The organism is Streptomyces sp. CNZ287, assembly GCF_007827615.1.
Genome location: NZ_VISV01000011.1, coordinates 56640 through 113832, shown reverse-complemented (window position 1 = coordinate 113832; position 57193 = coordinate 56640). Strand labels below are relative to the sequence as shown.

Annotated in this window: 51 protein-coding genes and 1 pseudogene (1 of these 52 running past the window's edge); 26 read left to right on the top strand and 26 right to left on the bottom strand. The window is 73.9% G+C overall.

Annotated features, from left to right (window positions below):
* Positions 1 to 232 precede the first annotated feature (232 nt).
* From FB457_RS20650 to FB457_RS20635, 4 genes are read right to left on the bottom strand one after another with little or no spacing between them, the layout of a single operon-like run.
* Entirely contained in the window at positions 233 to 952 is a 720-nt protein-coding gene (locus FB457_RS20650) for an ABC-2 transporter permease (RefSeq protein ID WP_186462027.1), read from the bottom strand.
* Between the two features lie 18 nt (positions 953 to 970).
* Complete coding sequence (locus FB457_RS20645) at positions 971 to 1882, bottom strand: ABC transporter ATP-binding protein (protein WP_047016781.1); 912 nt, start codon at positions 1880 to 1882, stop codon at positions 971 to 973.
* Entirely contained in the window at positions 1879 to 2847 is a 969-nt protein-coding gene (locus FB457_RS20640) for an ABC transporter permease (RefSeq protein ID WP_047016780.1), read from the bottom strand. The genes FB457_RS20645 and FB457_RS20640 overlap by 4 nt, the downstream gene beginning before the upstream one ends.
* The gene (locus tag FB457_RS20635) at positions 2837 to 3865 is read right to left on the bottom strand and encodes an ATP-binding cassette domain-containing protein (protein ID WP_145782773.1); all 1029 of its coding nucleotides are present in this window, start codon (positions 3863 to 3865) and stop codon (positions 2837 to 2839) included. Before FB457_RS20635 ends, FB457_RS20640 begins: the two co-directional genes overlap by 11 nt.
* Positions 3866 to 4167: 302 nt before the next feature.
* Here FB457_RS20635 and FB457_RS20630 point away from each other — a divergent pair, with 302 nt between their 5' ends.
* From FB457_RS20630 to FB457_RS20605, 6 genes are all read left to right on the top strand, one after another.
* Positions 4168 to 5085 carry a M24 family metallopeptidase gene (locus FB457_RS20630; RefSeq protein WP_047016778.1) on the top strand — a complete coding sequence of 306 codons (918 nt, stop codon included), beginning with the start codon at positions 4168 to 4170 and terminating at the stop codon, positions 5083 to 5085.
* On the top strand, positions 5082 to 6851 hold the full coding sequence (locus FB457_RS20625) for an SDR family oxidoreductase (protein WP_047016777.1): 1770 nt from the start codon (positions 5082 to 5084) through the stop codon (positions 6849 to 6851). Before FB457_RS20630 ends, FB457_RS20625 begins: the two co-directional genes overlap by 4 nt.
* 237 nt (positions 6852 to 7088) lie before the next feature.
* Positions 7089 to 8036, top strand: coding sequence for a MerR family transcriptional regulator (locus tag FB457_RS20620; protein WP_145782837.1), 948 nt, complete (start codon positions 7089 to 7091; stop codon positions 8034 to 8036).
* Between the two features lie 55 nt (positions 8037 to 8091).
* Positions 8092 to 9273 (top strand): hypothetical protein, encoded by a 1182-nt coding sequence (locus tag FB457_RS20615; RefSeq protein WP_145782770.1) that lies wholly within the window; start codon positions 8092 to 8094, stop codon positions 9271 to 9273.
* 59 nt (positions 9274 to 9332) lie between these two features.
* Entirely contained in the window at positions 9333 to 10394 is a 1062-nt protein-coding gene (locus FB457_RS20610; protein ID WP_145782768.1) for a CobW family GTP-binding protein, read from the top strand.
* Between the two features lie 157 nt (positions 10395 to 10551).
* Positions 10552 to 11721: a hypothetical protein gene (locus tag FB457_RS20605; RefSeq protein ID WP_145782766.1), complete on the top strand. Its 1170-nt coding sequence runs from the start codon at positions 10552 to 10554 to the stop codon at positions 11719 to 11721.
* Between the two features lie 52 nt (positions 11722 to 11773).
* On the opposite strand, the gene FB457_RS20600 is transcribed toward FB457_RS20605, so the two are convergent.
* The gene (locus FB457_RS20600; protein WP_186462026.1) at positions 11774 to 12142 is read right to left on the bottom strand and encodes a hypothetical protein; all 369 of its coding nucleotides are present in this window, start codon (positions 12140 to 12142) and stop codon (positions 11774 to 11776) included.
* Positions 12143 to 12387: 245 nt separating this feature from the next.
* On the opposite strand from FB457_RS20600, the gene FB457_RS20595 reads away from it, so the two are divergent.
* A complete protein-coding gene (locus tag FB457_RS20595; protein ID WP_047016772.1) occupies positions 12388 to 12924 on the top strand; it encodes a hypothetical protein in 537 nt (178 codons plus the stop codon).
* 80 nt (positions 12925 to 13004) lie between these two features.
* A complete protein-coding gene (locus tag FB457_RS20590; RefSeq protein ID WP_145782764.1) occupies positions 13005 to 13898 on the top strand; it encodes an LLM class flavin-dependent oxidoreductase in 894 nt (297 codons plus the stop codon).
* Positions 13899 to 13941: 43 nt separating this feature from the next.
* On the opposite strand, the gene FB457_RS20585 is transcribed toward FB457_RS20590, so the two are convergent.
* Together FB457_RS20585 and FB457_RS20580 are read right to left on the bottom strand one after the other, a co-directional pair.
* The gene (locus tag FB457_RS20585; protein WP_347612119.1) at positions 13942 to 14784 is read right to left on the bottom strand and encodes a serine hydrolase; all 843 of its coding nucleotides are present in this window, start codon (positions 14782 to 14784) and stop codon (positions 13942 to 13944) included.
* Between the two features lie 137 nt (positions 14785 to 14921).
* Entirely contained in the window at positions 14922 to 15956 is a 1035-nt protein-coding gene (locus tag FB457_RS20580; RefSeq protein WP_145782760.1) for a LysR family transcriptional regulator, read from the bottom strand.
* Positions 15957 to 16043: 87 nt separating this feature from the next.
* On the opposite strand from FB457_RS20580, the gene FB457_RS20575 reads away from it, so the two are divergent.
* The gene (locus FB457_RS20575; RefSeq protein ID WP_347612123.1) at positions 16044 to 17738 is read left to right on the top strand and encodes a penicillin-binding transpeptidase domain-containing protein; all 1695 of its coding nucleotides are present in this window, start codon (positions 16044 to 16046) and stop codon (positions 17736 to 17738) included.
* Between the two features lie 119 nt (positions 17739 to 17857).
* Complete coding sequence (locus FB457_RS20570; RefSeq protein ID WP_145782757.1) at positions 17858 to 18739, top strand: HAD hydrolase family protein; 882 nt, start codon at positions 17858 to 17860, stop codon at positions 18737 to 18739.
* 97 nt (positions 18740 to 18836) lie between these two features.
* On the opposite strand, the gene FB457_RS20565 is transcribed toward FB457_RS20570, so the two are convergent.
* From FB457_RS20565 to hisC, 5 genes are all read right to left on the bottom strand, one after another.
* A complete protein-coding gene (locus FB457_RS20565; RefSeq protein WP_078898324.1) occupies positions 18837 to 20549 on the bottom strand; it encodes a sensor histidine kinase in 1713 nt (570 codons plus the stop codon).
* Complete coding sequence (gene cydD / locus FB457_RS20560; protein ID WP_145782755.1) at positions 20546 to 24427, bottom strand: thiol reductant ABC exporter subunit CydD; 3882 nt, start codon at positions 24425 to 24427, stop codon at positions 20546 to 20548. Before cydD ends, FB457_RS20565 begins: the two co-directional genes overlap by 4 nt.
* A gap of 1 nt (position 24428) precedes the next feature.
* On the bottom strand, positions 24429 to 25508 hold the full coding sequence (cydB, locus tag FB457_RS20555; protein ID WP_145782753.1) for a cytochrome d ubiquinol oxidase subunit II: 1080 nt from the start codon (positions 25506 to 25508) through the stop codon (positions 24429 to 24431).
* A gap of 18 nt (positions 25509 to 25526) precedes the next feature.
* Positions 25527 to 27050: a cytochrome ubiquinol oxidase subunit I gene (locus FB457_RS20550; RefSeq protein WP_145782751.1), complete on the bottom strand. Its 1524-nt coding sequence runs from the start codon at positions 27048 to 27050 to the stop codon at positions 25527 to 25529.
* A gap of 316 nt (positions 27051 to 27366) precedes the next feature.
* Positions 27367 to 28443, bottom strand: a complete 1077-nt coding sequence (gene hisC, locus FB457_RS20545) for a histidinol-phosphate transaminase (protein ID WP_047020111.1) — start codon at positions 28441 to 28443, stop codon at positions 27367 to 27369.
* Positions 28444 to 28946: 503 nt separating this feature from the next.
* On the opposite strand from hisC, the gene FB457_RS20540 reads away from it, so the two are divergent.
* From FB457_RS20540 to FB457_RS20525, 4 genes are all read left to right on the top strand, one after another.
* Entirely contained in the window at positions 28947 to 30041 is a 1095-nt protein-coding gene (locus FB457_RS20540) for a LacI family DNA-binding transcriptional regulator (RefSeq protein ID WP_047016765.1), read from the top strand.
* Positions 30042 to 30470: 429 nt separating this feature from the next.
* On the top strand, positions 30471 to 31475 hold the full coding sequence (locus FB457_RS20535) for a metallophosphoesterase (protein WP_047016764.1): 1005 nt from the start codon (positions 30471 to 30473) through the stop codon (positions 31473 to 31475).
* 176 nt (positions 31476 to 31651) lie between these two features.
* A complete protein-coding gene (locus FB457_RS20530) occupies positions 31652 to 32533 on the top strand; it encodes a hypothetical protein (RefSeq protein ID WP_047016763.1) in 882 nt (293 codons plus the stop codon).
* A gap of 87 nt (positions 32534 to 32620) precedes the next feature.
* A complete protein-coding gene (locus FB457_RS20525; RefSeq protein ID WP_047016762.1) occupies positions 32621 to 33253 on the top strand; it encodes an HAD family hydrolase in 633 nt (210 codons plus the stop codon).
* 7 nt (positions 33254 to 33260) lie between these two features.
* Here FB457_RS20525 and FB457_RS20520 read toward each other — a convergent pair whose 3' ends face one another.
* From FB457_RS20520 to FB457_RS20495, 6 genes are all read right to left on the bottom strand, one after another.
* Complete coding sequence (locus FB457_RS20520) at positions 33261 to 33734, bottom strand: NUDIX hydrolase (protein ID WP_047016761.1); 474 nt, start codon at positions 33732 to 33734, stop codon at positions 33261 to 33263.
* Between the two features lie 169 nt (positions 33735 to 33903).
* On the bottom strand, positions 33904 to 34590 hold the full coding sequence (locus FB457_RS20515) for a WGxxGxxG family protein (protein WP_145782749.1): 687 nt from the start codon (positions 34588 to 34590) through the stop codon (positions 33904 to 33906).
* Positions 34591 to 34743: 153 nt separating this feature from the next.
* The gene (locus FB457_RS20510) at positions 34744 to 35991 is read right to left on the bottom strand and encodes a cystathionine gamma-lyase (RefSeq protein ID WP_347612137.1); all 1248 of its coding nucleotides are present in this window, start codon (positions 35989 to 35991) and stop codon (positions 34744 to 34746) included.
* Complete coding sequence (locus tag FB457_RS20505; protein WP_145782747.1) at positions 35988 to 36998, bottom strand: fructosamine kinase family protein; 1011 nt, start codon at positions 36996 to 36998, stop codon at positions 35988 to 35990. The genes FB457_RS20510 and FB457_RS20505 overlap by 4 nt, the downstream gene beginning before the upstream one ends.
* Entirely contained in the window at positions 36995 to 37516 is a 522-nt protein-coding gene (locus FB457_RS20500) for a low molecular weight protein-tyrosine-phosphatase (RefSeq protein WP_047016757.1), read from the bottom strand. Before FB457_RS20500 ends, FB457_RS20505 begins: the two co-directional genes overlap by 4 nt.
* A gap of 104 nt (positions 37517 to 37620) precedes the next feature.
* The gene (locus FB457_RS20495) at positions 37621 to 37995 is read right to left on the bottom strand and encodes a phage holin family protein (protein WP_047016756.1); all 375 of its coding nucleotides are present in this window, start codon (positions 37993 to 37995) and stop codon (positions 37621 to 37623) included.
* A gap of 56 nt (positions 37996 to 38051) precedes the next feature.
* Between FB457_RS20495 and FB457_RS20490 the strand changes: the two genes are divergently transcribed.
* Both FB457_RS20490 and FB457_RS20485 read left to right on the top strand, forming a co-directional pair.
* On the top strand, positions 38052 to 38369 hold the full coding sequence (locus FB457_RS20490; RefSeq protein WP_047016755.1) for a cupin domain-containing protein: 318 nt from the start codon (positions 38052 to 38054) through the stop codon (positions 38367 to 38369).
* Between the two features lie 137 nt (positions 38370 to 38506).
* The gene (locus FB457_RS20485) at positions 38507 to 38719 is read left to right on the top strand and encodes a DUF5326 family protein (protein WP_047020110.1); all 213 of its coding nucleotides are present in this window, start codon (positions 38507 to 38509) and stop codon (positions 38717 to 38719) included.
* A gap of 25 nt (positions 38720 to 38744) precedes the next feature.
* On the opposite strand, the gene FB457_RS20480 is transcribed toward FB457_RS20485, so the two are convergent.
* Positions 38745 to 40214, bottom strand: coding sequence for a YibE/F family protein (locus FB457_RS20480; RefSeq protein ID WP_145782745.1), 1470 nt, complete (start codon positions 40212 to 40214; stop codon positions 38745 to 38747).
* A 197-nt stretch (positions 40215 to 40411) separates the two neighbouring features.
* On the opposite strand from FB457_RS20480, the gene thiC reads away from it, so the two are divergent.
* A complete protein-coding gene (gene thiC, locus FB457_RS20475) occupies positions 40412 to 42220 on the top strand; it encodes a phosphomethylpyrimidine synthase ThiC (protein ID WP_047016753.1) in 1809 nt (602 codons plus the stop codon).
* 82 nt (positions 42221 to 42302) lie between these two features.
* Here the strand turns inward: thiC and FB457_RS20470 are convergent, their stop codons facing one another.
* Positions 42303 to 42878 carry a DUF4240 domain-containing protein gene (locus tag FB457_RS20470; RefSeq protein ID WP_145782743.1) on the bottom strand — a complete coding sequence of 192 codons (576 nt, stop codon included), beginning with the start codon at positions 42876 to 42878 and terminating at the stop codon, positions 42303 to 42305.
* A 328-nt stretch (positions 42879 to 43206) separates the two neighbouring features.
* Between FB457_RS20470 and FB457_RS20465 the strand changes: the two genes are divergently transcribed.
* The gene (locus FB457_RS20465) at positions 43207 to 43965 is read left to right on the top strand and encodes a GNAT family N-acetyltransferase (RefSeq protein WP_145782833.1); all 759 of its coding nucleotides are present in this window, start codon (positions 43207 to 43209) and stop codon (positions 43963 to 43965) included.
* A 151-nt stretch (positions 43966 to 44116) separates the two neighbouring features.
* Here the strand turns inward: FB457_RS20465 and FB457_RS20460 are convergent, their stop codons facing one another.
* Positions 44117 to 44734, bottom strand: a complete 618-nt coding sequence (locus FB457_RS20460) for a hypothetical protein (protein WP_047016750.1) — start codon at positions 44732 to 44734, stop codon at positions 44117 to 44119.
* 353 nt (positions 44735 to 45087) lie between these two features.
* Here FB457_RS20460 and FB457_RS20455 point away from each other — a divergent pair, with 353 nt between their 5' ends.
* Positions 45088 to 46704: a VWA domain-containing protein gene (locus FB457_RS20455; protein WP_145782741.1), complete on the top strand. Its 1617-nt coding sequence runs from the start codon at positions 45088 to 45090 to the stop codon at positions 46702 to 46704.
* Positions 46705 to 46776: 72 nt separating this feature from the next.
* Here FB457_RS20455 and FB457_RS20450 read toward each other — a convergent pair whose 3' ends face one another.
* Positions 46777 to 47673 (bottom strand): alpha/beta fold hydrolase, encoded by an 897-nt coding sequence (locus tag FB457_RS20450; RefSeq protein WP_047016748.1) that lies wholly within the window; start codon positions 47671 to 47673, stop codon positions 46777 to 46779.
* A gap of 99 nt (positions 47674 to 47772) precedes the next feature.
* On the opposite strand from FB457_RS20450, the gene FB457_RS20445 reads away from it, so the two are divergent.
* A complete protein-coding gene (locus FB457_RS20445; RefSeq protein ID WP_047016747.1) occupies positions 47773 to 48441 on the top strand; it encodes a winged helix-turn-helix transcriptional regulator in 669 nt (222 codons plus the stop codon).
* Positions 48442 to 48526: 85 nt separating this feature from the next.
* Here FB457_RS20445 and FB457_RS20440 read toward each other — a convergent pair whose 3' ends face one another.
* Complete coding sequence (locus FB457_RS20440) at positions 48527 to 49000, bottom strand: MarR family winged helix-turn-helix transcriptional regulator (protein WP_078898322.1); 474 nt, start codon at positions 48998 to 49000, stop codon at positions 48527 to 48529.
* 69 nt (positions 49001 to 49069) lie between these two features.
* Here FB457_RS20440 and FB457_RS20435 point away from each other — a divergent pair, with 69 nt between their 5' ends.
* On the top strand, positions 49070 to 49447 hold the full coding sequence (locus FB457_RS20435) for a cupin domain-containing protein (protein ID WP_145782739.1): 378 nt from the start codon (positions 49070 to 49072) through the stop codon (positions 49445 to 49447).
* Here FB457_RS20435 and FB457_RS20430 read toward each other — a convergent pair.
* The gene (locus tag FB457_RS20430) at positions 49404 to 50747 is read right to left on the bottom strand and encodes an MFS transporter (RefSeq protein WP_145782737.1); all 1344 of its coding nucleotides are present in this window, start codon (positions 50745 to 50747) and stop codon (positions 49404 to 49406) included. The genes FB457_RS20435 and FB457_RS20430 overlap by 44 nt on opposite strands.
* A 158-nt stretch (positions 50748 to 50905) precedes the next feature.
* On the opposite strand from FB457_RS20430, the gene FB457_RS20425 reads away from it, so the two are divergent.
* From FB457_RS20425 to FB457_RS20415, 3 genes are all read left to right on the top strand, one after another.
* The gene (locus FB457_RS20425) at positions 50906 to 51373 is read left to right on the top strand and encodes a MarR family winged helix-turn-helix transcriptional regulator (protein WP_047016744.1); all 468 of its coding nucleotides are present in this window, start codon (positions 50906 to 50908) and stop codon (positions 51371 to 51373) included.
* A gap of 90 nt (positions 51374 to 51463) precedes the next feature.
* A complete protein-coding gene (locus tag FB457_RS20420) occupies positions 51464 to 51916 on the top strand; it encodes a GNAT family N-acetyltransferase (RefSeq protein WP_047016743.1) in 453 nt (150 codons plus the stop codon).
* Positions 51917 to 52102: 186 nt separating this feature from the next.
* On the top strand, positions 52103 to 53257 hold the full coding sequence (locus tag FB457_RS20415; protein ID WP_186462020.1) for a winged helix DNA-binding domain-containing protein: 1155 nt from the start codon (positions 52103 to 52105) through the stop codon (positions 53255 to 53257).
* A 116-nt stretch (positions 53258 to 53373) separates the two neighbouring features.
* Here FB457_RS20415 and FB457_RS20410 read toward each other — a convergent pair whose 3' ends face one another.
* Both FB457_RS20410 and FB457_RS20405 read right to left on the bottom strand, forming a co-directional pair.
* On the bottom strand, positions 53374 to 54744 hold the full coding sequence (locus FB457_RS20410) for a serine hydrolase domain-containing protein (protein WP_047016741.1): 1371 nt from the start codon (positions 54742 to 54744) through the stop codon (positions 53374 to 53376).
* 137 nt (positions 54745 to 54881) lie between these two features.
* Positions 54882 to 55679 (bottom strand): annotated as a pseudogene (locus tag FB457_RS20405) (EamA family transporter); the annotation flags it as partial.
* A 271-nt stretch (positions 55680 to 55950) separates the two neighbouring features.
* Between FB457_RS20405 and FB457_RS20400 the strand changes: the two are divergent.
* Both FB457_RS20400 and FB457_RS20395 read left to right on the top strand, forming a co-directional pair.
* Positions 55951 to 56898, top strand: coding sequence for a LysR family transcriptional regulator (locus tag FB457_RS20400; protein WP_047016740.1), 948 nt, complete (start codon positions 55951 to 55953; stop codon positions 56896 to 56898).
* Positions 56899 to 56962: 64 nt separating this feature from the next.
* Positions 56963 to 57193, top strand: the beginning of a protein-coding gene (locus tag FB457_RS20395; protein ID WP_047016739.1) for a GNAT family N-acetyltransferase. The gene runs 327 nt beyond the window's last position; only the first 231 of its 558 coding nucleotides appear in the window; the start codon lies at positions 56963 to 56965; the stop codon falls past the right edge of the window.

Genomic DNA, 57193 nt, shown 5'->3' with positions numbered 1-57193 from the left:
GGGGCGGCGTGCCGGCGCGTACGGTCGGGGCCGGCCTCGGCGGCCCGGCCGATCTCCCGGCGCTTGACCTCGCACCGGCGGTACGCGCTCTCCCCGGCCCCGTCCGGAACGGCCCAGGCGGGGCTGAAGAGTTCCAGCAGCCCGTCCAGGTGCGGTTCGAACGCGGCGGTACGGGCCGGAGGATCCGCAATCATCTCGAACGTCACAGGCATCCCCCGCCCCGCCCTGGAATCTACTCCTCGCCCGCCAGCGTCAGCGACCGCAGGCGCTGGGCGGCGAACCACGTCGCGCCCGCCGTGACCACGATCAGCAGGACCGTCGCCACCGGCAGTGCCACGTCGGAGACCACGTGGCCGCCCTGGCCGATCCTCTCGCCCACCGCCAGCGCCCACTGCTGGATGCTGAGCGTCTTCACGCCGTCGACGAGGCTGCCGAGCAGGGCCTCCCACACCAGCGCGTAGACGAGCCCGAAGACCACCGCGTGCCGCGAGATCGTGCCGAGCATCAGGAAGAAGGCGGCGTACGCGACGGAGGCGACCGCGGCGGCCAGGGCGTACGCGACCGCCAGGCGGCTGCCGTTGCCGCCGAGGATGACCCCGGCGACCAGCGTGGGGAGCGCGGAGAACGCGACGGTCACGCTCACCGCGACGATCAGCTTGGTGAGGATGATCGTCGGGCGCGGCACGGGCTTCGCGAGCAGATAGACGATCGAACTGTCGTCGATCTCCGGGCCGATGGCGCCCGTGCCGGCGATGACGCCGATGAGCGGCACCATGGTCGCCAGCGCGAAGCCGCCGAGGAGGTCGGCGGTGACCTCGTCGTCGGCGCCGACGAGGGCGCGTACGACGATGGCGATGACGATGAGCAGCACGGGCAGCAGGAGCAGGATGAGCGCCCGGCGGCGGCCGAGGATGGCCCGCTGGGTGAGCCGGGCGACGGTGGGGTGGTACAGCATCGTGTTCTTCGCTCCTCAGGCCGCGACCAGGTACGAGAAGACGGATTCGAGGGACTCGTCGGAGGGCGAGACCTCGTAGAGGCGGATGCCGTGGTCCCTGGCGACGCGCGGCAGCAGCTCGGTGAAGCGGGCGAAGTCGACGGCCTGGATGTGCAGGACGCCGTCGCGCCGGTCGAGTTCGAGCCCGGCGGTGGACGGGTCGGCGATGAGCGCGGAGGCCAGCGCGCGGTCGTCGCTGGAGCGTACGGCGTAGTGGTGCGGGCGGTCGGTCATCAGCCGGCGGATCTTGCGGAAGTCGCCGGACGCGGCGTGCCGGCCGGCGACGATCACCTCGATGTGCGCGGCGAGTTGCTCGACCTCCTCCAGGATGTGCGAGGAGAAGAGCACGGTGCGGCCGGCGGCGCCCATCTGCCGCAGCAGGTCCATGAGGTGCATGCGCTGGCGCGGGTCCATGCCGTTGAACGGCTCGTCGAGGAGCAGCACGTCGGGCTCGTGGACGAGGGCGGAGGCCATCTTCACGCGCTGGCGCATGCCTTTGCTGTACGTGCTGATGCGGCGATTCTGCGCGTACTCCATCTCGACCGTGGCCAGCGCCTTGCGCGCGGCCTCGGCGCCGAGGCCGTGCAGCTCGGCGTTGGCGAGGACGAACTCGCGGCCGGTGAGGAAGTCGTACATCGCCTCCCGCTCGGGGACGAGCCCGATCTGCTTGTAGACCCGCTCGTTGCGCCAGATGCGCACACCGTCGAGAGTGACCGCGCCGGTGGAGGGGGGGAGGAAGCCGGCCATCATGTTGATGAGGGTCGACTTGCCGGCGCCGTTGGGGCCGAGGAGGCCCGTGACGCCCGGGCCGATGGCCATGCTCACGTCGTTGACGGCGACGACGTTGCCGAACCAGCGGGAGACGCTGTCGATCCGGATGGTGGTCACAGCCCGGCCTTTCGGTAGCGGCGCAGCAGGAAGAGGAAGCAGCCGGCGGCGAGCGCGAGCGCGACCAGCAGCGCGGCGCCGCCGGCCGCGGTGGACGGGTCGACGGGCTCGGGGGAGGCGGTGCTGGGGGTCGCGCCGAGGAACGTCGACTGGATGTTGTCGATGATGCCGATGGGCGAGAAGAGCGCGAACCAGCCGATGGCGCCGAGGTTGTCCTGCTCCCACGCGATGCCCTGCAGCGCGCCGACCGCGCCGAAAGGCACGATGAACGCGGCGATGACGGCGGCGACGCCGAAGCCGCGGCGCGGGGTGAGGGCGGCGATGGCCAGGCCGATGCCGGCGAAGAGCACGGAGAGCAGGGCGACCGAGAGGAGCGCCTGGGCGAAGCCCTTGGTCTGGTCGGTGAAGTCGAGCTTCGCCAGCAGCGCGCCGACATAGAGGATCAGCAGGGGGGTGGCGGTGAGGATGAAGAGCGCGCCGGCCATCGCCGCGTACTTGGCGGAGACGTAGTCGAGGCGTTCGACGGGGCGGGAGAAGTAGAGCGGGACGGTGCGGAACCGCAGGTCGCGGGAGACGGACACGGGGGCCTGGGCGGCGATGAAGAGGAAGATGACGGGCTGGAGGTAGATCGCGTAGTCGGTGTACTCCAGCGGCAGTTCGTCCATGCTCGTGCCGATGGCGACGGCGACGAGGATGAGCGCGACCAGGCACATGATGCCGAAGAGGAGCGCGGGCGGGACCTTGGACTTGGCGGAGCGGCCGAGGCCGTACGCGGCGCGCAGGGACTGGGTGAACAGGGAGCGGCGGGCGTAGCCGCGGCCGAGGCGGGGGCCTTCGTAGTGGCGGTAGCCGATGTCGTGGATGACGTCGGTGGCGGCGGGGGTGCTCGTGCCGGGGGCTTCGGCGGGCGCGCCGGGTTTGCCGGTGGCGCCGGAGTTGCCGGTGGCGGGCGCGTCAGTGGGCATGAGGGCTTCCTGCGGGGTCGGTCGCGGGGGTGCTGGGATTCGTGTCTGCGCTCGCGTTCTCGCTCGTGCTCGTGCTCGTGCTCGCCGGGAGGGTGTCGTCGTCGCGGAAAATCTCCGCGATCCGGTGCCTGCGCTGCTCCATGCGCACCAGCCCGAGGCCGAGACCGGCCACCGCGTCCCGTACGACGTCGTACGTGCCGTCGTCCTCGGCCTCGACGTACAGCAGCCGGCCGTCCGCGGTGATCCCCAGGCCCGCGCCCGCGAGCGCCTTGCGCAGGGTGGCGGTGCCGTCGGGGTGGGCGTCGGTGTCGGTCACCTCGACCGCGAGGGTGGCGGTGGTCTGCGTGAAGTCGCTGGTGGAGCTGGAGCGCAGCAGCCGCCCGCCGTCGATGACGACGACGTGGTCGCAGGTGCGTTCCAGCTCGCCGAGGAGGTGCGAGGTGACGAGGACGGAGATGCCGAAGTCGGCGTGTACGCGGCGGATGAGGCCGAGCATGTCGTCGCGGCCGACGGGGTCGAGGCCGTTGGTCGGCTCGTCGAGGAAGACGAGCTGCGGGTCGTGCACGAGGGCCTGGGCGAGCTTGACGCGCTGCTTCATGCCGGTCGAGTAGCCGCCGATGGGGCGGTAGCGCTCCTCGTACAAGCCGACGTGGCGCAGGGTGTCGGCGGTGCGCTCGCGGGCCGCGGTGGCGGGAAGGCCGGACATGCGCGCCATGTGGACGACGAACTCCGTGGCGGAGACGTCGGGCGGCAGGCAGTCGTGTTCCGGCATGTAGCCGACGCGCTCGCGGATGGTGGCGGCGGTGTCGCTGCCGGCGGCCACGTCGAGGCCGAGCACGGTGGCGGAGCCCTCGGAGGCGGGGGACAGGCCGAGCAGGATCTTGATCAGCGTGGACTTGCCGGCGCCGTTGGCGCCGACCAGGCCCGTGACCCCGGGGCCGATGTCGAGGGTGAGGCCGTCGAGCGCGGTGACCCGGGGAAACCGTTTGCTCAGGTTCTCGGTGGCGATGACTGTCACGTTGCACGACGGTAGTGGCGCGGGGGCGCGGGGTCGTCAGACCTGGCGATGGTTGCCGGATACGACCGGGGAGGGACGGACCCGTAGGGGGAAGGGGGCGGGAACCCTGAGGTTACCGACGGTATCCACAGGGCGACTGCGGGCATTGACGGAGCCATGGGGCGATGTCACAGTCGTTGGTGTCAGCTTTTGGGGCGGGGCCGGGCGAGGCCGGGTCGGCTGCGGCGGCGCGGTTTCGGGTGCGTTTTGAGGTGCGGTTTTCGGGTGCGGAATCCGGTTGGCGGAAGGGGAGGGGCGGACTGATGACACTCACCGAGTCCTCGGCGGCTCTGCGGGGGTTCAGAAGTGTGCAGCGGCTGGCGTACGAGTGCGCGGAGGCGGTGGCGGCGCAGCTCCGGCCGGGGGTCACGGAGCGGGAGGCGGCGCGGATGCAGCGGGAGTGGCTGCGCGAGCGCGGCGTGCGGGACTGGTTCCACCTGCCGTTCGCGTGGTTCGGCGACCGGACGGCGTTCGCGGGCTTCCGGGTGCCGCTGCAGTTCTTCCCGACGAACCGGGAGCTGGCGCCCGGTATGCCGTTCATCCTCGACCTCGCGCCGGTGCACGGCGGGCATACGGCCGACGTGGGCTATTCCGGCTCGCTCGGGCCGAATCCCGTGCACGACCGGCTCATGCGCGACCTGAGGGTGCACCGGGAGCTGATCCTGCGCGAGGTGCGCGAGCGCCGCCCCCTGCGGGAGATATACGAGGACGTGGAGCGCCTCATGGTTCGCCAGGGCTATCACAACCGGCACCGGGCCTATCCGTTCGGCGTCATCGCGCACAAGGTCGACCGCGTCCGGGAGCGGCGCTTCTCGCCGCACGTGTTCGGCTTCGGCACGCAGAGCCTGAAGGGGCTGGCGAAGGACGCCCTGCGCGGGCACCGCGAGGGATGGTCGCCGCTGTGGAGCCCGCACCGGTTCTCGCAGCATCCGCCGCGGCCGGGGCTGTGGGCGGTGGAGCCGCACCTGGGCTTCCGCGGCACGGGGGCGAAGTTCGAGGAGCTGCTGGTGGTGACGGACTCGCGGGACGCGGAGGAGAGCGCGTTCTGGCTGGACGACGACCTGCCGCACGTGCGGCGGTGGCAGGAGGCGGAGGCGGACGGGGAGCCGGCGGAGGAGGCGCCGGGCGGCGGGCAGGGGGAAGCGCGGGGGCGGGTGCAGGAGAAGGGGCGGGTGGCGTGAGCGAGTGGGGCGGCGTGGCCGTGCGGGAACGGTGGGTCAGGACCGGCGGGGTCGAGCTGTGCGTGGCGGAGCTGGGGGACGCCGGGCAGCCGACGGTCGTGCTGCTGCACGGCTATCCCGACAGCAAGGAGGTGTGGTCCCAGGTCGCTTCCCGGCTCGCCGAGCGCTGCCACGTCGTGCTGTACGACGTCCGCGGCCACGGGCGCTCCACCGCGCCGAAGCCGCTGAAGGGCGGCTTCACGCTGGAGAAGCTCACGGACGACTTCACCGCCGTGCTCGACGCCGTCAGCCCGGACCGCCCGGTGCACCTCGTGGGCCACGACTGGGGCTCGGTGCAGGGCTGGGAGTTCACCACGGTGGAGCGCACGGAGGGCCGCATCGCGTCGTTCACCTCCCTCTCCGGCCCCTCCCTCGACCACTTCGGGCACTGGATCAACGGCCGGCTGCGCCGCCCCACCCCGCGGCGGGCCGGCCAACTGCTCGGCCAGACCGCCAAGTCCTGGTACGTGTACCTGCTGCACACCCCCGTCCTGCCCGAGCTGGCCTGGCGCGGTCCGCTCGGCGCGCGCTGGCCGGCCATCCTGCGGCGGCTGGAGAAGGTCCCCGGCGACGGCTATCCCACGGCCTCTCTGGGCGACGACGCGGCGCACGGCGCCTGGCTCTACCGGGACAACGTCCGCGCCCGGCTGCGCCGCCCCCGCGCCGACGCCTACGCGCACGCTCCGGTGCAGCTCATCACCCCCGCCGGCGACGCCTTCCTCTCGCCCAGCCTCTACGACGACCTGGACCGCTGGGTGCCGCAGTTGCTGCGGCGCACGATCGACGCCCGGCACTGGGTCCCGCGCACCCGGCCCGACCAGCTCGCCGCGTGGATCGGGGAGTTCGTCCTCGCGCACGAGGACGGCACGCCGGCGGCGGAGATCGTCCCCGACGGGCCGTACGCGGACCGGTTCGGCGGGCGGCTGGTGCTGATCACCGGCGCGGGCAGCGGCATCGGCCGGGCCACCGCGTTCGCCTTCGCGGAGGCCGGCGCGCGGATCGTGGCGGCGGACACCGACGCCGAGGGCGCGGCCACGACCGCCGAACTGTGCCGGATGATCGGCGCGGCGGAGGCGTGGCCCGAGGCCGTGGACGTCGCGGACGAGGAGGCGATGGAGAAGTTCGCCGAGCGGGTCGCCGCTGCGTACGGGGTGGTGGACGTGCTGGTGAACAACGCCGGGATCGGTCTCTCCGGCCCGTTCCTCGACACCTCGACGGCGGACTGGCGCCGGGTGCTGGACGTCAACCTGTGGGGCGTCATCCACGGCTGCCGGCTCTTCGGCAGGCAGATGGCCGAGCGCGGCCAGGGCGGGCACATCGTCAACACCGCCTCGGCCGCCGCCTATGCGCCGTCGCGGACCCTGCCCGCGTACGCCACGTCGAAGGCCGCGGTGCTCATGCTCTCGGAGTGCCTGCGCGCGGAGCTGTCGGGGCAGGGGATCGGCGTCTCGGCCGTCTGCCCGGGCTTCGTGCACACCGACATCACGGTCACCACGCGGTTCGCGGGCGTCTCCGAGGAGGAGGAGCGGAGGCGGCGGAAGAGCGCGCACCGCTGGTACGGGAAGCGGAACTACCCGGCGGAGAAGGTCGCGGACGCCGTACTGCGGGCGGTCGCGCGAAACCAGGCGGTGGTGCCGGTCACGCCGGAGGCGCGGGGCTCGCGGCTGCTTGCGCGGTTCGCGCCGCGGGCGCTGCGGGCGATAGCCCGGGTGGAGCCGGAGATCTAGCGCGGTCCGGCGCCCGTCGTCCACCCACCAACCGGCCACCTCCCTCTGCCCTCCAGGAGCCGCATCATGAGCACCGAAGCACGCCCCCCGCCCGCGGAGAACGGCGCGAGCACGTCGCACCAGGTCTCGTTCGGCCGGCTGGAGCCTCCGGTGTACGCGCCGGCCGTACCATCCCTCCCAAGAGGGCCCGCCGCGGCGGCGGGCGGGCCGGGGGACGGGCCGAGGGGCAGGCGAGCGGTGCTGGAGGAGCAGACGGCCGGTGAGTACCGGATCGAGGGGCTGGCGCACGCCAGCGGCACGACCGTACGCACCATCCGCGCGTACGCCGACCGCGGGCTGCTGCCCCGGCCGGAGCGGCGCGGGCGTACCAACGTCTACGGCGAGGAACACCTCGCCCGGCTGCGGCAGATAGCCGGCCTCCTCGACCGCGGCTACACCCTGGCGTCCATCAAGGAGCTGCTGGAGGCGTGGGACGAGGGCCGGGGGCTCGGCGGTGTGCTGGGCCTGGTCGCCGAGGTGCAGGGGCCGTGGACCGACGAGGAGTCCGGGCAGTTGAGCCGGGCGGAGCTGGAGGAGCTGTTCGGCGGGGCGGCGGACGAGTCCGCGGTCGAGGAGGCCGTCGAGCTGGGCGTGCTGGAGCGGGTGCCGGGCGAGCCGGAGATGTTCCTCGTGCCCAGCCCGCAGCAGCTCACGGTCGCCGCGGAACTGCACGCGGCGGGTGTCCCGTTCCCCGCCATCACCGGTCAACTGCGTGAGCTGCGGCTGCGGGTGGAGGAGATAGCGGCGGGCCTGCTCGACTTCACCGCCGAGCACGTCTTCCAGCGCTACCTCGACCACCCTCCGTCGGACGCGGAGGCGACCGAGGCCGCGGGGCTCGTCCGGCGGCTGCGGCCGCTGGCGCAGCAGACGATGGACGCGGAGCTGGCCCGCGCGATGCGCACCCTGGCCACGCGCCAGCTCCACGAGCACCTCGCAGGACCGTCCCAGCCCCAGGCCGCCGCCCCGGCGACGGTCCCGGTGAGCCTGCCGGCGGCCACGGTGGCGGCGGTCCGCGATCTCGTGGGCCCGGCGGCGATGGCGGAGTTCGTCACCTCGGCGACCGAACGGGAGGTCCACAAGCGCCGCATGGACACCCTGGCGGGGAGCGGGGCCGGGGAGGACGGCGCGGCCGGATACGGGGGTTGACCACGGGTTACTCGCGGGTCACTCTGGGTCGGCCGTCCACGGGAGGAGAACACCCATGCGCAGACGCAGCTTTGTCAGCGGGTTAGCCGCCACGACCGCCGCCACCGGCCTCGGCCTCACCGCCGCAGGCCACGGCCACGCCGCCGCCACCGCCCCCGCACCCACCGACGGCCGGTCCGGCCGCGGTGCGGGACCCCGGGCCGCCTGGCGGGAGGTTCCCGTACCGGCCGGGGCGCCCGCCGTCCTGCTCAGCGCCGTTGCCGCCGCGGGGCCCGATCTCGCGTGGGCCGTGGGCGAGGAGGCCCGTAGCGGCTCGACGTCCGGCCGGCCGGTCGCCCGTACCTGGGACGGCTCCGGCTGGCAGGCCACCGATGTCTCGCACCTCGCCTTCGCCGGCAGCATCCGCAACGTCGCCGCCGCCCCCGCGGGCGCGGCGGTCGCGGCGTGGGCCGTGGCGTACGACCGGGCCGGTGCCGACCACCTCCTCGCCTGGGACGGCGCCACCTGGCGCGAGCACGACTTCCCCGGACGCGGCGAGTCCGGTACGGAGTTGTGGGCCGTCGCCGTCGCGCCTGACGGCACCGTCCGGATCTCCGGCACCCGCGACGGCGCCTCCCGCGTACTGCGTTCCGGCGACGCGGCCGGCACCCGCTGGAGCTGGTCGCCGCCGCTGCCCACCGACGACGGTTCCGTCCCCAGCCTGTGGAACGTCCACGTCGACCGCGCCGGTGCCACCTGGGTCTCCGGTGACGTCGTCGTCGCCCGCTACGACGACCGCTCGTGGCTCGTCCTGCCCCGGCTCGCCGGGCTGCGCCTGTCCGTCACCGACCTGCTCCCCGTCGCCCCCGACGACATCTGGCTCACCGGCCACGACTACGGCGCCGGCGGCCCGCCCGGCAAGCCGCCGAGCGTCGTCCTGCGCCACTACGACGGCACGGCGTGGAGCGACATCGCCGCCCCCTTCACCGTCGGCTCCCTCGGCGCCATCGCGCCCGACGCCGCCGGCGGCCCCGCCCTCATCGCCGGCTGGGACTTCTGGGACGGCACCAGCGCCCACTACCTCCGCTGGGACGGCACCGCCTGGACCAGCGAGCGCGGCCCCGTAGCCGCCCAGGGCACCACCCCCGTGATGTCCGCTCTCGCGCCCATACCCGGCACGGCCGGCTTCTGGTCGGCGGGCACCACGGCGAAGTCGCCGTTCCCGCCCGCCCAGGCCCGTATCGAGCGCTACGGCTGACGGTCCCGCCCTCTACGCTGGACGCCGGCAGAGAGCGGACGGCGCCGGGAGGGTGGCTGGTGGGCAGCGGACGGATCCCCGTGGTCGTCCTCGCGGGTTTTCTCGGCTCCGGCAAGACCACCCTCCTCAACGGGCTGTTGCGCAACGGCACCGGCACCCGGATCGGCGCCGTCGTCAACGACTTCGGCAGCATCGAGATCGACGCCATGGCCGTCGCCGGCCAGGTCGACTCGATGGTCTCCCTCGGCAACGGCTGCCTGTGCTGCGCCGTCGACACCTCCGAACTCGACGCCTACCTCGACCGGCTCGCCGGCACGGGCAGGATCGACGTCATCGTGGTCGAGGCCAGCGGCCTCGCCGAGCCGCAGGAACTCGTCCGCATGGTGCTGGCCAGCGAGAACGACCGCATCGTGTACGGAGGGCTGGTCGAGGTCGTGGACGGTGCCGAGTTCGCCGCGACCCGCGAGCGGCACCCCGAGATCGACCGCCACCTCGCCGTCGCCGACCTCGTCGTGCTCAACAAGACCGACCGGATCGACGACGCGGAACGCCACCGTCTCCACGAGGCGATCGGAGAACTGGCCCCCGGCACCCCCGTGGTGGCGACGGCGTACGGGCGCGTGGATCCCGAGCTCTTCTTCGACCCGCGGGGCGACGACGCCCCCGGCGCCGCGGCGCCCCGCCACCGCCAGCTCTCCTTCGCCGACCTGGCGGCCGGGGAGTGCACCGGCGACGACCACGGCGCGCATCTCCACGCGGCGTACGAGAGCGTCGAGTTCACCACCGACCGGCGCGTCAGCCCGCGCCGCCTGCTGGACTTCCTCGACACCCGCCCCGCCGGCCTCTACCGCGTCAAGGGCTTCGTCCACTTCGGCGTCCCCGGCCACCCGCAGAAGTACGGGCTGCACGCCGTCGGCCGGTTCCTGCGCTTCCGGCCCGCCCCCTGGGGCAGCGGCGAGGAACGGGTCACGCGGCTGGTGCTGATCGGCGCGGGGATCGACGCCGACGCCGTACGCAAGGAACTCGACGCCTGCCGCGGCCACGGGCCGCAGGACGGCGGCGAGGACGCGATGTGGGGAGTGCTGCGGTACGTGGACGGAGACGAGGACCCGGCGGCGTAGCGACCGCGCGGCGTGGCGACCGCGCGGCGTGGCGACCGGGCCGGGGAGAGCCAGCCGGTCGCCCGGGTTCAACTGCCCGTTGCGGGACAGAAAGTCTGCGGGCCCCGAGACCCTGCAAGCTGGCCCGCGTCGCGCATCCGACCGAGAGGGATCCCGCATGAGCACGTTGAGCCGCCGCGCCCTGGTCGCCGGGGCCTCCGCCTCCGGCCTCGCCCTGGCGCTGCCCCACTCCGCCGCCGCCGAACCCGTAGCCGGCACCGCCGAATCGGCACCCGCCGCCGGTGCCGCCGTCGCGTACGCCGCCTTCCGCCTCGTGCGCCTCCGCCCCGGCGACCCCGCCGTGCCCGAGGTGACGCTCCCCGACGGCTACGAGTTCGTGCCCGGCGACCGCTACCACGTCGCCAGCCGCGCCGAGTACTACTCCTTCGTCCGCGGCCCCGCCGCCCCCGACGGCATCGAGGTCTCCGTCCGCTGGCCCGGCGTCACCGTCGCCGCCGTCGTCCACATGGACACCCGGCTGCGTCTCAGACGCGACCGCTCCGACCGCCACCGCTTCGCCTTCACCCTCCCCGTCACCCAGTCCTCCGCCGACGCCAACCAGCCCACCCTGCAGATCTGGAGCCACCCCGACATATCCCCGGGGATGTACTACAAGCTCGACCACAACGACCCCGACCGCGTCGCGGGACCCTGGACCACGGTCGCGTGGCCCGCCAACCAGGCCCGCTCCCAGCTCCACCAGCTCGTCGCCGCCCACCGCATCCTCGTCGACTCCGGCCTGAAGGCCACCGCGGCGGCGAAGGGCCACCGCTGGTTCGTCGCCGGCTTCGAGACGAACAACACCCTGCACGCCGACAACCCGCCCCACTGGCACATCTCCTACAATTCCGGCAGCGACTTCGACTCCCCCACCCACAACACCCACTTCTGGCTCGACGCCGAGGCGAAGAACTTCTACAACGGCATGGACGTCACCGGCCTCGGCCGCCTGCGCCACTACGTCGGCGACCCGGCCCGCCTCTACGACTTCGCCGGCGACGCCAACGGCGGCCGCGGCGAACTCGTCGCGACCATGACCATCCGCGAGGACGGCGGCATCGACATCGCCCCGCCCGCCGGCCCGGTCTACGCCCTCGCCGCGGGCCGGGACGGCTCGCTGATCGAGGAGGTCACGGTCGTACGCGACGGCAGCCCCTGGCTGCGCGTCGCGACCGAGGACCGCTATCGCGTCGGCGTCATGACCGTCCGCACCCACGGCCTGAGCGACCCGGCGGACAACGACTTCACGCTCCTGCGCTACGACCCCCTCACCGGCGTCCTCGTCTGAACAACCGGCGCCCCGCAGCCGGCACCCCGCCCCCCACCCCGGGTACGCGACGTCAGATCCCCGGCCCGTACCCGGGGTCGGGCGCCCGCCGCGGCGACCACCACTCCGTGAGCCCCCACACCCCCAGCCCCAGCGCCACCACGGCCGCCACCGCCGCCACCCACGGCCGCCCCGCCCACGGCCGCCCCACCCACCGCAGCCCCAGCGCCCAGACCCCCAGCGGCAGCAGCGCGCCGCCGAGGACGACGAGGGGCAGGTCGACGTAGAGCACGCTCAAGTCGCGCGCGTGCCCCTCGAACCCGCCGCGTACGCTCACCGCCGCCCGCGGCGCCCACGCGAGCGGCGCGACGACCGCCCCGAACAGCGCGAGCGCGCACCCGCCCAACCCGGTCCCCGTATCGCGGCGCGCCGCTACCCCCACGCCGTCACCGCCCGCGCCGTCACCGTCCCTCCTCACCTCCACGCCACCACCCGTCTCGTCACCCTCCACCCTGCCCACGCCCCACACCACCCCGCCGGAAACAGACGCGTCCGCTCCGCGCGAAGTTCCCCGTCTCCCCGCCCCGCGCCCTCTGGCGACGCGCGTAGACATCGGGCATCATCCTGCGGTGTACCACCTGCTCAGCAAGACCCCCACAATTCCCCCGCACCAGCAGGAGGTTCCACATGCGCGTACGTTCCGCACTCACCGCCCTCGCCCTCGTCGCCGGCGCCTCGGTGGGCCTGGCGGCCGCCCCCGCCCAGGCGGCGCCCGCCGCGCCCACCGTGGCCGCCGCGCCCGCCGCACCCCTGGTCACGAAGATCAGCCACTCCCAGGCCACGTCGATGTTCCGGTCCTCCGGCATCACCTGGTCGTCCTCCGGCGGCTGCTCCGACCGCAACAACCCCACCTGCACCTCCTTCGAGCAGCTCAACCTCGCCTCCGCCCAGGGCGCGCAGACGCTCAAGTCCGCGAGCGGCTGCGCCCTGAACATCACCGGCGGCACCGAGACCGGCCACGCCGGCGGCACCTACAGCCACTGGAACGGCTACAAGCTCGACTACTCCCTCAGCACCTGCGTCAACAACTACGTCACCGGCAACTTCGCCTACATCGGCGTCCGCGGAGACGGCGCGCCGATGTACCGGTCCGGCTCCGGCAACATCTACGCCCGCGAGGGCAACCACTGGGACGTGACGTACTACAACTGCGGCGGCTGCTGACCCACCCAGGCCCGCAACAGCCCGCCACAGCCCTCCGCCGCGACCCTGCGGCCGCGCAACGCAGGCCGTAGGGTCGCGGTATGCGACTGAGCACCCTGATCCTGCCCGTCCGGCGGTGGCACTCCGGCGGCCGTGCGCAATGGCAGCGGGCGGAGGAGCTGGGCTTTTCCGCCGCGTACACCTACGACCACCTGTCGTGGCGGACGTTTCGCGACGGGCCCTGGTTCGGTGCCCTGCCGACCCTGACCGCCGCCGCCTGCGCGACCTCCCGGCTGCGCCTCGGCACGCTCGTGACCTCGCCGAACTTCCGGCATCCGGTCACGCTCGCCAAGGAGTTGATCTCGCTCGACGACGTGTCGGGCGGGCGGATGATCCTCGGGATCGGCGCCGGGGGCTCCGGGTTCGACGCGACCGCGCTGGGGCAGCAGCCGTGGGCGGGGCGGGAGCGGACGGAGCGGTTCGGGGAGTTCCTACCGCTGCTGGACACGCTGCTGACGCAGGACACCACGTCGTACGCGGGCACGTACTACTCGGCGCACGAGGTGCGGATGATCCCCGGGTGCGTACAGCGGCCGCGGCTGCCGTTCGCCGTGGCGGCGACCGGCCCGCGCGGGATGCGGCTTGCCGCGCGCTACGGGCAGTCGTGGGTGACGACCGGCGACCCGCAGACCTCCGCGACCGGCACCGCCGCCGACTCCCTGGCCGCCATCCGCGCCCAGATCGCCCGGCTCGCCGAGGCGGGGGCCGCGGTCGGGCGGGACACCGCGGCGATGGAGAAGGTGCTGCTCGCCGGCTTCACCCCGGACCGGCCGCTCGACTCCCTCGACGCCTTCGTCGACTTCGCCGGCAGGCACGCGGCCCTCGGCTTCACCGAGATCGTGCTCCACTGGCCCGTCCCGGACTCGGTCTTCGCCGCCGACGAGCGCGTCTTCGAGCGCATCGCCACGGAGGCGCCGGCGCAGTTGGGCGTGTAGACGGGCGCCTGACGGCCCGTCGGGGACCGGGCGCCTGATCCGCTCAGGGGGCCCGCAGCGCGTCCACCGCCAGGCGGCCCGCGGTGCCGATCACCGCGTCGGCCGCCGGGAGCGTCACCGCGGTCGCCGCCGCGCGGGTGCAGACGGCGACCGCGTAGCGGCCCCCGTCCGGGTACTCCACGACGCCGATCTCGTGCCGCAGCGTCGGCAGCGTGCCCGTCTTCCCGCTGACGCGTACGTCGTCGAAGGGGAACCCGGACGCCAGCCGGTGCCCCCACGCCTGGGTGCCCAGCGTGCGGCGCAGATCGGCGGCGTACGCGCCGGTGCACACCTCGTCGCGCCAGACGGCCGTGAGGAGCGCGGTGAGTTCGCGCGGGGTGGAGCGGTTCGTACGGGCCGGGTCGAGGGCGCGGAGGCGGGCGACGCGGGCGGGGTCGAGGAGCGCGGGGGCGCCGGCGGGGCCGGCGTCCTCGGCGAGTGCGGCGTAGAGGTCGCGGACCTTCTGCACGGCGGTGGTACGGGTCAGGCCCAGGGCGGTCATGGTGCGGTTGACGGCCTCGATGCCGACGGCGTCCCACAGCACGTCGGCGGCGGTGTTGTCGCTGACGGAGACCGCGAGGACGGCCAGGTCGCGGAGCGAGAGGCGGGCGGCGTCGCGCATCGCGCCCAGCCCGGTCGGGCCGGGGGTGCGGCCGCCGGCGGGGATGTCGACGGCGGCGGTGAGGTCGACGCGGCCGTGCTCGGCCTCGCGGTAGAGGGTGGCCAGGAGGCACACCTTGTGCACGCTGGCCGTGCTGACCGGGGTGTCGGCGGCCACGGCGAGTTCGGCGCCGGTGTCGATGTCGCGCGCGTGGAGCTGGCCGGTGACGCCGGCCTCCGCGAACACCCGGCGGATGCGCGACCTGGCGGTGCGGTGGGCGGCCGGTGTACGGGAGCCGGGGGGCGCGGGGACGTCCGGGGGGCGCGGAGGGCCGGGGCGCTCCGGGGGCGGCGGCGGTTGCGCGGGAGGCGGCTCGGGCGGGGTCACAGCGGGAACTCCGATGCGGGGCGGGGGTGGACGGCCGCGGCGCGGGCGGGGCGCATGCCGGCGTGTTCGCGCATCGCCTCGTGGGCGGCCTCCGCGAAGCGGGCCACGGCCGGGTTGTGGCCGTCCGCCGGCCACGCCGCGGACGTACGCCAGCCGATCGGCTCACCGGCCAGCGGGCGCCACACCGTACCGGGGCCCGCGGTGGTACGGGGCAGCAGGGTGACGGCGCCGCCGGGGGTGGCGGGGGCTTCGGGCGCCGTCTGCGTGCCGGGTGCCGCCGGTGCTTCGGCGTGGGCCGGGGCGGCCGGGGCGGCCGGGGCGGTGGAGAGGACGAGGGCGCGGGTGAAGTCGCCGCCGGACGCCTCGTGGACGGCGGCGGGCGTGCAGCCGTGCCGGGCGCAGGCGGTGAGGACCTCGTCGTAGAGCGCGGGATCGTCCGCCCGCGGCGTGAGGACCAGCGCGCGCCCGCTCAAGTCGGCCGCGGTCACCCGCTGGACCGCGGCGAGCGGGTCGGTGGCGGCGAGGAGCACGCCGAGCGGCTGGTGGAGTACGGGCCCGAAGGCGAGGCCGGGTGCGGGGCACGGGTGCCGTACGACGCCCGCGTCGAGCGTGCCGGCGGCCAGTTCGCGGGCCTGCGCGGTGGTGGTCAGCTCGCGCAGCTCCAGCTCGCCGCCCGGGGAGCGCTCGCGGTACCCGGTGATGAGCGCGGCGACGGCCGCGGGGCCCAGGTGCGGCGGTACGGCCGCGCGCAGCGTACCGGCCGCACCGCTCCCGATCCGCGCCACCGCCGCCGCCAGCCGGTCCGCCGCGGCCAGCACCTGGTCGGCCTCGGCCAGCACGAGCCGGCCGGCGGGCGTCAGCGCCGTGCCCTGGCTGCCGCGGTCGAAGAGCCGCACGCCCAGCTCGCGCTCCAGCCGGCGGATGCGCTGGGAGAGCGACGGCTGCGCGATGCGCAGCCGTTCGGCGGCGCGGCCGAAGTGGCGTTCCTCGGCGACCGCCCTGAAGTAGCGCAGATGCCGGAGGAGGTCCATGAGCAGTGAGGATAGTCAATCGCCTATCGGATCGATGAAGATATTGGTCTTGGACTGGACCGCCCGGGGGCTGATCTGCTGTCCGGCATGACAGGACATGGGGTGGGGTACGGGGACGGACCGAGGGATCCGTACGGGGCGGACGGGTACGGCGTCGGCGTGTACGGGGCCGATCCGTACGACGACGTGCCGGAACACCGCCCGCGCGCGCGACGGCGCAGGCGGCGCGGTCCGGTGCTCGCCGCGGTGGCGGTGGTGCTGGCCGGCGGCGGGTACTGGGCGGCGACCGCCGGGCCGCTCGACAGCGGCGCGGACGGCGGCGGGCCCGCGGACCCGGAGGCGCGGCGGACCGCCGAGCGGTTCCTCGGCGGCTGGTCGGCGGGGGAGATGAAGGCGGCGGCCCGGCTGACGGACTCGCCGGCCGAGGCGGAGCGGATCCTGTCGAGCTTCACGGAGGGCCTGGAGATCGCGAAGCCGAAGCTGACGGCCGGCCGGGCCCGGGCCGACGGCGACAACGGGGCGGAGGTGGCGTACACCGCGAAGATGCCCGTACGCGGCCTCGGCACCTGGACGTACGAGGCGACGCTGCCGCTGGTCCGCGAGGACGGCGGACAGTGGCGGGTGCGGTGGGAGCTCGGGGCGGTGCACCCGAAGCTGACGGAGACGGAGAAGTTCCGGCTGGTGCGCGAGGAGTCGGAGGAACTGGACGCCGTCGACCGCGACGGGGGCGCCGTCTCCGCCGCCGACCACCCGTCGCTGGCGGGCGTGCTGGGTCTCGGCGGCGGGCAGCCGCAGGGCGCGGTGCAGGTCGTCGACCGGCACTCGGGGGACGTACGGAGCACGGAGGCGCGCTTCGGGCCGCGGCGGGACCCGGGGGACGGGACGTTGCGCACGACGGTCGACCCGGAGCTGCAGGGCGCCGCGGAGGCGGCGATGGAGCGGCACGCCGGCGGCCGCAACGCCGGGCTCGTCGCGCTCGACATGGACAGCGGCGAGGTGCTGGCCGCGGCCAACTCGCCGGCCGCGGGCTTCAACCGGGCCTTCCAGGGCACGTACGCCCCCGGCTCGACCTGGAAGGTCCTGACGACCGCCGCGCTGCTGAACAAGGGCGCGGTCGCCCCGGAGACGACGGTGGACTGCCCGAAGTACCTGACGGTCGGGAAGCAGTTCCACAACGTGGAGACCTCCGAGATACCCGGCGCGACCTTCCGCGAGGACTTCATCCACTCCTGCAACACCGCCTTCGTCGCGCTGCGCGGCTCGCTCGGCGACGAGGAGATGACGGACTTCGCGGAGCGGTACTTCGGGATCGGGGAGGAGTGGAGCACCGGGGTGCCGTCGTTCGACGGGGAGGTGCCCGTGCCGGGGGACGAGACGGAGAAGGCCGCGTCGCTCTTCGGGCAGGGGCGGCTGCGGGCGAACCCGCTGGTGATGGCGTCGGTCACGGCGACGGCGGCGACGGGGACGTTCCGGCAGCCGGTGATCGTGGCGGGGCAGGAGCCGTCGGCTTCGGCCGAGGAGCTGCCGGAGGGGGTCGTGGAGCAGTTGCGGGCGCTGATGCGGGACACGGTGACGGAGGGCAGCGCGCAGGTGCTGGCCGGGCTCCCGGGGGACGTGGGGGCGAAGACGGGGACGGCCGAGGTGACGGCGACGGGGCCGAACAACGGGTGGCTGGTGGCGTACCGCGACGGGGTGGCGGTGGCGTGCGTGGTGGAGGACGCGGAGAGCGGGTCGGGGGACGCGGGGCCCGTGGTGCGTGACGTGCTGGAGGCGGTGGGGTGAGGCGGCAGGCGGCAGGCGGCAGCAGGCGGCGCGGGGCGGGCGGTTCGTGAGCGGTGGCGGGGGTGGTGGCTGTCCGTACGCCTGTACGGTCCTCGCGGGCCGTACGCGATGATGGCCGGGTGACCGACGCCGCTGCCCCGACCTCCCCCGCCGCCGCCCCCTCCGCCTCCGCCTCCGTCTCCGCCTCCGACTTCCGTCCCCGGCTCATCGCCACGGACCTCGACGGGACCCTGCTGCGGAACGACCAGACCGTCTCCGACCGCACGGTCGCCGCGCTGGCCGCGGCGGAGGAGGCGGGGCTGGCGGTGGTGTTCGTCACGGGGCGGCCGGCGCGGTGGATGGGCGTGGTCGCCGAGCACGTGCACGGGCACGGGATGGCGATCTGCGCCAACGGCGCCGCGGTGGTCGACCTGCACCGCGGGCTCGAACTGGCGGAGGTCTGCCCGCTGCCGCTGGCCGACGCGGTGGCGGTGGTCGGTGTGCTGCGGACGATCGCGCCGGGTACGGCGTTCGCGGTGGAGTACACGGGCGGCTTCGGCCGCGAACCGGAGTATCCGCTGCACCGGGGGACGGGGCCGATAGCACCGGTGGAGAGACTGCTCGCGGAGGACGGGGAGCGGGCGGGGGACCCGCTGCTGAAGCTGCTGGCGTACCACCCGCGCCTGGGCGCGGACGAGTTCCTGCACGCGGCGCGGTCGGGGGCGGCGGGGCACGGGGAGTTCACCCGGTCGACGTCGAGCGCGCTGCTGGAGGTGAGCGGGCTGGGCGTGAGCAAGGCGAGCACGCTGGAGCGCTACTGCGAGGCGCGGGGGATCGGGGCGGCGGAGGTCGTCGCCTTCGGCGACATGCCGAACGACCTCGAGATGCTGACGTGGGCGGGCAGGTCGTACGCGATGGCCAACGCCCACCCGGAGGTCCTGGCGGCGACGACGTACCGCACGGCGGCGAACGAGGACGACGGGGTGGCGGTGGTCATCGAGCAGTTGCTGCACGGGCTGTGAGGGAGAGCACTGCTCCGGACCGAGAGCGGCGCTCTCCCGCGCGGGCGCTGCTCCGCCCCCGGTCCTCTACGCCGCGGCCGCCCCCGCCCCCGGCCCTCTACGCCGCGGCCGCCCCCGCCGCCCCCGGGCCGCCGCCCGGCTCGCCGGCCGGGGCCGTCAGCGGGACCTCCCAGATCAGGGACGTCCCCCCGCCGCAGTCCCCCAGCCCCGGCCCGTACGTCGCCTGCCCGCCCAGTTCCTCCGCCCGGCGCTCGATGTTCCGCAGCCCGCTCCGCCGTCCGTCCGCGTCCGGCGGCAGCCCCTGCCCGTCGTCCGCCACCGTCAGCCGCACCGCGTCCCGCCCGTCCGGCAGCTCCGCCGTCGCGTCGACCACCACCCCCACCGCCCCCGCCCCCGCATGCCGCGACGCGTTCGACAACCCCTCCCGCAGCGCCGCCAGCAGGTGCCGCGCGATCCGCTCGTCCACCCGCTCGTCCACCGCGCCCACGAAGCTCGTCGACGGCTGGAACCCCAGCGGGCCCGCCGCCGTCGCGACCTCCCGCAGCACCAGCGCCCGCAGCCCCGTCGGCGCCTGCGCCGGCTCCTGCTGCAGCGCGTAGATCGTGCCGCGGATCTCCTCGATCGTCAGCTCCAGCGCGTCGACCGCCGCGTCGATCCGCTGCCGCACCTCCGGCGCCCGCTCCAGCCGCTTCGCCCCCTGCAACTGCATCCCCGTCGCGAACAACCGCTGGATCACCAGATCGTGCAGGTCCCGCGCGATCCGGTCGCGGTCCTCGTACACCGCCAGCCGCTCCCGGTCCCGCTGCATCTCCGACAGCATCAGCGCCAGCGCCGCCTGCCCCGCGAACTGCGTCGCCGACTGCTTCTCCGACTCCCGGTACAGCCGCGCCCCCGGCGCCCGCGGCAGTGACAGCGCGCCGAGCACCTTCTTCCCGCTCCGCAGCGGCAGCATCATGCACGGCCCGAAGCGCTCCGCGCCGTCGCTCACCGCCCGCGGGTCGGCGCCGGCGTCGTCGAGGAAGACCTCCTTGCCGGCCAGCAGCGCGCACACGGTCGGGCTGTACGACGGCAGCACCCGCCCCACGAGGTCGTCCACCCCCTCGCCGGCCACCGCCACGACCTCCAGCCACTCCGGCCCGGCGGACCTGCCCGCACCACCCCGACCACCCGCCACACCCGCCTCTTCGCCCCCCGAGCGCGGCAGCAGCACCACTCCCGCCATCGCGTCCGCGAGCCCCCGCGCCTGCTCCGCGATCACCCCCAGCGCATCCCGCGCGTCCGCGCTCGACAGCAGCGCGGTCGTCACGGCGTGCGCCCCGTCGATCCACCGCTCCCGCTGCCGTGTCTCCAGGTGCAGCCGGGCGTTGCCGATGGCGATGCCCGCCTCGGTGGCGATGATCCGGACGAGGTGCAGGTCGTCGTCGAGGAACCGGCCGCCGCCGCGCTTCTCCGCCAGCACCAGGTCGCCGAAGTACCGCCCGTCCACGTCGATGGGCACCGTCAGCGTCGTCCCCGGCGCGTCCGGGATCGCGTCGAGCCGCGCCCGGTCCACCTCATCCACGCCGTACGACGCGAACTCGTCGAGGTCACCGCTCTGCTCGTCGATCACCACGATCGACGCGTACCGCGCTCCCGCCAGCTCCGCCGCCGTCTGCGCGATCACGTCGAGCGTGGGGTGGAGCTGCAGCCCGGTGCCGATGGACCGCATGGCGGCCAGCAACTGCGTCACGCGCTCGGCCAGCTCGCTGGAGACGCCCTGGAGTCCGCGGGTGGCGCGGGCGGCGGCGTCCATGGACTCGGCAGCGGTCATGTCCCGAGGGTAATAAGCGGCTCTCGGTGGGGAAAGTCGGGATTGTCGGTTACGTGGGGCTCGCCGGGTGCGCCGCGGCCGTCCGCGGTCTCGTACGGGTACGGGGACGGGTGCGCCCGTTCCCGTAGCAGCGTGCGCCGGAACGGGCCGTTAGCCTCGGCCAGCTCCGCGTACGTCCCGCGCTGCACCACCCGGCCCCGCTCCAGCACCACGATCTCGTCCACCGCCTCCAGCCCCGTCAGCCGGTGCGTGATCAGCACCGTCGTCCGGCCCTCGGTGGCGGCGAGGAGGTCGGCCGTCAGGGCGTCGGCGGTGGGCAGGTCGAGGTGCTCGGCGGGCTCGTCGAGCACGAGCACGGGGAAGTCGGCGAGGAGCGCGCGGGCCAGGGCGAGGCGCTGGCGCTGGCCGCCGGAGAGCCGGGCCCCGTGTTCGCCGACCGGGGTGCCGAGGCCCAGCGGCAGGGTGTCGACCCAGTCGAGGAGGCGGGCGGCGGCGAGGGCTTCGCGCAGGTCGTCGTCGGTGGCGTCGATGCACGCGAGGCGCAGGTTCTCGCGCAGGGTGCTGTCGAAGAGGTGGGCGTCCTGGGCGCAGAGGCCGACGAGGCGGCGTACGGCGTCGGGGTCGCAGACGAGGGCGTCAGCGGTGCTCTCGTGTGAGAGCAGTGCACTCGCGGGAGAGCGGTGCTCCGGAGAGCGACGCTCCGGGTCGAGAGCGGTGCCCTCCCCCTCCTCCCCCAGCCGGTACGCACCCGCCACCGGATCCAGGAACCGCAGCAGCACGTGCGCCAGCGTCGTCTTCCCCGACCCCGACGCACCCACCACCGCGACCCGCCGCCCCCGCGTCAGCGCCAGATCCACCCCGTCCAGCGCAAGCCCGGCCTGCCCCGGATGCCGCGCCACCACCCCCGTCAGCGTCACCGGGAACGGATCCGAAGGCGGCCGCCCCGTGCCCTCCGCGGCCGGCGGCGGCGCGTCCAGGATCTCGTCCACGCGCGCCGCGCTCCGCCGCACCCGGGCCCGCTGCTGCAACGCCAGCGGCATCCCGTTCACCGCCTCGAACGCCGCGAGCGTCCCCAGCACCACCACCCCCAGCCACACGCCGGGCAGCCGCCCCTCGTACACCGCCTGCGCCCCGGCAGCCGCCGCCCCCACCACGGTCAGCCCGCAGATCAGCGCCGACAGCCCCGCGCCCAGCGCGAGCGCCGCGGCGCTGCGGGCGGCGATACGGGTCAGCCGGCGATCGGCGTCGCGGAGGGCGGCGAGACGGCGGGGCAGCGCGCCGGCGACGGCGAGTTCCGCCGTGCCGGTGAGGACGTCGACGACCTCCGTCGCGAGCGCCGCCCGCGCCGGCGCGAGCCGGGCCTCCGTCCGCCGGGCCGTCGCCACGGCCAGCAGCGGTACCCCGACGCCCGCCGCCAGCAGCCCGGCCGCGAGCACGGCGCCCGCCTCGGGCAGCAGCACGGCCGCCATCCCCACGGACCCGGCGCCGACCAGCGCGGCTGCGGAGACGGGCAGCAGCCAGCGCAGGTAGCGGTCCTGGAGCGTGTCGGTGTCCGCGACGAGCCGGGTCAGCAGGTCGCCGCGGCGGTGCGGGGCGAGGCCGGCGGGGGCGAGGCGTTCGAGCCGGGTGTACACGGCGACGCGGAGGTCCGCGAGGATCCGTAGCACGGCGTCGTGGGAGACGAGGCGCTCGGCGTAGCGGAAGACGGCGCGCCCGATGCCGAACGCGCGGGTGGCGGTCACCGCGACCATGAGGTAGAGCACCGGCGGCTGTTCGGAGGCCCGGGAGATCAACCACCCCGAGACGCCCATGAGTCCCACGGCGGAGGCGAGCGCCAGCGCGCCGAGCAGCGCGGCGAGCGCCAGCCGCCCGCGGGCGGTGGTGGTGCGCAGCGCGCTGCCGCCGCGGGGCGCCTCCTCCGGCTCGTACGATCCGCTGCCGTACGTGCCCTCGCCGGCCCGCTCCGGTACGGAACGGGCCGCCGGCACCTCCGCCCCGGCCCGTACCGCGTGCGTCCCGGCGGCAGCCGGCGGACGGCCCTCCCCCAGTCGCACCACCCGGTCCGCCACCCCCAGCAGCGCCGGGCGGTGCGCTACGAGCAGCACCGTGCGGCCCCGGGCCAGCCGGGCGATCGCGGCGGTGACGGCGGCCTCGGTGTCGCCGTCGAGGGCGGCGGTCGGCTCGTCGAGGAGGACCACGGGCCGGTCGGCGAGGAACGCCCGTGCGAGCGCGACCCGTTGCCGCTGCCCGGCGGAGAGGCCGGCGCCGCCCTCGCCGAGGACGGCGGCGGGGTCGAGGTCGCCGGCGGCGGCGTCGCGGAGTGCGCGCACGACCTCGGCGTCGGTGGCGTCGGGGCGGGGGAGGCGGACGTTGTCGGCGATGGTGCCGGCGAAGAGCGCGGGCCGCTGCGGTACCCAGGCGACCTGTGCGTGCCAGCTCGGCAGGTCCAGCCCGGCGAGGTCGCGCCCGCCGATGAGCACCCGGCCGGACGCGGGGGGCACGAGGCCCAGGAGCGCCGCGAGGAGCGTCGACTTGCCGCCGCCGGAGGGCCCGGTGAGCGCCACGGTCTCGCCGGGGCGGAGGGTGAGGTCCGTACGCGGAAGGGAGTCCTCGGTCCGGCCTTCGTGCCGTACGACGAGACCGTCGAGGACGAGGTCCGCGTGGCGGGCGTCCGGGCACGCGTTGTCGGTGGGGGCGCCTACCCTTGGGCGGGCGTGCGGGGCCGGGGCTGCGGTTGCCGTGGCGGCTGCGGTCGTCGAGTCCGCCGGCGCCGGCGCTGGCGCCGGGACCGTGCCCGTGCCCGTGGCCGGTGCGGTCGGGCGTGCCTCGGCTTCGCGGGGTTCGCCCCGTTCCAGGATCGCGAAGACCCTGTCCGCCGCCGCCAGGCCCTCCGCCGCGGCGTGGTAGTGCGTGCCGACCTGGCGCAGCGGCAGGTACGCCTCCGGGGCCAGGATGAGCACCACCAGGCCGGTGTACAGGTCGAGTTCGCCGTGGACCAGCCGCATGCCGATGGTGACCGCGACCAGCGCCACCGAGATCGTCGCCAGCAACTCCAGCGCGAACGACGACAGAAAGGCGATCCGCAGGGTGCGCATCGTCGCGCGCCGGTAGTCGGCGGTGATGGTGCGGATGTTGTCGGCCTGCGCCTTCGCGCGGCCGAAGACCTTGAGCGTCGGCAGGCCGGAGACGACGTCGAGGAAGTGGGCGGAGAGTCGCGAGAGGGTGCGCCACTGGCGGTCGGTGGCCGCCTGGGTGGCCCAGCCGATGAGCGTCATGAAGACCGGGATCAGCGGCAGGGTGCCGGCGATGATCGCGGCGGAGACCCAGTCGTCGGTGACGATGCGCGCGAGGACGGCCGCGGGGACGACGACGGCGAGGCCGAGTTGGGGCAGGTAGCGGGCGAAGTAGGCGTCCAGGGCGTCGATGCCGCGGGTGGCGAGGGCGGCGAGTTCGCCGGTACGGAGTTCGCCCCCGGCGGCGCCGTCCGCGGCCTGCGTCTCCGGGCGGTCCGTGTCCTGCTTTTCGGGGCCCGCCGCCCCCGCCCGCGCCGGAGCACGGGAACCTCCGATCCGTACCGCCTCCGTCAGCAGCCGCATCCGCAGCTCCGACTTGACCGCCGCACTCGACCGGTGCGCGGCCAGCTCCGTCAGCCAGCTCACCACCGCCCGCCCCGCGGCGACCGCGGCGAGCAGCAGCAGCGGCCTAAGGAGGGCGGCGGCCGGCAGGCCGTCCTCGAAGGCGCCGACGACGATCTCCGCCATGAGCACCGCCTGCGCGATGACCAGCCCCGCACCGGCCGCGCCGAGCGCGACCGTGGCGAGCAGGAAGAGCCGGGTGGCGCGGGCGTAGCGGGCCAGGCGCGGGTCGACGGGCTTCATCTCACCGGCCCGTCCCGCCGGTCTCCGTACCGTCCGCACCCGCACCGTCCGCGCCCGCCCCGCCCGCGGCGACCGCCGCGTGCGCCTCCGGCGCGATGTGCTGCGTACCGATGCGCTTGCGGAACACCCAGTACGTCCACCCCTGGTACATCAGCACCACCGGTGTCGCGATCCCCGCGCACCACGTCATGATCTTCAACGTGTACGGCGTCGACGAGGCGTTCTCCGCCGTCAGACTCCACGCCGGGTTCAGACTCGACGGCATCACGTCCGGGTACAGAGCCAGGAACAGCGTCGCGACCGTGGCCACGATCGTCACCCCGGAGTAGAGGAACGACCAGCCCTCCCGGCCCGCCGCCACCGTGCCGATCGCGCAGAAGAGCGCCGCCACCGCCACGATCAGCGTCACCAGGCTCCGCCCGTCGCCGGTGTCCGCCTGGAGCCACAGCAGGAACCCGAGCGCCAGCGCGGCCGTCGCCGTGCCGAGGACGGCGGCCAGCCGGCGCGCCCGCATCCGGATGTCGCCGACGGTCTTCAGCGCCGTGAACACCGCGCCGTGGAAGGTGAAGAGGAAGAGGGTGACCAGCCCGCCGAGCAGCGCGAACGGGTTGAGCAGGTCGAAGACGTCGCCCACGTACTCCTTGTCGGGGCCGATCTGCACCCCGCGCACGATGTTGGCGAACGCCACGCCCCACAGGAACGCGGGCAGCAGGGAGGCCCAGAAGATGGCGAGTTCCCAGTTGCGCTGCCAGTGCTCCTCGGGGCGCTTGGCCCGGTACTCGAAGGCCACGCCGCGGACGATGAGGCAGACGAGGATGAGGAGCAGGGGCAGGTAGAAGCCGGAGAAGAGGGTGGCGTACCAGTCGGGGAAGGCGGCGAAGGTGGCGCCGCCCGCGGTGAGCAGCCAGACCTCGTTGCCGTCCCAGACGGGGCCGATGGTGTTGATGAGCACGCGCCGCTCGGCGCGGTCGCGGGCCAGCACCCGGGTGAGGACGCCGACGCCGAAGTCGAAGCCCTCCAGGAAGAAGTAGCCGGTCCACAGGACGGCGATCAGGACGAACCAGACGACGTGCAGTTCCATGGTGTGATCCCCTCTCCCTCAGTACGAGAAGGCCATGGGCCGGTCGGAGTCCTCGCGGTCGTGGCCGCCGATCTTCGTCGGCGGGTTGCGGTCGGACTCGGTGAGTTCGGGCGGCCCCGCCTTCACGTACTTGATCATCAGCTTGGCCTCGATGACGGCGAGGGCCGCGTACAGGAGCGTGTAGACGCTGAGCGAGGTGATGACCTCGCCCTGCGAGACGCCGGGGGAGACGGCGGAGGAGGTGGGCAGGACGCCGTAGACGACCCAGGGCTGGCGGCCCGTCTCGGTGAAGATCCAGCCCCATGCGTTGGCGACGAGCGGGAAGAGGAGGGTGTAGAAGGCGAGCCGCCAGTACCAGCCGCCGAGGCGCGCGCCCAGTTCGCGGTCCTTGGTGAGGGCGAGTCGGGGGACCTCGTCCGCGCCGGTACGGAGCCGGTCGGCGAGCCAGAAGCGGCGGCGGGTGAGCCAGAGCCCGAGCATGCCGAGGCCGAGGGAGGACATCCCGAAGCCGATCATCCAGCGGAAGCTCCAGTACGCGACGGGGATGTTGGGCCGGTAGTCGCCGAGCCCGAACTTGTCGTCGTACTTCTCCTTGAGCTCCTCGTTGGTGGGGTTGATGCCGGGGACCTCGTCGGAGAAGTTGTCGTGGGCGAGGAACGACAGCACGCCGGGGACCTCTATGGCGACCCTGTTGTGGCCCTTGTCGACGTCGCCGATGGCGAAGAGCGAGAAGGGCGCGGGCGCCTCGGTCTCCCACAGGGCCTCGGCGGACGCCATCTTCATCGGCTGCTGGTCGTACATGATCTTGCCGAGCCGGTCGCCGGTGAACGCGGTCAGCAGCCCGGCGACGACCATCGTCATCAGGCCCAGCCGCAACGAGCTGCGCATGACGGCGACGTGCCGGCCGCGCATGAGGTGGTACGCGGCGATGCCGACGACGAACGCGCCGCCGGTGAGGAAGGCCGCGGTGATGGTGTGGGAGAACTGCGCGACGGCGGTGTTCTGGGTGAGCACGCGCCAGAAGTCGGTCAGCTCGGCGCGGCCGGACTCCTCGTTTATCCGGTAGCCGACGGGGTGCTGCATCCAGGAGTTGGCGGCGAGGATGAAGTAGGCGGAGAGCACGGTGCCGACCGCGACCATCCAGATGCAGGCGAGGTGGATCTTCTGCGGCAGCCGGTCCCAGCCGAAGATCCAGAGGCCGATGAAGGTGGACTCGAAGAAGAAGGCGATGAGGGCTTCGAAGGCGAGGGGGGCGCCGAAGACGTCGCCGACGAAGCGGGAGTAGTCGGACCAGTTCATGCCGAACTGGAACTCCTGCAGGATGCCGGTCACCACGCCCATGGCGATGTTGATGAGGAAGAGCTTGCCCCAGAACTTCGTCGCCCTGAGGTACTTCTCGTCGCCGGTGCGTACCCAGGCTGTCTGCAGTCCGGCGACGAGGGCGGAGAGGGAGATCGTCAGGGGGACGAAGAGGAAGTGGTAGACGGTGGTGATGCCGAACTGCCAGCGCGCCAGGGTCTCCGGGGCGAGTGCCAGATCCACGAGGTCTCCTCTCCGCGATCACGGGCGCGGCTCTGACCGATGATCCATGCGCCTGTCGGCCGGGTGGGGCCGTGGCGGCATGGCATACAGGGGTAAACCTCTGCGAACAGCGCCGCTCGTGAATGCGTTCACATTCACAAGGCCCAGTGTGGCACAGCGGTTCCCCGGCCCTTCAGGGGGGTCCCCTACGTCTTGTTTCGGCAGGTCTAGGGGGTGATGGGGGGAGAGTCCGAGAGCGGTGCCCGCACGGGAGAGCGGCGCTCACCAGTGCGAGCACCGCTCCGGCCCCGCCCGGCCGGCCGCCGCCGGCCCCCGCTTACAGCTCCTTCCGGAACTCCTCCGCCACCGCCAGCAGGATGTCGTTCGCCTCACGTTCGCCCACCGACGCCCGGACCCCGTCGCCCGCGAACGGCCGGACCACCGCGCCCGCCGCCTCGCACGCCGCCGCGAAGTCCATGCTCCGCTCCCCCAGCCGCAGCCAGACGAAGTTCGCGTGCGTCTCCGGCACCGTCCAGCCCTGCGCCAGCAGCCCCTCCCGCACCCGCGTGCGCTCCCCGACCAGCGACTCCACCCGCTCCAGCAGCGCGTCCTCGCTCCGCAGCGACGCGATCGCCGCCTCCTGCGCGATCTGGCTCACCCCGAACGGCACCGCCGTCTTCCGCAGCGCCGCCGCCACCGGCTCGTGCGCCACCGCGAAGCCGACCCGCAGGCCCGCCAGCCCGTACGCCTTGCTGAAGGTGCGCAGCACGCACACGTTCGGCCGGTCCCGGTAGACCTCCAGCCCGTCCGGGATGCCCCCGTCCACGCCGTCGTCCCGGACGAACTGGCAGTACGCCTCGTCCAGCACCACCAGCACGTCCTCCGGCACCCGGTCGAGGAACCGCTCCAGCTCCCCGCGGCGCACCGCCGTGCCCGTCGGGTTGTTCGGCGTGCAGACGAAGATCAGCCGGGTGGCGTCCGTCACCGCGTCCGCCATCGCGTCCAGGTCGTGCCGCTCCTCCGCCGTCAGCGGCACCCGCACCGACCGCGCGCCGGAGATCTGCGTGATGATCGGGTACGCCTCGAACGACCGCCAGGCGTAGATCACCTCGTCCCCGGGCCCGGCCGTCGCCTGCAGCAATTGCTGTGCCACCCCCACGGAACCTGTGCCGGTGGCGATGTGCCCGGGCGGCACGCCGAGGCGTTCGGCGAGCTCCGCGGTGAGCGCGGCGCACGCCATGTCGGGGTAGCGGTTGAAGTTCCCGGCCGCCGCGACCGCCGCCGCCAGCACGCCGGGCAGCGGCGGGTAGGGGTTCTCGTTCGAGGAGAGCTTGTACGCCGCCGCCCCCGGCCCCGCACCCGCCGCCGGCTTCCCCGGCTTGTACGTCGGAATGCCCGCCAGCGCGGCCCGCAGCCTGGGCGTCGCAGCAGCCCCGGCAGCCTCCGGGGTCTCAGCGGCCTCAGCGGCCCCAGCGGCCCTGGGAGTCTTGTCTTTCGTCACCGCGGTCCTCCTCGACCGAGCCCGTACCCTGCCGTTACGCGCCGTTCCCGCCGGCCCGTTCCGCCTGCCGCGGACGGGGCCGCACCCGCAGGGGGCGCATCCACCCTGGCGCGCACGGGTGGCGGACGCCATGGCGCGCATCACCCGTGAAGGTGACTGAGACCTCTTCGAGACCTTCGTGCCATGGCAGGTGCCACCCAGCTTGCGCCATGGACCGATGGCCGACAATGGTGCAACCACTTGGCATTCCATGGTCGTTTGACCGTTGCGCTCCTGCAGAATCGTGCCTGTCAGTTACGGTTCGGATTCTCCCGCAATCGAGCCATCCGAGCCCTACTATCAGCTCGCGATGACAAGCCTGCCTGACTACACGGCTTGCACGGGGGACCACGTACGTGCTTGAAGAAAGAAGGCGCATGACCGGCTCGATTCAACCGCAAGTGAGCCGGCCGCCCAGCCGTAAGCTGGCGCGGGCGGGCATCCGGGATGTCGCCGCCGCCGCGGGCGTCTCGATCACCACCGTCTCCGACGCGCTGAACGGGAAGGGCCGGCTGCCGGAAGCGACCCGCCGGCACGTCCGCGAGGTGGCAGACCGCCTCGGCTACCGGCCGTCGGCAGCCGCCCGCGCGCTGCGCACCGGCAAGTCCGGACTCATCGGCTTAACGGTGACGACCTACGGGGAAGAGCCGTTCACCTTCACGGAGTTCGCGTACTTCGCCGAGATGGCCCGCGCCGCGACCTCGGCCGCCCTCGCCCGCGGGTACGCGCTGGTGATCCTCCCCGCGACCTCGCGGCACGACGTGTGGTCCAACGTGGCCCTCGACGGCACCGTGGTCATCGATCCGGCCGAGGGCGACCCCGTCGTCAGCGAGATCGTCCGGCAGGGCATCCCCGTCGTCAGCGACGGCCGCCCCGGCGGCTCCCTGCCCGTCACCGCCTGGGTCGACAACGACCACCAGGCCGCCGTCCTCGACCTGCTCGACCACCTCGCCGACGCCGGCGCCCGCCGCATCGGACTGCTCACCGGCACCAGCACGGACACCTACACCCGGCTGTCCACCACCGCGTACCTCACCTGGTGCGAGCGCGTCGGACAGGACCCGGTGTACGAGTCCTACCCCGCCCACGACCCCCGCGCGGGCGCCGTCGCCGCCGACCGGCTGCTCGCCCGCCCGGACCGCCCGGACGCCGTCTACGGCCTCTTCGACCCCAACGGCACCGACCTCCTCGCCGCCACCCGCCGCTACGGCCTGCGGGTGCCCGACGACCTGATGCTCGTCTGCTGCAGCGAGTCCCCGGGCTACGCCTCCACCGACCCGCCCATCACCACGCTCTCGCTCAAGCCGCGCCGCATCGGCACGGCGGTCGTCCAGCTCCTGATCGACGCCATCGAGGGAGTCGACGCGGGCCGGCCCATCGAGCAGGTCATACCGACGGATCTGATCGTGCGGGCGTCCTCGCAGCGCCGCCCGCCGCGTACGGTCGTCAGCGCCCCGCGCCGCCCGGCGTAGCGGAGTCCTCCGGCCGTACGACCCGGCTCACGCCCGGCTCGTACGGCCACCCGCACCCCCGCCGCCGGACCCCGCCGTATGCCCCCTCGGGCACCGCGACACACCCCGGGCGATGCCCCGCCGCGCCCGCCCGGCACGGACCCGCCCGCACCCGCGCCGTACGGCGACTCATGATCCCGGTGGCCCCACCCCGCCCTCACTCGCGCCGGTCGTGCCCCGTTTGCCCGGTTCTGGTGGTCCGGCGGGCGCCGTCTTCCGCAGCCGGAGCCAATTGGCGGCCCCTGGTACCGCACAAGGCGGGACAGGCATTTCTATGATGGGCGCACGCACACCGCGGATCTCCTCCACCAGCACGGGGGAGTGGCACCTGGTCCCATGGCGGCCGGGTCGTGTCCCGGTGGCAGAACGGCTAGGCGGTGGAGGGGTTCGATGCAACAGGGGGCCGGTCAGACGCCGGGGCTGCGGACCACGGCTGGGGTGCCCGCCGGGGCGGCGCCTCCCGTCCCCGCGGCCCCGGCCGCCGGTGACGCCTTCGGGCACGCCGACGACGGGTACACCCCGACCCAGGCCGACCTGCCGGTGATCAGGCGCGGCGAGAGCGGCGGCTACGGCCCGCTGTACGTCGTCGGCGACGTCCACGGCTATCTCGACGAGCTGCGCGCCGCCCTGCGCGCCCAGGGCATCGTCGACGAGGCCGACCGCTGGATCGCCGGGAACACCCGCGTCTGGTTCCTCGGCGACTTCACCGACCGCGGCCCCGACGGCATCGGCGTCATCGACCTCGTCATGCGGCTGTCCGCCGAGGCGGCGGCCGCCGGCGGCTACTGCAAGGCGCTCATGGGCAACCACGAGCTGCTGCTGCTCGGCGCCAAGCGCTTCGGCGACACGCCGGTCAACTCCGGCGCCGGCACCGCCTCCTTCCAGGCCGCCTGGCTCCTCAACGGCGGTCAGCGCACCGACATGGAGCGGCTGGAGGACGTCCACCTGCAGTGGATGGCGCGGCTCGACGCCATCCACGAGGAGGACGACCACCTCCTGGTGCACTCCGACACCACCGCGTACCTCGACTACGGCGACTCCATCGAGGGCGTGAACGACACCATCCACGACATCCTCGCCCGCTCGGAGGCGGACGAGGTATGGGATCTCTTCCGCAAGTTCACCAAGCGTTTCGCCTTCCGTGACGAGGAGACGGGACCCTCGGCGGTACGGGAACTGCTGGGCCGGTACGGCGGCGAACGGCTGGTGCACGGGCACAGCCCGATCCCGTATCTGCTCGGGGAAGTGCCCAGCGAGGACACCGATCCCGAGGAGCGCGGCGCCTCCGTACAGGGGCCGCACATCTACGCGGACGACCTGGCCATCGCCATGGACGGGGGGGTCACCATGGCCGGAAAACTGCTTGTCGTGCGACTTCCGCTGGTCGGGCGGTAGCGCGCGCCCGCCTGGCGTGCTCTAATACGGAACCTCCTTTTCTGAAAAGACACTTATCCGCCATACGCGAAGCGCTCTACCATCGGTAATAGGCTCTGCCGCCCAGGGCCTAGCGCCGCAGGCACGCTCCGTCCCCGTTTGCCTTGTTGCCTGCCCATCCGGGGGAGCACAAGCACATGACCCGTGCGTCGCATCTGCTGACCGAGGACCGCCCGGAGTTCGAGCGGCTCCTCGATACCGCGCTGCACAACGCCGAGTTCACGGTCGGCGCCGGCGGCGGACGGCCGCTCAACCCCGAGCAGCTCCGCACCCGGGCCCTCGGCGCCACGGCCGAGATTTCCGCGACCGCGTCGGCCGAATACGAGCGGTATGTAGGGCTGCGCACGGAGTTGCGCCGGCCCTCGGCGGGCGGCGGGACGCTGGGCGGCCCTGACGGTATCCGTTTCTCCGGCGCGCGGGGCGGCGCCCAGGGCGACAACTCCAGTGCGGGGGTGGCCGCCGCGGCGGCCGTGCTGGTGCCGGTGCTGGCCGGTACGGCGGCGGTGATCTTCCTTCTCGTCGGCTATCTGCTGCACTTGATGAACCCCGAGCCGTCCGTGGCCTCCTCGATGCGCCAGGCGGGCTGGATCTTCGCGATCCTCGCGGCCGCCGCCATCGTCATCTCGATGGTCGCGCTGCTGCTGACGGCGGTGCGCAACGGCTCGACGTCCATCAGGGCGGCGGCCAGCCGGGACCTGACCGAGCAGGTCGACCGCGCCCGCGAGGAGTGGCGCGCGGCGCTCCTCGAACGCGGCATCCAGCCCTTCATCGAGCAGGCCCTCGCCGGCGGCACCGAGGGCGGCGGCCCGGACGCGGGACCCGAGGGCGGCGGCGCCGGGGGCGGCGGGGCGTACCCCGCGGTGCGTACCGACCCGACCGCCACCCGCACCCCGCGGCTGGGCTACTCGCGCCCGGCGTTCTCCAGCCCCGACGACGGCCAGTCGAAGGACGGACCGAGCTATTCGAGCCCCGACTTCACCAGCCCCGACTACGGCGGCCCGGAGCACGACCCGGACTGACCCCGCGGTGCCGCGCCGCGTCACGGCACGGGGTGTGGCGCAAGTAATCGTTTGTCCGCGGGTGTGCGCACGTCCTAGCCTCACGCCATGTCCCGGCTGCACATCTTCGACATGGACGGCACCCTGCTGCACGGCTCCTCCGCGAACATCGAGCTGGCGCGGCAACTGGGCCTGGTCGCGGAGTTCCAGGCGCTGGACGCGGCGTTCGTCTCCGGCGAGATCGACACATACGACTACGCCGAGAACGCCCACGGCATGTGGAGCAGCCTCACGCCCGAGATCCTGGGCCGGGCGTTCGCGGGCGCGCCGTGGCTCGCGGGGATCCGCGAGGTGTGGGCGGACATCACCGCCCGCGGGGAGCACTGCGCGGTCATCTCCCTGGCGCCCGGCTTCTTCGTCGAACGCCTGCTGGAGTGGGGGGTGCACGCGGCGCACGGGTCGCGGTTCCCGGCGCTGCCGTTCCGCGAGCCCGTCGACATGGCGGGCATCCTCGGGCCGCCCGACAAGGTGCGGATCGCGGATCTGCTCTGCGCGGAGTACGGGCTGACGCGGGCGGACTGCGTGGCGTACGGGGACTCCATGTCGGACACCGACCTCTTCGCGGTGGTGCCCCGGTCGGTCGCCGTCAACGCCGACCACCATGTGAGCGGCCTCGCCTCGCACGCGTACAGCGGCCGGGACCTGCGGGAGGCGTACGCGCTGACCCTCACCGGCGGGTGAGGGGCCGCTAGCCGAAGTCGTCGGCGAGGACGGCGAGGACGCCCTCGATGTTCGTGCGCAGATAGGCGCGCAGGCTGGGCGGAACGACGTCGACGGAGTCGACGCCTTCGCGGGTGAAGGGGATGCGCACCGTCTCGTACTCGCCGCAGGGCTCGTCGACTTCGGGGCCGTGGCGCCGGGCCGGATCCATGGACGCCAGCCGGCAGGCGAAGAAGTGCTGGACCTTCACCCCGCGCCCGTCCTCCGGGACGGTGTCGACGAAGACGGGGACGACTCCGGTGACGCGGGCGCCCAGCTCCTCGTCGACCTCGCGGTGCAGCGCGGCGACGACGGAGGCGTCCGCGGGCTCGACGCCGCCGCCGGGAGTGATCCAGTAGGGCTCGCGGCCCGGCTTGGTGCGCTTGATGAGCAGCATCTCGTCGCCGTCCAGGAGGACGGCGCGGGCGGTGCGCTTGACCACCGGCCGGTGGGACACGGTCATGGGATGTATGTGGCACGCGGGGCGGTGGTCGAAACCCGCGGCCGGCGGAGGAATGCGGCGGAGCGGTGCGTACGGTGGGAACACCCCCGTCCCCGCCGCGCCGGGCGCGCGCGGGGCGCGGGGGCGTCGACGGGACGGGCGGTGATCCGGCGGTGGGGCGCCTGGGCGGTCACCGCCGCTTGTCGTCGTCGCCGGGGGCCGGCTCGTCCTTGCCGAAGACCCGGTGCGTGGTGCCGCTCTGGTCGGTGCCGGGTTTGCTCTCGTGCGCGGTGCCGCCGGTGATGTCGCTGTGCGTGGTGCGGCCGGGGTCGGGCGAGGGGGACGTACGGGACGTGCCGCCGGACGCGCCGGACTTGCCGCCCTGCATGCCGGACGAAGCCGAAGTGCCGGACGTGTCGCCGGACATGCCGCGCTTGTCGCCGTGCCTGCCGTGCTTGTCCCCGTGCCTGCCGTGCTTGTCCCCGTGTTTGGGGTGCTCGCCGCCGCGCATCTCCTCGCCGGACTTGTCCATCTGGCCGGCGTCCTTGCCGTGGCCGCGGGCGTGCCCGTGGGTGTCGTGCTCCATGCCGTACTCGCGGCGCGTGCCCGTCGTCTGGGCGGCGCGGTCGGAGACGTCGCCGCGGCGCTGGCTCGTGCCGGACTTCTTCGCGAGACCGGCGAGGCCGAGCAGGCCGGCCAGACCCAGCAGGCCCCAGTTGCTCGCGCTGTCGCCCTTCGGGCCGCGCGGACCCTGCTCCTGCTGGACCGTGGTCTGGGGGTTGTCCGCCGGGGTGGCGGCGGGCTGCGCGCTCGCGCCGGTCAGGGGAGCCAGGGCGACGACCCCGGCCGCTCCCAGTGCTGCGGCGATCTTACGCATGGTGTGATCTCCCTTGAGAGCTGTGCCGACGGGCGTCTCGACGCGGCTCCCGACCCGCGTGCCCGCGGCTCCCCCACACACCATGAACACATGCCCTACCGATTTACGCGAGTTTTGTCGCTTTCGCCGGGCTTTTCCCGGTTGTGTACGGAGTCAGCGGCCGAGCGCGTACGCGAGCGCTTCGCGCAGGTCAGCGACGAGGTCCGCGCTGTCCTCGACGCCCGCGGAGAACCTGACGAAGCCCTCCGGCACCGCGTCCCCGCCCCAGCGCCCGCGCCGCTCCGCGGTCGAGCGCACGCCGCCGAAGCTCGTCGCCTCGTCGACCAGCCGCGCCGCGCCCAGGAACCGCTCCGCCGCCGCCCGGTCCGGCAGCGTGAACGCCACCACGCACCCGTACCGCCCGGCGCGCATCTGGCGCGCGGCGAGCGCGTGCGCGGGGTCGGACGGCAGGCCGGGGTGGCGCACGTCCCGTACCCCCGGCGTCGCGCGCAGCGCTTCGGCCACGGCGAGGGCGTTCGCCGCCTGGCGCCCGGTGCGCAACTCCAGCGTCGCCAGCGAACGGTGCGCGAGCCACGCCTCCATCGGCCCGGGGATGGCGCCCGCGGTCTTCCGCCAGGTGCGCAGCCGGCGGGCGAGCGCGGGGTCGCGGGTGACGGCGTAGCCGAGGAGGACGTCGCCGTGGCCGGTGAGCGCCTTGGTGCCGCTGGCGACGGAGAGGTCGGCGCCGAGCTCCAGGGGGCGCTGGCCGAGGGGGGTCGGCAGGGTGTTGTCGACGGCGACGAGCGCGCCCGCGGCGTGCGCGGCGGCGGCGAGGCGGCGGATGTCGCAGACGTCGAGGCCGGGGTTGGAGGGGGTCTCCAGCCACAGGAGGCGGGCGCCGTCGAGGAGTTCGGCCTGGGCGTCGCCGGCGGTGGGGGCGGTGCGGACGTCGGTGCCGTGCTCCTGGAGGAGGGCGCGGAGGCCGCCGGGGACGAGGTTGTAGCCGTCGGAGGGGAGGACGACGTGGCCGCGGGGCGCGCCCCCGTCCCGCGGCGGTCCGGGGACGGCCATGAGGGCGGCGGTGATCGCGGCCATGCCGGAGGCGAAGGCCACGGCCTCGGCGGGGACGCCGGGCGACTCCAGCTCGGCGAGGGCGGCTTCGAGGCGGGTCCAGGTGGGGTTGGCGTCGCGGCCGTAGTCGTAGGGGGCGGCGGTGACGTCGCCGGGGAGGTGGTAGTGGGCGGCGAAGACGGGGCCGGGGAGGGCGGGTTCGTACGGCTCGGGGGCGGGGAGGCCGGCGCGTACGACGCGGGTGGCGTCGGCTGCGGCCGAGTCGGCCGCTTCGGGTGTTTCGGGTGTTTCGGGTGTTTCGGCGGTGTGCCGCGGGGGCGGGTCCGCGTGCGGGGTGTCGTCCGGGGTCATCGGCCGGCTCCTTCCAGGGCCGCGCGCGCCGCGGCGCCGCACTGCGCGCCGTAGCCGGCGCCGAACAGCGCGGCGTGCACGAGCAGATGGTGGAGTTGGTACAGCGGCACCCGGCCGCGGCGGCCGGGCAGCGGGCGCACCTCCTCGTACGCCGCGAGCAGCCGCCCGAGCTGCGGGCAGCCGAAGAGCTCCAGGAACGCGAGGTCGACCTCGGGATGGCCGCCCTGCGCGGCGGGGTCGATGAGGTACGCGCGGTCGCCCGCCGACCACTGCACGTTGCCGGACCAGAGGTCGCCGTGGATGACGGCGGGCGGCTGCGGCGGGCCCGTGACCTGGTCGATCACGTCGCAGAGGCGCTCGACGGCGCGGGTGTCGGCGGGTGTGAGGGCGCCGTTGTCAGTGGCGAGACGTAGAAAGGGAAGCAGCCGGTGCCCGGCGTAGAAGGCGGGCCAGTCAGCGGGGGAGGCAGGCGCATGTCCGGTGTGCTCAGGGGGTGGTTCCGGAGCCGGATCCGGAGGGCCGGGGGTGTCCGCGGTGCCGGGCGGGTCCGGTGTTCCCGGTGGGCCCGGGGACGGCAGCGGGAGCGAGCCGATGTAGGCGGGCCAGGGGGTGCCGAAGGCGGCGGCGGGGGTGGCGTGCAGCGCGGCGAGGTCGCGGCCCAGCCGCTCGGCCTGCGCGGCGGTCGCGGGGCCCGGCTCGACCCACTCCAGCAGGATCATCCCGGGCTCCTCGCCGAGCACGGCGGGGACGGGGACGGTGCCGGTCTCCGCGAGGAGGCGCAGGCCGTGTGCTTCGGCGGCGAAGAAGTCCGCGGGGGCGCCGGCGCGGGTCTTGGCGAAGACGCGGCGGCCGTCGGCGAGTTCGAGGCGGTGCGCGGCGGAGATGTCCCCGCCGCCGACGGGGCGCGCGGTCCGTACGGGAGCGCCGGCGAGCGCGGCGGCGCGGGCCTCGACGGCCCGGGGGGCGTTCCCGGCGCCCCGCGCGGCGCCGGCCGGCGGGGGGCTCACGGCCGGGCGGTGAGTTCGTCGCGTACGGCCTGGAGCAGGCCCTCGGCGGCGGTCTCGATCAGGTCCAGAGCCTCTTCGAAGCCGCGGGTGCCGCCGTAGTACGGGTCCTCGACGTCGGTCAGGTCGAGGTCGGGCGCGAAGGAGAGCAGCAGCCGCACCTTCTCGGCGTCGACGGGCGTCGGCGCGATCTTGAGCAGCCTGCGGACGTGCCCGCCGTCCAGGCCGAGGACGAGGTCGCGCTCGGCGAACCAGTCGGGCGTGAACTGCCGGGCGGTGTGCGCCAGCTCGTAGCCGTGCCCGGTGAGCACGGCGGCGGCGCGCGGGTCGGCGGCTTCGCCGATGTGCCAGCCGTCGGTGCCGGCGCTGTCCACCTCGATCTCGCCGTCGAGCCCCGCTTCCGCGACCCGGGCGCGGAAGACGGCCTCGGCCATCGGCGAGCGGCAGATGTTGCCGGTGCAGACGAAGCAGACGCGGAAAGGCGCGGGGAGGGGGCGTTCGCTCGTTCGCATGCGCTCCATCCTGCCTCAGCCGGGGCGCGGGCGCCCGGTGCCGGCGGCCGGTTCCCGCGCCGGTTCCCGGCCCCGGAGGGCGCCGCTCCGGTCCGTACCGGTGTGCGCGGCCGTCAGTCCCGGTCCAGGGCCATGCTCGTCGCCCACGACACGATGCTGATCACCAGTCCGCCGAGCACCGCCGTCCAGAATCCGTCCACATGGAAGCTCAAGTCCGCTTTGTCCGCGATCCAGGAGGTGAGCATCAGCATCAAGGCGTTGATCACGAGCGTGAAGAGCCCGAGGGTGAGCACCAGCAGCGGCAGCGACAGGAGTTGCACGAGGGGCTTGACGATGAAGTTCACGACGCCGAAGATCAACGCGACCAGCAGCAGTGTGACGGCCTTGTCGGCGTTGTCGTGACCGGTCAGCCCGATGTCGGGGATCAGCCAGACCGCGACCGCGAGGGCCGCCGCGTTGGCGAGGGTCTTGATCAGGAAAGTCTTCATGGGTGGATCGTTCCAGAGGTAGTCGGGAGCACCATGGACGCGGAGGATGGGGCACGATGAAGGCATTCCGGCTGGACGACCTCGAGGCGGAGCGCCGTGCGAACGACGGAGCGTACCTGCAGTTCGTGCGCGAGCGGAACATGTCGGTGGGCCTCTACGCGCTGGACGCGGGAGCGTCCGATCCGCAGCAGCCCCATCGCCAGGACGAGGTCTACGTGATCATGAGCGGTCGCGGCTCCGTCACCGTCGGCGACGAAACCCTGCAGGTCGGCAGGGGCTGCGTCGTCTACGTACCGGCGGGCGTACCGCATCGTTTCCACCACATCACCGAGGATCTCCGGGTTCTGGTGGTCTTCTCTCCACCCGAGGCGTGAATCAGTCCCTCAGGGTCGCCTCAGGGTTCGTTCCGGGGTGGACCGGGGCAGGGGGCACTCCCATCCGCCCGCCCGGCGTCCTAGCATCGAAGGCACCGGGACAACCCCGGCGTACCGGAGGAGGAATGACCGTGTCCGTGAAAGAGATCACCGCGGGACTGCCGTGGTGGGTGACGTGGGTGCTGATCCCGGCGATCGTGCTGGTGGTCTTCGGCAGCCTGATCATGGCGCTGGTCGGCTTCATCATCGGCCTGCTCTTCAAGGTGCTGCTGGCCGCGGCGCTGATCGCGGGTGCGATCTTCCTGGTGCGGAAGTTCATGACCGCGTCGTCGTCGAAGAACGACTGGTAGCCGGCCGGCTCCCCCGTCTCCGGCGCTACCTCCGGCGCCGCCGTCCGCCGCCGCCCCGGCGGCGGGAGCGGCCCTCGGGGGGAGCCGCGGCAGGGCCGGAGCCCGTGCCCGCCGCCCGGCCCCCGGGGTCCCCAGGGGCACCCGGCCCCCAACCCGGTCCCGTACGCGGATCCGCTCCCGTACCCGTACCGGCACCCGGGCCCCAGCTCCCGCCCGGTTCCGCACCCGGCACCGGTCCCGGTCCCGATCCCGGCCCCGCCCCGTGGCGGCGGTCGGCGGAGACGACGAGCGCCGCGAGCCCCGTCGTCAGCGGCACCGACGCGACCAGCCCGATGCTGCCCACGAGGGTCCGTACGATCTCCTCGGCGACGAACTCGCTCGTCGCCACCGTGCCGACGCCCTGGTCGGCGATCGTGAAGAGCAGCAACAGCGGCAGCGCCGCCCCCGCGTACGCGAGGACCAGCGTGTTCACCACCGACGCGATGTGATCGCGCCCGATCCGCATCGCGGACGCGTACAACTTCCGCCACGACGCCGACGGATCGGCCTGCCGCAGCTCCCACACCGCGGACGCCTGCGTCACCGTCACGTCGTCGAGCACTCCGAGCGAGCCGATCAGCACCCCCGCGAGCAGCAGCCCGCTCATGTCGATGTCCGGGTACTGGGTGTGGATGAGCCCCGTGAAGTCGTCGGTGTTCCCGGTCAGTTTCGACCAGCCGATGAACAGCGACCCCAGCAGCCCGATCAGCAGCAGCGACACGAGCGTGCCCAGGGCGGCCACCGACGTACGCACGTTGAAGCCGTGACACAGATAGAGCGCGATCAGCATGATGGCGCTGCCCCCGACCACCGCCACCACCAGCGGGTTCGACCCGTCGAGGATCGCCGGCAGGATGAAAAGGATCAGGATCGCGAAGCTCACCGCGAGCGCCGCGAGCGCCGCGAGCCCGCGCAGCCGCCCGACGACGACCACCGCCACCGCGAACAGCAGCGCCAGCGCCGTCATCGGCACGGTGCGTACCACGTCGGAGACGGCGTACTGCAGCTCGCGCGGCGCCTTCGGCGAGTAGGAGACGACGAGCTCCTGCCCCACCTCGTACCGCCGGGACGCGTCGGGCGCGACGATCTCCGTGAAGGCCCGCCCGGCGTGCTTGCCCGACGTCACCTCGATCGTCGCCTGCTCGCACACCGCGTCCTCGTCGGGCCGCGGCTCGTCGGTGTCGCCCCCGCCGCCCGGCGGCCCCTGCTCCTGGATCTGTGCGCCCACGTCCGCGCACTTCACCTCCTCGACCTTCGTGACCTTCGCCCGCTGCCGCTCCTGGTCGAAGCCGATGCCGCTGCGCTCGCCCGCCGGTTCACTCCCCGGCCAGAGCGCGATCAGCCCGGCGAGCACCGCCAGCGCGAAGGGGACGAGCACCGCGGCGATCACCCTGCGCAGCCGGTGCGAGGCGGGCGGGGCGGGGACGCCGTGGTGGTGGCTGTGCGCATGTGTCACCGCCAGATCATCGCAGGAGTGCCCCGGGGCCCTCTTTCGTACCGGTGCGTGCAGCGGTTAGCGTGGTCGGCGAAATGCACACCGCGGGAGCTCGGAGCACCGGGCTGAGAGGGCGCTGACGGATCCGGATCCGGACCGAGGCTGCGCCGACCGCCGAACCTGTTACCGGGTAATGCCGGCGTAGGGAGTGGGTCTCCATGACCGTTTCGGATGCACGTACGCCCGCCACCGGGGACTCCGCGGAATCCGCGAAGTCCGCGGAAACCAGCGCGATCGGCTGGCACAAGGACCACCTCGAGCACCCCGCACGGCCCGACATCAGGGTCCCGGTGCGGCGCGTGCACCTCACCAACGGCCAGGACGTGACGCTGTACGACACGTCCGGGCCGTACACCGACCCGACCACCGACACCGACGTACGCCGCGGGCTCACCCCGCTGCGCGACAACTGGATCATCGCCCGCGGCGACACCGAGGAGTACCCGGGCCGCCCGCCCCGCCCCGAGGACGACGGCCTCAAACACACCTCGCCCCGCGGCGGCCTGCGCAACCTCGACGCCGTCTTCCCCGGCCGTCCGCGCCAGCCGCGGCGCGCCCGCGGCGCGGCCGTCACCCAACTCGCGTACGCCAGACGCGGGGAGATCACCGCCGAGATGGAGTTCGTCGCGCTCCGCGAGCGCGTCGAGCCCGCCTTCGTCCGCGACGAGATCGCGGCCGGCCGCGCCGTGCTCCCCGCGAACGTCAACCACCCCGAGTCCGAACCGATGATCATCGGCAAGAACTTCCTGGTGAAGGTGAACGCCAACATCGGCAACTCGGCCGTCACCTCCTCCATCGAGGAGGAGGTGGAGAAGATGACGTGGGCCACCCGCTGGGGCGCCGACACGGTCATGGACCTGTCCACCGGCCGCAACATCCACACCACCCGCGAGTGGATCCTGCGCAACTCCCCCGTGCCCATCGGCACCGTGCCGCTCTACCAGGCACTGGAGAAGGTCGACGGCCGCGCCGAGGAACTGAGCTGGGACGTCTACAAGGACACCGTCCTCGAACAGTGCGAGCAGGGCGTCGACTACATGACCGTCCACGCCGGCGTCCTGCTGCGCTACGTCCCGCTCACCGCCCGCCGCAAGACGGGCATCGTCTCCCGCGGCGGCTCCATCATGGCCGCCTGGTGCCTGGCCCACCACCGGGAGTCGTTCCTCTACACCCACTTCGACGAGCTGTGCGAGATCCTCGCCGCGTACGACGTGACGTTCTCCCTCGGCGACGGCCTGCGCCCCGGCTCGATCGCCGACGCCAACGACGAGGCGCAGTTCGCGGAGCTGCGCACGCTCGGCGAACTGAACCGGATCGCGAAGTCCCACGGCGTGCAGACCATGATCGAGGGCCCGGGACACGTCCCGATGCACAAGATCAAGGAGAACGTCGACCTCCAGCAGGAGATCTGCGAAGAGGCCCCGTTCTACACCCTCGGCCCCCTGGCCACCGACATCGCGCCCGCCTACGACCACATCACGTCCGGCATCGGCGCGGCGATGATCGCCTGGTGGGGCACGGCGATGCTCTGCTACGTCACCCCGAAGGAACACCTCGGCCTCCCGGACCGCGACGACGTCAAGACCGGCGTCATCACGTACAAGATCGCCGCCCACGCCGCGGACCTCGCCAAGGGCCACCCGGGCGCCCAGGACTGGGACGACGCCCTGTCCGACGCCCGCTTCGAGTTCCGCTGGGAGGACCAGTTCAACCTGGCCCTGGACCCGGACACGGCCCGCGAGTTCCACGACGCGACCCTCCCGGCGGAGCCGGCGAAGACGGCCCACTTCTGCTCGATGTGCGGCCCGAAGTTCTGCTCGATGAAGATCAGCAGGAACATCACGGAACGCTTCGGCTCCGACGACCAGGCGGAGCTGACCGCGGAGGAGATCGAACGCGGCATGCTGGAGAAGTCCAGGGAGTTCGCCGCCACGGGCAACCGCGTCTATCTGCCTCTCGCGGACTGACCCCGGCACCCCGGCCCCGAGCGGGCCCGGCCGGAGTGCTCCCCGAGGGCTCCGGCCGGGCACGGCCCCTTCGTACCTCCGGCTACGCCCGGTCGGCCGCGCCCAGGTAGAGGCGGGCGAGGCGTGGCAGGCGTTTCTGCATCTCCCCGTCGTCGTCGAAGTCGAAGTCCTCCCCCATGTCGGGTGCCGTGCCGGCCTCGCCGTCCGCCGGCCGGTACGCCGCCCACGCCTCGTGGAAGGCGTCCCTGCTGCCCGTCAGCCGCTCGAAGGCGGCGCCCGCCGCGTAGTTCACCTCCTCGTGGAACAGGACCTCGTCGTGGCCGTCCCGCGCGGCCTCGGCGACGGCCGGGTGCTCGGCGAGGCTGTCCGGCGCGGCCACGGCGCGCTCGTACCACTCGCGGCCGAGGGATATCACCCCGGCGCGGAAGTCCATGAAGCTGTCGTCCGAGCAGCCCCCGCCGATGAGATACGCCGCCGCCCACACGTCCCAGCGGTACAGGGCACCGTGCACCTCGCCGAACCGCTCCGCGTACGCCAGGATCTCCCGCCGGGGGAGTCCCGCGAGGAGCCCCACGAGCGCCTCGTCGAAGGGCACGCCGTCCGCCGCCGCGGAGGAGCGCGCCGATTCGACGAGATGCCAGAACCGGTCGATGTCCATGGCCCGTACTGTGGCAGCCCTCACTGACATTCCGGTCTCATCCCGTAAAGCCATTGCATGGCGGCGGACGGCGTGGGACATTGGCCGCCGTCCGCGCCCGCGGACGCCTCCGCCGGCCGTCCGCCGGCGCACTCACGGTGAGGAACGAAGCCTTTGATCCCGGCGCCCGTCAGCGGCCGCCGTCGGCGCCGAGCGGCCCGCCCGCTTCCGTAGCGGAGCCGCCCGCTCTTCAGCGCCGGACACGCCCGTCCCGTACGGCGGCCCCACGCTCTCTCCTGTCTGCGCACGTCAGAGACTTCGTGAGGTCGATACCACCATGGCTACCCCCATGGACAAGCAGGTCCAGAACTTCGCCGTCGCCAACCTCCGCCGCCGCCCCGACGTCGTCGAGACCGGCGGCTTCGTCGCCGGCTTCGCCGCCGACACCGACAGCCCTTACCTCAACTACGCGACCCCGCTGCCCGGCACCGCCCCCACCCCCGCCGACGTCGCCGCGCTCGTGGGCGCGTTCCGGGAGCGGGGGCTGCTGCCGCGGCTGGAGTTCGCGCCGCAGGCCGCGCCGCTGGTGGCGGGGGCGCTGCGGGCGGCGGGGTTCGCGACGGAGGCCGTGCACGAATACCTCGTCTGCACCCCGCACACGTACACCGCTCCCCTGCCCGGCGGCAGTCATCCGCGGGTGGAGACCCCCACCACCGACGCGGAGTTCCGGGTGCTGGACGCGGCGCTCGCCGAGGCGTTCGGCGGCGCCTTCGCCGCGTCCGCGGAAGGCGCGGCGCGGCTGCGGCGGCTGGGGGAGGACGGCGGGGAGGTGCGGTTCGTACGGGCCGGGGACGGCGGCTGCGCCGGCGGCGCGACGTGCTCGCCGCCGGCCGAGGACACCGCCGAACTCGCCGGCGTCGGCACCCGCCCCGCGCACCGGCGCCGCGGCGTCGCGGCGGCGGTGACCGCGGCGCTGACGGCGGCGATGTTCGAGCGCGGGGCGGGGTCGGTGTGGCTGGAGTCCTCCGGTGCGGGCTCCCGCGGCACGTACACCCGCGTCGGCTACCGCCCCGGCGGCACCCGCCTGTACGTCTCCCTGCCCGACTAGACCCGGGGCGGCGGGCTGCGGCCGGCTGCCGCCGCCCGGAAGATCACCTCACCCCGGGACCGTACCGCGGGCGGGGCGCGCGGGTCACGACTCCGGGCGCCCGCAGGGGGCATGACTCCGGTCGGAACTCCGGCGGGCGGGGCTCCGCTGGTCAGAGCTCCGGTTGCCAGGGCTGGACCCGGAAGTCGCCGGTGCCGCCCTTGACCTTCTCGAACGGGGCGGAACTCACGCACGGCACAAGGTCCTCGTCCTCCACCGGGCTGCCCGTGGCCGCCCAGCTGTAGCCGAGACGGTCGTGGCGGCCCTGGTCGTGGACGGTGACGCCGACGCGCAGGCCCTTCGCGCCGGGGAGGTCGGTGTCGGTGATGACACCGGAGACGACGGCGACCTTGCCGCCGGTGACGAGGCAGTCGACGTCGGCCTCCGCCCACGCGCCCTCGCCGCCGAGGTAATGGCTGAAGCGGAACGTGCCGGTCGCCTGGCGGGGGTTGTCGTTGTGCTTCGCGGCGAGGCGGGCGTCGAAGGAGAACGTGATGTCGTCGCCGAGCGACCGGGTGAGCTTCGCGGTGCCGGTCAGGGAAGCGGCGGGCCGCTGCCCGCGGTCGGCGCCCGGGGCGCTGTCCGTGCCGCCTGCATCGTGGACGTTCCTGGCGCCGCGGTCGTCGGTGCGGGCGTCGCCGGCCGCGGCGGCGGTGCCGGCAGTGGCCGTCGCGAGCAGGGCGGCGGCGAGGGCGACGGCGCGAAGGCGGTTGCTGCGTACGTAGCGCAAGAGAGCTGCTCCTCAAGGGCTGTCGGCCCGGACGATCCGGGTTTCAGCAGCCTCGCCCGCGGCGGGGGCGCGCCGCGTCAGCCCGCGGCGGCAAGCGACGTACCCCCGTGGTCTGTCCCACCACCCGTTACCGCTACCTCCCCGGCATGACACGCTGTACCTGACCAGGGCAGGCTCCCGGCCACCGGCCGCGGAACCACGCCGCGGCGCCGGGCGTCCCCCACGGAACCACGGTGCGCCGCGCACAGCCTGCCGTGCGCCGCACGTCATACGCCACCACAGCCGCAACCACGGCCACCGCCACAGCCGCCGCCACAGCCGCAGTCCGACCGCATCGGAGAGGGATCGAGTCCATGGCCACCGCACCGCTCGCCAAAGGCGCCAACCTGCCCGTCGACGCCCCCGCGGTACGCGCCGAACTCTCCTGGTCCGAAGGCCCCGGCGTACCCGACGTCGACGCCTCGGCGCTGCTGCTCACCGCCGCCGGCCGGGTCCGCGACGACGGCGACTTCGTCTTCTACAACCAGCCGCAGCACACCTCCCAGGCGGTCACCCACCTCGGCAAGCAGCAGGCGGGCGGCCGCTACACCGACTCGGTCGAGGTGCTGCTGAAATCCCTGGGCCCGGGCATCGAACGCGTCGTTCTGTGCGCCTCGGCCGACGGCGGCACCTTCGGCCAGGTGCCCGGCCTGTCGCTGCGGCTCCTGGACGCCGGAACGGGCGCCGAACTCGCCCGCTTCGACATGGAGGCGACGACGGAGACGGCGTTCGTCGGCGGCGAACTGTATCTGCGCGGGGGCCGCTGGAAGTTCCGCGCGGTGGGCCAGGGCTACGCCTCCGGACTCGCCGGCCTGGCCACCGACTTCGGCATCACGGTCGACGACTCCCCGCCCCCTCCCTCCCCCACCCCGCCCCCGGCCACCCTGCCACCTCCCGCGCCCGCGGCCCCTGCGGCACCACCGCCCGCACCGGCATCGCCCACCCCGCCCCACGCGCAGACGCCCCCGGCTTCGCAGGCACCCGCGCCCCCGGCGCCGCAGGCACCCATGCCTCCGGCTCCTGCGCCGGCAGCGCCCGCGCCGCAGGCACCCGCCGGCGCGCCGCCTCCCGCGCCTTACCCGTCGGCCGCCCCCGCCGCGCCACCCGCCCCAGGCGCGTACCCCGCACCGGCGCCGGCCGCCTCACCCGCCGCTTCCGGCGGGCCGCGGCTGGTCAAGGGCGAGGAGCACCTGCCCGTCGACATGCGCAAGCGGCTGTCGCTCCGCAAGGAGCAGGTGGCCATCAGCCTGCGCAAGCACGGGGCCGCGGATATCTCCGCGCGCGTCATCGTCGTGCTGGACGCCTCCGGCTCCATGACCCGCCTCTACGCCCAGGGCGTCGTCGCGGACGTCGTCGAGCGCATGGCCGCGGTCGCCGCGGAGCTGGACGACGACGGGGCCATGCAGGCGTGGACGTTCGCCTCCCATCCGGCCCGGCTTCCGGACCTGTTCCTGGGGGACCTCCCCGAGTGGCTGCGACTGCACGTACGTGTCGGGCAGCTCGCTCTCTTCCGCCCCCGCAAGAAGCGCAAGGGCCTGGAGAACGGCCAGATCGACATGCGGATGGTCGGTATCCAGAACGAAGAGCAGAAGGTCATCGCCGAAGTCCGCGCCTACGTCCGGGAGAACCCCGCTCCCGATCCCACACTCGTGCTGTTCTTCTCGGACGGCGGGGTCTACCGCAACGCGGAGATCGAGCGCGAGCTGCGCGAAGCGGTCGAGGAGCCGATCTTCTGGCAGTTCGTGGGCCTGGGAGCCTCCGACTACGGCGTACTGGAACGGTTCGACAGCCTCGGTGGCCGCCGCGTCGACAACGTCGGCTTCTTCTCCGTCGACGACATCAGCGGACTCCCCGATCCGCAGCTCTACGACCGCCTCCTCTCTCAGTTCCCCGGCTGGATCACCGCCGCCCGCAGCGCACGCATCCTCTGACCTTCCTTCACCCCCGACTCCACCAAGTGACAGCACCGCCGAGCCGCCCCGCCCGTCCGGCCCGCCGGACCGTCAGCGGGCGGCCGCGGCCGTGTGGGGGACGAGCTCGGCTATGACCGCGTCCCACAGCTCCGGGGGCGGCATCTGGTGGCCCATCCCCCGCAGCGGTACGAGCCTGGCCCCCGGGATCTCGCGGGCCAGCGCCTCGCCGTGGGCGTAGGGGAAAAGGGGGTCGTCCGTGCCGTGGAGCACGAGGGTCGGCGCGGTGATGTCGCCAAGGGAGAGCGCGTCCTGCTCTTTTCCGTCGTCGAGAAGCCAGTGGTTGGCGGCCGCGGCGGGGGCGGGACTGCGGTCGAAGGCCCGCCCGGCGACGCGGCGCACACGCTCCTCGTCGACCGGGATGGCGCCGGCGAAGGTGTGTTCACCGGCGAGGAAGTAGGCGAGGACCGACTCGCGGTCCGACCAGTCCGGCCCCGGCTGCGGCTCCGCGAACTTCCGGGCCAGTTCGTCGCTCATCGGCGGCAGCTCGGGCCGGTCGGGCCCACCCGGCGCCGCCGGGCTCGTGGCGATCAGCGTCAACGAGTCGACCCGGCCGGGATATCGCGCCGCGATGACCTGCGCCATGCCGCCGCCCATCGAGACGCCCACGAGGTGCGCGGAGCGGAGGCCGAGCGCGTCGAGCAGCCCGATCACGTCGGCGATCAGATCCTCGCCGCCGTACGTCGGCGCACCGACCGGGAACGTCGTGGACCGGCCCGTGTCGCGCGTATCGAAGCGGACGACATACCGCCCGGCCGCGGCCAGGCGTGAGCAGAAGCCGTCCTCCCACCAGTCCATCGACGCCTCCGCGCCCCCGATCAGGAGGATCGGCGGATCCGCGGCAGCGCCGAACGCCTGCGTACAGATGTCGACCTCCCCGACCCGCACCAACCGCTCCGCCTCGGGCCGGACTTCCGCCGTGCCGTTCATGACTCGCCTCCCTCACCTGGCTTTTTCGAAGGCTACTACACTTCTCGAAGTGTGTGCTACATTTTTCGTAGCGAATTTGGCAGGGGGAGGAGTGCGGAGATGGCGAGGGACGGCGGCGACGAGAGGCGGACGTACGGGCAGGCGTGCCCGATCGCGCACGCGCTCGACATGATCGGCGAGCGCTGGGCGCTGCTGGTCGTGCGCGAGCTGCGTCTGGGCCCCCGCCGCTACGCGGACCTCCAGGCCGCGCTCCCCGGCATCGGGCCCAGCGTGCTGTCCCAGCGCCTGCGCGATCTGGAGCGGTTCGGCGTGCTCGCCCGGCGTGCGCTGCCGCCGCCCGCCTCGGCGAAGGTGTACGAGCTGACGGAGTGGGGCAGCGAGCTGGAGCCGGTCTTCGCCGCCCTGCGCACGTGGGGGCTGCGCTCCCCGGTGATACCGCTGGAGGGGGTGCTGACCTCCGACACCGTGCTGCTCGGGTTGCGCGCCTTCTTCCAGCCGCAGCCGCACGCGGCGTGGTCGGCGAGCTACCGCATAGAGCTGGAGCGCGAGGTGTACCGGGTGGAGGTCGCCGACGGCGAGTTGACCGCGGTGCGGCGCGGCGAGGAGCCGCCGTCCCCGGACGTCGCGGTGACCACGGACCACGACACGCTGCAGTCGGTGCTGTCCCACGAGCGCCCGCTGTCCGAGGCGGTCGAGGCGGGAGAGCTGACGGTCGAGGGCGACGGGGACGTGATGGAGCGCCTGGTCGAGGCGGTCCAGCGGAGCTGAGGCCCCGGCCTGCCGCTCCACGTCGGACAGGCGCCTCGACCGCCGCCCCGGTCCTCGGCCTGACGCCGGGGCGCCGGGCGCCGGATCACCACACGGGGCGCAGCGGGGGGAGGTCGTCGCCGGCCAGGCCGTGGACGAGGCGGAGGAGTTCGGTGCGGAGGAGGGGGGTGTCGGTGCCCGTGCGGCGGGCGAGTTCGGCTTCGAGGTCGTGCAGGACGTCCCCGGCGATGTGGAGGTGCCGGCGGGCGGCGTCGGTGAGGACGACGAGCTTGCGCCGGCCGCCGGCGGGGTGGGCTTTGCGGAGTACGTAGCCGCGGCGCTCCAGGTCGTCGACGAGTTGGCCGGCGGCCTGTTTGGTGACGCCGAGCCTGGCGGCGAGTTCGCTGCTGGTGGCGCCTTCGGTGCCGAGGATCTGGAAGATCATGCCGTGCACCGGCCGCAGGTCGGGGTAACCGGCGGCGGCCACCCTCTCGTTGAACTCGGTGAGCACGAGCTGGAAGGCCATGCCGAGCAGGAACAGCAGCTCGGGCGTCGGCGGGCTGTCGTGGTCGCGGGTCACGGGGACATCTTGACACGGTTGAGTAAACCTCCTTTACTCAAGGCATCCGAGTAAAGGAGCTTTACACGTATGAAGGTCATCACTCCCGCCCCCGACCGGACCGTCACCACCCCGAACGCCTCCATGGAGTCCCTTGCCACCCCCTCCCGGGGCAGCACCGCGCTCAGCACCTGGCGGGTGCGCATGGACGCGGGCCGGTCCGGGCCGGTGCACGCCATCGACCGCGAGCAGGTCTGGATGGTCATATCCGGCTCGCTCACCGTGACCTGCGACGGCCGTACCGAGACCGCCGCCGCCGGGCAGGCGGTCCTGCTCCCGTCCGGCGTACCGCGGCGGCTCGGCGCGGCCGAGGGGACCGGCGCCGTCGAGGAGCTGGTGGCGATGGAGGCCGGCGGCAGCGCCGTCACCGAGGACGGCGCGCGGCACGCCCTGCCCTGGGCGGAGTAGGGCGCGCCGCTACGGCGGCGCTGTCTTCGGCCCGTATCGCCGGCAGGTCCTGCCGCGGGTCGCTCCCTTCGTGGCGTACGGAACCGCCCGCCACCCGTACCGTCCGTGAGGCGGCCGCCGTACCCGCGGTGCCTGCCGCGCGGCGCTCCAGCCTTGCGGAGAGGAACGCGAGGGCCAGGCCGGAGGCGGCGAGGGCGGCGCCGACCCAGTTGGGGGCGGTGTAGCCGAGACCGGCGGAGATGACGAGGCCGCCGAGCCATGCGGCGAGGGCGTTGCCGAGGTTGAACGCGCCGACGTTGACGGCGGAGGCGAGGGTGGGCGCGGCGGCGGCCTGGTCCAGCACCCGCTTCTGCAGCGGCGGCACGGTCGCGAAGCCGAAGAACCCGACGAGGAAGATGCTCACGGCCGCCGCGGGCTTGCTGTGTGCGGTGAGCGTGAACAGCGCCAGCGTCGCGGTCAGGGCGCTGAGTGCGACGTACAGCATCGGCATCAGGGCGCGGTCCGCGAAGCGCCCGCCGATCAGGTTGCCGCCGACCATGCCGAGGCCGAAGAGGGCGAGGAGCCAGGTGACGGAGCTGTCGGCGTAGCCGGTGACCTCGGTCATCATAGGCGCGATGTAGGTGATCGCGGCGAAGACCCCGCCGAAGCCGATGACGGTCATGCCCATGGCCAGCAGCACCTGGACGTTGAGGAACGCGGCCAGTTCACGCCGGAGGCCGGTGGCGCCGGGGGAGGAGGGTTCCCCGGGCGTCTGCGGCAGGTCAGGTACGAGCCTGGCCACACCCGCGAGCCCGACGACCCCGATCGCCGCGACCGCGAGGAACGTGGCCCGCCAGCCGACGGTCTGCCCGAGGAGCGTGCCGCCGGGGACGCCGACGACGTTGGCCACGGTCAGCCCCGTGAACATCATCGCGATGGCCCCGGCCCGCTTGTCCCGGGCGACGAGCCCGGCGGCGACGACCGCGCCGATGCCGAAGAACGCGCCGTGCGCGAGCGAGGCGACGACGCGTCCTGCGAGCAGGATGCCGAAGGCGGGCGCGAGCGCGGAGATGACGTTGCCGGCGATGAACAGGCCCATGAGGCTCATCAGCATCCGCTTGCGCGAGACGCGGGTGCCGAGCGCGGTGAGCAGCGGGGCGCCGCCGAAGACGCCGAGGGCGTAGCCGGTGGTGAGCCAGCCGGCGGTGGGGACGGAGACGGAGAACTCGTCGGCCACCTCGGGCAGCAGGCCCATGACGACGAACTCCGTGGTGCCGATCCCGAAGGCGCCGATGGCGAGCGCGAGCAGCGCGAGAGGCATGCGGGACTCCTGCGGTGGGTGCGGGGGCTGCCATTTACCAAGCGTCCACAATAATTGTGCACGCTGATTCTTGCAAACGCGGGCTATTGCGGGGTGGAGTAACCTGGGAGTCAGGACGGCGTACGCACGCACTGCACTCACGGGACGCGGAGGCGCTCATGGCGGCCACAGCCGAGCAGCTCGACGAACTGGCCCGGGGCTGGGTGGCCCTGGCATCCCTGCACGCCCGCATCGAGACCCACGTGGAGCGCACGCTCCAGCGCACGCACCGGCTGAGCGCCCGCGAGTACTCCGTACTGGACGCTCTCAGCCGCCAGGACGACTTCCACCTGCGCATGAACCAGCTCGCCGACACCGTCGTCCTCAGCCAGAGCGCCACCACCCGCCTCGTCACCCGCCTCGAGGACCGCGGCCTGCTCAGCCGCCACCTCTGCCCGGACGACCGCCGCGGCATCTACACCGAGGTCACCCCCGCCGGCCGCCGCCTCCTCGCCGAAGCCAGGCCCGGATACGAGGCATCCCTGCGCGCCGCGCTCGACGAGGCCGCGAAGCGGCCGGAGTTGGCGCCGCTGGTGGCGGCGGTGGAGGCACTGGAGGCCCCCGCCCCTGCGGCGTACGCGACATAGGAGCGCGTACGGCGGCGGGGCGGCGCGCAGGGCGCCGGCGGGCGCATACGGCATGGGGCGCGCCCCGGCGGCACGCGTAGGGTCGGCACCATGACCGACCTGGCAATCCGGCGCGCCACGGCCGCCGACGTCCCCGCCATCGTGGCGATGCTTGCCGACGACCCCCTGGGCGCCACCCGCGAGAGCCCCGGCGACCCCGCCCCGTACGAGGATGCGTTCGTGCGCATCGACGCCGACCCCGGCCAGCACCTCGTCGTCGCCGAACGCGACGGCCGCGTCGTCGGTACGGTCCAACTCACCGTCATCCCCGGGCTGTCGCGGCGGGGCGCGACGCGGGCGCTCATCGAAGCGGTGCGCGTGCACCGCGAGGAGCGCGGGGGCGGCCTGGGGACGCAGCTCATCGAGTGGGCCGTCGAGGAGGCGCGACGACGCGGGTGCGCGGTCGTGCAACTCACGTCCGACGCTACGCGCACGGACGCGCACCGCTTCTACGAGCGGCTGGGGTTCGCGGCGTCGCACGTGGGGTTCAAGCGGATGCTGTAGGGGGCGTGGTGGGGCAGGAGCCGGGGGGCGTACGGGCTCGCAACTGGCCGCCCCGGGCTCCGGACAGGCCCGGAGGGACGAGCCCGTTGCATCGAATCGTCCCTTGTCAGAAGGCTATCGGCGGGGAGGATCCGAAGTTATCCACAGACCTGAGCGGGCCGGGGTGAGCTTCGGCATACTGCCACTATGCAGATCACGACAGAGCAGCGACGAGCCCGTATCGGCGTGCGGCATGCGCTGGCGCCGGCCGCCCGCGCGGCCTCGCCCGTCGCCGCCGCTAACGCGGTCGTGGCGCTGCATGCGACGGACGCGGCGACCGTCTTCCTCTCCGCCTGCGCGCGGATGAGGGAGCCCGGAGTCACGCCCGTCGAGCGCGCGCTCTACGAGGAGGTGGCGCTGGTGAAGCTGCTGTCCATGCGGCGCACGCTCTTCGCGGTCAGCCGTGAGCTGGCGCCCGTCGTGGACGCGGCGGCGGCCCGCGCCATAGCGGCCCGCGAGCGCGCCACCTTCCTCAAGCACCTCAAGGACTGGAACGGCCTGGACGAGGCGTGGCTACAGCGCGCCGAGGCCGCCGCGCTGGCCGTGCTCAAAGACAGGGGCGAGGCGACCGGCAGCGAGATATCCGCCGCCGAGCCGCTGCTGCGCACGAAGATCACGGTCTTCCCGGGCAGCCGCCAGGAGACGCAGCAGGGCGTGACGACGCGCGTGCTGCGGATGCTCGCCTGCGACGGGCACATACGCCGCGGGCACCCGCGCGGGTCATGGACGTCGAGCCAGTTCCGATGGGCGCCCGGCGAGGACTTCGGCGGCATGGACGTCGCCGAGGCGCAGACGGAGCTGACCAGACGCTGGCTGTACGCGTACGGGCCGGCCACCGAAGCGGACCTCGTGTGGTGGACCGGCTGGACGAAGACCGCCGCGCGCAAGGCGCTGGCCGCGACCGGCGCCGTGGCGGTGGAGCTGGACGAGGGCACGGGGTTGGTGCTGCCGGACGACACCGAGCCGGTCGCGCAGCCGGAGCCGTGGGCGGCGCTGCTCCCCGGGCTCGACCCGACACCGATGGGCTGGAAGGAACGCGACTGGCACCTTGACCCCGGCTACCGCAAGGCGCTTTTCGACGGCAGCGGCAACGTGGGGCCGACGGTGTGGTGGAACGGCGAAGTCGTCGGCGGCTGGGCGCAACGACAGGACGGAGAGGTGGTGTGGCGGATGCTCAGGGACGTGGGCGGCGAGGCGGAGCGCGCAGTGGCCGCGGAGGCCGAGCGGCTGGCGGCATGGGTGGGCGACGCCCGGATAACGCCGAGGTTCCGCACGCCGCTGGAGAAGGAGCTGGCCGCATAGGGCCGTCCATCCGGGCGGAGCCTCCCACGTCTGCTGCCGGGGCTTCGGGGGCGACCTGCTTCCTGCGTCCCGTGTCCCGTGTCCCGTGTCCCGTGTCCCGTGGGGCGGGAGCGGGGTTACGTCCAGCCGCGGGTGCCGCCGGGGACGGGGGCGTCCGGGTCGTACGGTTCGCGGGTGAAGACGAAGGTGCCCAGGTCGAGGTGCGACACCTCACCGTCCGCCGCACGCTCCACCCGCAGCGTCTCACCGGCGCAGTAGCCGTCGACCGCCGTCCACGTGCCGTCCGCCTCCGGGCGGAGCCGGGAGGCGTAGCCGTTGCCGGTGAGCGGCCCCAGGTCCAGCCACCGGTCCTCCTTCAGCCGCAGCACGTGCGGGTTCGCGCCCCAGTACCACGGGCCCGTGAGGGCGAGCAGCTCCGGATCCACCGCATCCGCGGCCAGCGGACGCCACGGCTCGGGGATGCGCGGCTCGTGCCGCAGCACGGTGCCGATCAGATCGGCGGCCAGGCCGGAGACGGACACGCCGGAAGTGACGTTCGTGAGGACGACCGCGCTCACGTCCTCGTCGACATCGGAAAGGAGGCAGGCGAGGAACCCGGGCATGGAGCCGGTGTGGCCGGCGAGCACCGTGCCGTCGCGACGGATGAGCTGCATGCCCAGCCCGTACCCGCTGTCCCACGACGCGGCCTCGGGGGCAACGGCGGGGGTGCGCATCTCCGCCAGCGTGCCGGCGCAGAGCACCCGGTCGTCGCCGCGTACGAGGAAGGCCGCGAACCGGGCCAGGTCGCCGGCCGTGGACCACAACTGGCCCGCGGGGGCCATCCGGCCGGTGTCGTGCAACGGCTCGGGCTGCATGACGTCGGCCCACGGATGGACGGCGAACCCGCCGGCGTGGGGGGCCTCGGGCAGCGGTGTCGTACGCCGCAGGTCCAGCGGCTCCAGCAGCTCGCGTCGCAGCACGTCGTCCCACGGTGCGCCGCGCAGTGCCTCGACGACCGCGCCGAGGTACGCGAAGCCGGGGTTGGAGTAGTGGTACCGGCGGCCCGCCGGGTGGCGGGTGGGGTCGCCGTCGAAGAGTGCACCGAGCTCGGGGCGGAGCGTGCCCGGGGTCCGCTCCCACCAGGGACCGCGGGGCTCGGCGCCGATACCGGAGCTGTGAGAGAGGAGTTGAGCGATGGTCACCGCGGGGGCCTGAGTGCCCGGGACGTGCTTGCCCAGCGGATCGGCGAGGTCGAGAAGGCCCTCGTCGCGCAGCCGGAGCACCAGCACGGCGACGAACGTCTTGGTGAGCGAGCCGACGCGGTACTGGGTGTCGGTGGTCGGCTCGTGCCCGTCGACCATCGAGCGGGCGCCGGACCAGACGGTCTCCCCGTCGCGTACGACGGCCGCGACGAGCGAAGGCGTACGTCCCTCGCGCTGCGCGACCGCGAGCCGGTGGCGCAGGGCGCGGGCGGTGGCGGGAAGCAGGGCGTCGTCATACGGCGGCATGGGGCGCAGCCTAGCCGCGGCCCGTTGGTGCGGAGCGCGGGAGTTTCGGCGCCGCGGCCGGCGGCGCCGCGGGTGGCGTACCAGACGGTGGCGATCACCAGCACGCAGCCGGCGTACTGCGTCGCCGTGGGCCGCTCGCCGAGGAACGCGACGGCGGTGGCGACGGCGAGCACCGGCTGGAGCAGGAGCAGTGCCGCCCCGGTGGCCGGGGCGAGCCGGGGCAGAGCGGGGGTGATGAGGAGCAGGGCGAGAACCTGGCCGAGCGCGGCCAGCGCGGCCAGCCAGCCGAGGGCGGCGGGCTCGGGCGTCGGATCGATACCGGTCCACAGCGCGCCGAGGACGCCGGAGGCGATGGCGGCGGAGAACGTCGCGGCGCACACAGGCACGGCGATGTGCGGGCGGGGAGGGGAGGGAGCGGAAGGGTTCGTGCGGGGGCGGGTGCCGGCCAGGCGGGTGAGGAAGAGGTAGGCGGCGAAGGCGACGCCCGCGGCGGTGCCGTAGAGGATGCCGGTGACGGGGTTGCTGCCCGGTTCCGGGTCGCCGATCGCGCCGCCCGCGAGCGCCACCCCGGCGAGCAGCACCGGCGCCGTGAGCCAGAAGCCGCGCGGCAGCGGCGTACGGGTCAGGAGGCGGGCCAGCAGCGGGAAGACGATCACCTGGATGTTGAGCAGCACGGTCGCGATGGACGCGCCGACGTCCCTGATGCTCGCCGCCCAGAACACGAAGTCGACGCCGAGCAGCAGCCCCGCCGCCAGGTCCGTGAGCACCGGGCGCCTGGCCCGGGGGCCGAGGCGGCGGAGTTCGACGGCCGCCAGCGGGGCGAGCAGCAGCAGTGCCAGCAGGCAGCGCAGGAAGGCGGCGGTGCCGGCGTTCACGTCGGAGAGCTTCACGAAGATCGCCGACAGCGAGATGCACGCCGAGCCGCCGACGACCATCGTCGCCGGGGTGGCCAGCCGGGTGAAGAGGCCCGAGGCGAGTCCCCGGTCGACGTGTGGGGCATGGTCCTGGGCGAGGCTCCGGGCGGCGCCCCCGTCGCCGCTCCCCTCGTGGTCCCGGGCGGCGGAGTTGCCGGCCGGCCGGCTTTCGGACGGTATGTCCCCCTGGCTGTCCTGGCTCTCCCCGCCGACTCGCATGCTCCTCACTCTGCCTCCCCGCTCCCACAAGAAAAAGCGATGATTCATTGCCCTCAAGCATTAGCATCACTTTGTGTTCAGCTTGGAGCGCCTCCGTGCCCTCGACGCCGTCGCCGTCCACGGCACCATCGCGCGTGCCGCCGAATCGCTGCACGTCACCGCCTCCGGTGTCTCGCAGCAGCTCGCCAAGCTGGAGCGCGAGTCCGGGCAGCGGCTGCTGGAGCCGTACGGGCGCAGCGTCCGCCTCACCCACGCGGGACAGGTGCTCGCCGCGCATGCCGCCCGGGTGTGTGCGCAGGTCGCCGAGGCCGAGGCGGATCTCGCCGATCTGCAGGACGAGATCCTCGGCCCGCTGCGCCTCGGCGGCGTCGGCAGTTCGCTGCGTGCGCTGCTGCCCGAGGTGCTCACCGCCCTCACCGCCTCCCATCCGCGGCTGACCCCCACCGTCGTCGACGGCGAGGTCGTCGAGCTGGTGCCCCGGCTGGTCGGCGGGGAGCTGGACCTGCTGCTCATCGAGAGCTGGAGCAGCCGGCCGATCCGGTTGCCGCAGGGGCTGGCGGTGCGGACGCTGGTGGTCGAGGACGTGCAGTTGGCGGTGCCGGACGCCCACCCGCTGGCCGGCCGCGAGCGCGTCGGCCTCGCCGAGCTGGGCGGTCTCGCCCATCCGACCGGGGCGGCGGTGTGGGCGAGTTGTCCGGTCGGCACCGAGCCGTACGAGGGGCTGACGCAGGCGCTGCGCGAGGTGGGCCTGGAGCCGGAGGTGCGGTACCAGGTGACGGAGTACGCCACGCTTCTCGCCCTCGTGCGGGGCGGGCTGTGCGTGTCGCTCGTACCGGAGATGGCGCAGCGGCCGTGCCCGCCCGGGGTGCGGTTCCTGCCGGTGCGGCCCGCGGTGCGGCGTACGGTGCAGGCCGCGTGGCGGTCCCGGGGTGAGAGTCCGGCCGTACGGGCGTGTGTCGCCGCCCTCGCCGAGGCGGGGCAGGCGGAGGCGGCACGGACGGAGCCCGCGGCGGGCGGATGACCTGCGGGACCTGTCGGTGGCCCGTGCGAGGATCACCGTACGGAGCACAGCCACTGGAGGACAGATGTTCGCGATATCCCTGGGTGACGACGGTGCCGAGCTGCGGCCGCTGGAGCCGTGGCAGGCCGGGGAGTTCCTCGCCCACATGGACCGCGGGCGCGAGTTCATCGGCCGCCACGTCGGCCTCCCCGACGCCACCGCCGACCTCGAGTCCACCCGCGCCTGGCTCCAGTCGTACGCCGACAAGGCCGCCTCCGACTCCGGCCGCCTCTACGGGATCTGGCTCGACGGCCTC

Coding starts and splice junctions, on each gene's coding strand:
- FB457_RS20435 (WP_145782739.1), top strand. CDS start 49,070: ATGAAGGTCATCACTCCCGCCCCCGACCGGACCGTCACCACCCCGAAC.
- FB457_RS20515 (WP_145782749.1), bottom strand. CDS start 34,590: ATGCGTAAGATCGCCGCAGCACTGGGAGCGGCCGGGGTCGTCGCCCTG.
- FB457_RS20490 (WP_047016755.1), top strand. CDS start 38,052: ATGAAGGCATTCCGGCTGGACGACCTCGAGGCGGAGCGCCGTGCGAAC.
- FB457_RS20605 (WP_145782766.1), top strand. CDS start 10,552: ATGAGCACGTTGAGCCGCCGCGCCCTGGTCGCCGGGGCCTCCGCCTCC.
- FB457_RS20455 (WP_145782741.1), top strand. CDS start 45,088: ATGGCCACCGCACCGCTCGCCAAAGGCGCCAACCTGCCCGTCGACGCC.
- FB457_RS20510 (WP_347612137.1), bottom strand. CDS start 35,991: ATGACCCCGGACGACACCCCGCACGCGGACCCGCCCCCGCGGCACACC.
- FB457_RS20540 (WP_047016765.1), top strand. CDS start 28,947: ATGACCGGCTCGATTCAACCGCAAGTGAGCCGGCCGCCCAGCCGTAAG.
- cydD (WP_145782755.1), bottom strand. CDS start 24,427: ATGAAGCCCGTCGACCCGCGCCTGGCCCGCTACGCCCGCGCCACCCGG.
- FB457_RS20495 (WP_047016756.1), bottom strand. CDS start 37,995: ATGAAGACTTTCCTGATCAAGACCCTCGCCAACGCGGCGGCCCTCGCG.
- FB457_RS20525 (WP_047016762.1), top strand. CDS start 32,621: ATGTCCCGGCTGCACATCTTCGACATGGACGGCACCCTGCTGCACGGC.
- FB457_RS20415 (WP_186462020.1), top strand. CDS start 52,103: ATGCAGATCACGACAGAGCAGCGACGAGCCCGTATCGGCGTGCGGCAT.
- FB457_RS20445 (WP_047016747.1), top strand. CDS start 47,773: ATGGCGAGGGACGGCGGCGACGAGAGGCGGACGTACGGGCAGGCGTGC.
- FB457_RS20590 (WP_145782764.1), top strand. CDS start 13,005: ATGCGACTGAGCACCCTGATCCTGCCCGTCCGGCGGTGGCACTCCGGC.
- FB457_RS20640 (WP_047016780.1), bottom strand. CDS start 2,847: ATGCCCACTGACGCGCCCGCCACCGGCAACTCCGGCGCCACCGGCAAA.
- FB457_RS20575 (WP_347612123.1), top strand. CDS start 16,044: ATGACAGGACATGGGGTGGGGTACGGGGACGGACCGAGGGATCCGTAC.
- FB457_RS20430 (WP_145782737.1), bottom strand. CDS start 50,747: ATGCCTCTCGCGCTGCTCGCGCTCGCCATCGGCGCCTTCGGGATCGGC.
- FB457_RS20450 (WP_047016748.1), bottom strand. CDS start 47,673: ATGAACGGCACGGCGGAAGTCCGGCCCGAGGCGGAGCGGTTGGTGCGG.
- FB457_RS20630 (WP_047016778.1), top strand. CDS start 4,168: ATGACACTCACCGAGTCCTCGGCGGCTCTGCGGGGGTTCAGAAGTGTG.
- cydB (WP_145782753.1), bottom strand. CDS start 25,508: ATGGAACTGCACGTCGTCTGGTTCGTCCTGATCGCCGTCCTGTGGACC.
- FB457_RS20425 (WP_047016744.1), top strand. CDS start 50,906: ATGGCGGCCACAGCCGAGCAGCTCGACGAACTGGCCCGGGGCTGGGTG.
- FB457_RS20530 (WP_047016763.1), top strand. CDS start 31,652: ATGACCCGTGCGTCGCATCTGCTGACCGAGGACCGCCCGGAGTTCGAG.
- FB457_RS20535 (WP_047016764.1), top strand. CDS start 30,471: ATGCAACAGGGGGCCGGTCAGACGCCGGGGCTGCGGACCACGGCTGGG.
- FB457_RS20580 (WP_145782760.1), bottom strand. CDS start 15,956: ATGGACCTCCTCCGGCATCTGCGCTACTTCAGGGCGGTCGCCGAGGAA.
- FB457_RS20470 (WP_145782743.1), bottom strand. CDS start 42,878: ATGGACATCGACCGGTTCTGGCATCTCGTCGAATCGGCGCGCTCCTCC.
- FB457_RS20595 (WP_047016772.1), top strand. CDS start 12,388: ATGCGCGTACGTTCCGCACTCACCGCCCTCGCCCTCGTCGCCGGCGCC.
- FB457_RS20500 (WP_047016757.1), bottom strand. CDS start 37,516: ATGGAGCGCATGCGAACGAGCGAACGCCCCCTCCCCGCGCCTTTCCGC.
- FB457_RS20420 (WP_047016743.1), top strand. CDS start 51,464: ATGACCGACCTGGCAATCCGGCGCGCCACGGCCGCCGACGTCCCCGCC.
- FB457_RS20520 (WP_047016761.1), bottom strand. CDS start 33,734: ATGACCGTGTCCCACCGGCCGGTGGTCAAGCGCACCGCCCGCGCCGTC.
- FB457_RS20410 (WP_047016741.1), bottom strand. CDS start 54,744: ATGCCGCCGTATGACGACGCCCTGCTTCCCGCCACCGCCCGCGCCCTG.
- FB457_RS20565 (WP_078898324.1), bottom strand. CDS start 20,549: ATGACCGCTGCCGAGTCCATGGACGCCGCCGCCCGCGCCACCCGCGGA.
- thiC (WP_047016753.1), top strand. CDS start 40,412: ATGACCGTTTCGGATGCACGTACGCCCGCCACCGGGGACTCCGCGGAA.
- FB457_RS20615 (WP_145782770.1), top strand. CDS start 8,092: ATGCGCAGACGCAGCTTTGTCAGCGGGTTAGCCGCCACGACCGCCGCC.
- FB457_RS20465 (WP_145782833.1), top strand. CDS start 43,207: ATGGACAAGCAGGTCCAGAACTTCGCCGTCGCCAACCTCCGCCGCCGC.